Source organism: Algibacillus agarilyticus, assembly GCF_003286125.1.
Taxonomy (GTDB): Bacteria; Pseudomonadota; Gammaproteobacteria; order Enterobacterales; family Alteromonadaceae; genus Algibacillus; species Algibacillus agarilyticus.
Genome location: NZ_QMED01000031.1, coordinates 1 through 57,671, shown reverse-complemented (window position 1 = coordinate 57,671; position 57,671 = coordinate 1). Strand labels below are relative to the sequence as shown.

Genomic DNA, 57,671 nt, shown 5'->3' with positions numbered 1-57,671 from the left:
TTGGTATTACACTCTATTGTTGAACCGTTCATCCATAAAATGATGAAAATGCACTGCCCTTTGGGTTCAATCCAAAGCGATATATTTTTTGTTTATTACAGGCAGGAAAATATGCAAGTCGAGTGAGCATGGATCAGAAAATTTATTGGCTTTAAACGTAGAACCACTATGCCATCAAGCCAATGCCGCGATCAACACGCTTTGGAATTGAACAAAATATATACGACAAAGGTAAACACCCTCTAGACAAACAACCAATAAAAAAAGCGGAAATAACATCACTGTCATTCCCGCTTAGTAATCAGCAAGGGTAAAAATTAAGTCGGTTTAACCCACAAAATGCCAACCTCAGCTTTAACCACTTTAACTTCTGTATCTTTAGCAATTTCAACTTCACTTTTTAATTGCCAACTAATACCAGAGTATTTATGCAACACTAACCCTCTTCGATCGACAGATTCATTTATCACGAATGTTAAGCCCATAAAGTCATTAGAGACCGTTTTAGTCTCAGTCTGATCTTGCATTCTTTTTAAAGGCTGCCACAGAGCCACCGCTAATATCGACGTCAAAATAGCATTAGATGCCAGAATACTCGTCAATGTTTCAGGCAAAAAGCCAATCCACATAGCAAAACCAGTTATGACCAACGAGATACCTAAAAATAAAAGAATGAAAGTAGCAAACCCTAAAATGGCCACCTCAATGGCTAAAATAACCAATCCAAGGGCAATTAATAATTCAGGTAAGTTTTCCATAATTAACTGCAATTTTTTAACCTCGATTTAATGTATTAATTATCGTTGAGGCTTGTGCCACAACCGAGCTAATATCCGTTGCATTATCAGGTAATAAAACCACACTTGAATCTTTTGCAATAGCACGTTTTGCTTCTATTGCTTTAGTTGCTAGATCAAGTTGAATGGCTTTTTGACCTTCTTCAGTCGCTGCGGCATCACCTACAACTTTTAAAGCCTCAGCTTGAGCATTAGCTACCGACACAATGGCTTGAGCTTCACCTTCTGCTTGTAATACTTGTTCTTGTTTTTCGGCTTGAGCCGCTAACACGCGTGCTTGCTTTTCACCCTCAGCGATATTTATTGATGCTTGCTTTTCACCATCTGATTCTAAAATTTTAGCGCGACGTTCACGTTCGGCTTTCATTTGAGATTCCATCGCATGCATAATTGATTGCGGTGGCGTAATATCTTTAATCTCATACCTTAATACAGCAACGCCCCAAGATGCAGATGCTTCATTAATCGACGTGACAATTTTAGAGTTTAGCATGTCTCGTTCTTCAAACGTTTTATCTAAATCAATTTTACCAATTTCTGATCGCATCGTTGTTTGAGCTAATTGCGTCACCGCAAATACATAATCTTCAACGCCGTAGGTTGCTTTATAGGGGTCTAACACTCTGAAATAAAGCACACCATCAACAGTTAACGAGATATTATCTTTAGTGATAGCGCCCTGACTTGGAATATCAAACGCCTGCTCTTTTAAAGAACGGTCAGCAGAGATTTGATCGATAAAAGGCACAATAAAATTTAAACCGGCTTCTTTAGTTGATTGATATTTACCAAATCGTTCAATCACCCAAGCTCGATTTTGTGGCACGAATTTGATAGACGATTTTAATGTAATAATAACAAATGCAAATATTGCAAATGGCACCGTAAAAATGTATTCCAGTATTAATTCCATACGACTTCCTTTTTAATTTAACAAAATAATTTAGACATATTATGTCATAGAAATAATTACACTTAAGACATAATATGTCAAACAATATAGTCTATAACGCTAAATTTAGCTAAATAGTTCTCAATAATATTGCTGACTTTATTTTAATATTTGCTAATATTACTTAATAATTAACAGTATAAAAGGTCGGTAGATGATCGATATAGACGCAAATGTTATTAATGATATCCATCAAAATTTCCGCATTCCTGCTCGTCCCGATATTCTCGAAGCACTAAATAAACTACTAAACCAATCTGAACCGTCCTTAACCGATATTGGCGATCTAATTGCACAAGATGTTGCGACTTCAGCGGCCATTTTACAAACAATCAACTCACCTTTTTATGGCCTTGCCAGAAGCATTTCTGATATAAAACAAGCCGTCATGTTTTTAGGTTTAGAGGGTATTGCTTCGCTAGTGACCGCTATCCAATTAAAAAAAGCGTTTAAGCAAAATGAATCTTGTATCTCGCTAGAGCGTTTTTGGGACAGTGCAGCCGAAGTAGCACAAGTGGCAACTTTTATCGCACAAAAATTTAAACATCGAGTATCAACAGAATCTATCTATACTTTGGGTTTATTTCAAGACTGCGGTATACCTGCTATGGCTTGTAATTACAGTGACTATAAACGTACTTTAGTAGAAGCCAATAAATCGTATGAGCGCACCCCAACAGAAATTGAAGACAGCGTTTACAATACAAACCATGCCGTAATTGGTTATTATTTAGCATCTGCATGGAATTTACCAAAAGAAACATGCCAGTTGATTTTACGATCGCATGAAGTCAAATTTTTACAAAGTAAAATATCTGAAGAAGATGCAATCAGTTATGCCGCGATTAAGATGGCTGAAAATTTAATTAATACGAGTAAACGATTTATAGCATCTCCTGACTGGCCGCATATTAAAGAGCTAGTACTTGAAGTTTTAGATATTGATGAAGATGAATATCAAGATATGAAAGACGATATTGACGATTTACTAAATTAATCCTTAATAAATCATAAAAAAACGCCTATAACAACGAGCTATAGGCGTTTAGTGAGAATAACTTAATCTTATTAACTAATTATTCTGAATAATAACTTAAACAGACATCAACTTCGTTAGCCGATCCCATTAATACAGGCACGCGCTGATGTAAATCATCAGGTTGGATGTCTAAAATACGTTGCTTACCCGCATAAGCTTTAGCACCTGCATTTTCAAGTAGCATCGCCATTGGATTCGCTTCATAAAGTAAGCGTAATTTAGCTGGCTTTTTAGGATCTCGACTGTCGCCCGGATACATAAATATACCACCACGAGTTAATACCCTGTGTATATCACCTACCATCGCCGCATTCCAACGCATATTATAACGCTTACCTAAAGGACCTTCTTCACCCAAAATTAAATCATTAACATAGCGGGTCGTTTCATCAAACCAAAAACGACTATTTGCCATGTTAATCGCAAACTCTTGCGTATCTTGTGGCACATTCATTTCAGGTTGAGTTAATAAATAACCACCATGTGTTAAATCTAGTGTATAACAACGAGTTGGACCACCGGTTGTTAATACCAACATCGTCGCGGGGCCATACAAAACATAACCTGCACAAACTTGGTTTTTACCCGGTTGTTGAAATTGCAAAGGGCTATCATCAGCAACATCATCGCGAGCAGGTAAGATAGTAAATATTGTTCCAATTTGGCCATTAATATCGATATTTGAAGAACCATCTAATGGATCAAAAGCAACAATATAAGGAGCTCCCGGTGTACCCGCCACAACATCATCTTCTTCTTCAGATGCAATGGCACGGACTTGATCATCTCCGAGTAGGATGTCTTTTATTAGTTGATTAGATAAAACATCTAATTTTTTTTGAGTTTCACCTTGAATATTTTCATCCAACGTAGAGCCTAAAATGCCCGATAATTCACCTTGACTCACGCGAAAAGCAATTTCTTTACTTGCTGCCAAAATTGTACGGATCAGCATGATAAATTCAATACTTACTCCGTCAGCTTTTAGTGTTGGTATAAGACGTTTCATAAGTATAATTCCCTATTTATAAATAACGATTAATGCAATTCAAGTCTGCAAACGATTGTTCTAAACGTTTAACCATTGACTCTTCAGCTTTACGTAACCATACACGCGGATCATAAAACTTTTTGTTAGGTTTATCATCACCGTCTGGATTGCCAATTTGACCTTGTAAATAAGCTTCGTTTGTCGTGTAAAATTCTTTTATACCTTCCCAAGTTGCCCATTGCGTATCAGTATCAATATTCATTTTTATTGCACCATAACCAATGGCTTCTTGAATATCTTTAGGATCTGATCCTGAACCACCATGAAAAACAAAGTTTAACGAATTATGTGGCAAAGCAAATTTTTCAGAGACATAAGCTTGTGAGTTTTTCAATATTTCAGGTGTTAGTTTAACGTTACCTGGTTTGTATACACCATGAACATTACCAAAAGAAGCCGCAATGGTAAATTTATCGCTTACTTTTATTAATTGCTCATAAGCATATGCAACATCTTCGGGTTGAGTATAAAGCGATGCGCTATCAATACCGGTATTATCAACGCCGTCTTCTTCACCACCTGTGCAACCTAATTCAATTTCTAGAGTCATGCCCATTTTACTCATACGCGCTAAATAGGCCGCACAAATTTCAATGTTTTCATGTAGTGATTCTTCAGATAAATCAATCATATGTGAACTAAAGAGTGGCTTACCTGTTTTAGCAAAATGCGCTTCACCAGCATCAAGTAAACCGTCAATCCAAGGTAATAACTTTTTAGCGGCGTGATCCGTGTGCAAAATAACCGGAACCCCATAAGCTTCAGCCACCGTATGCACATAATGAGCAGCGGCAATGCCACCTAAAACAGCAGAACCTTGGCCAGGCAGTGATAAACCTTTACCTAAAAAGAAACTCGCACCACCATTTGATAACTGAACGATAACCGGCGAGTTAGATTTTTTTGCGGCTTCTAAAGTCGCGTTTACAGCTTGTGTGCCCACAACATTAACCGCAGGGTAAGCAAATTGGTTAGCACGTGCTTCATTAAATAAACGTTGAACGTCATCACCCGTTACAACGCCTGGTTTAATTTGTTGAGATAAGGTAGTCATAATCGTTAGTCCTTAATTATTTTGAAGATTCGATATTTTCAGCATGAGTATTGGCATGTAAGCATATTTGCATAAAGTGCTCAGGGTCTAGGCTCGCGCCTCCCACTAATAAACCATCAATGTCACTTTGGCTTAATAATTCATAAGCGTTAGTTTTATTAACACTGCCGCCATATAAAATATGAATTCTCTCAGCAATCTCTTTACCAAATAAAATAGTTAACTCACTGCGTATATACTCATGAACAAGCTGCGCATCTTCAGGAGAAGCGGCTTGGCCAGTTCCAATAGCCCACACGGGTTCATAAGCTACGCAGATTTCTTTATTGGTTAAATCAACATCGGCTAAACCGTCGTGCAACTGTCGGAATAATACGTCATTGGTAATGCCAGCTTCACGCTGTTGTAAGTTTTCGCCAACACATAAAACAGGCATCAAATTACTTGCCAATGCACGGCTCACTTTTATATTGCAGCTAGGATCATTTTCATGAAACATTTGCCGACGCTCAGAATGCCCAACTAAACACAAACCACCGCCGGCTCTTTTAATCATTTGAGCTGACGTTTCGCCTGTGTAGGCACCAGATTCATATTTACTTACATTCTGCGTGCCCACAATAATTTCAGAATGTTGTAAGAAATTAAGCATATCTCGCATATAAATATACGGAGGACAAATAGCAATTTTGGCTGAAAAATGCTTACCGATAAAAGCCGCTACCGAACTACATAATAAATCGATACCACCATTTAACTTCCAGTTAGCAATAACAATTGGGACTCGTTTATTCATGATCATCTACCTATACAAAATTAATTACCAAACAAACTCAAAAAGTACGCGCAAAAATGAGCAGCACAGTAAAAGATAAAAAAAGATACGTTCATCTTCATTGATGAATTATGGTTTTTTAGATTCATATTTAAAAACGACACAAAGTTTTTTATTAAAATAAGTCTAGTGCTTATGTTCACTTTTTTGTCTTCTTTAATTATCTAAATTTGTTAATTAATGACTCATGGTGTGTGATATGAGAACTTAATATTAATTAAGTTTTTTGCATGATAAATCCTTTATCTTGCAGGTTTATCATTACGCTAACGGCGACTAATGTCTACCGTCTTTTATGTGTATTTAATGAATTTTTTGTTAATGTCCTAACTAAAAGGAATATAGAAAGGACATTTAACAGCCTGTTAACGCTTGAAATACAAGCTAAAAACAAGTTTTAAATATTAGCGGCTTTACACGCTTCAGTAATTTTGTGCCACTCTTGGTTTTTAACCCAATTTTTATCTGCAACCCAAGTACCACCGACTGCTTTAACATTAGATAACGCTAAATAATCGCCTTGATTAGCCGCAGTTATGCCACCGGTAGGGCAAAATGTAACTTGGCGGAAAACTGAAGAAACCGCATTTAAAAATGGAATTCCACCGGCTAACGAAGCTGGGAATAACTTCATTTCAGTAAAACCAAACTCTGCAGCTAATGCAATATCAGATGTTGTAGATACACCCGGAGCAACAGGGACTGGGCACTCGGCTAATTTAGCTAATAAACTGGGTGTTACTGCAGGTGTAATAATAAAGTCACTGCCCGCATTAAGTGCATCTTCTAGTATATCTGCATTAATTATCGTGCCCGCACCTACACATAAATCAGGTAATTCTTTTTTTATCGCCATCAATGCATCAATAGAAGCATTAGATCGTAAAACAACTTCAACTAACTTAAGACCACCATCAGCCATGGCTTTAGCAATGTTCACACCTTGCTCGGCAGTGTCAGCTTGAATAATAGGTAAAATACGTTGTTCACCCATTAATGAAAAAAATGATTTCATTTAAAACTCCACCCTTAACCTAACTTATAACGAGAGGCTAAAAGGGTTATTTACATATATTGTTGAATAAAAGCAGCTGAAAAATCAGCACTCGGTACAATTGCGCCACGATGCTGTATAACCACTGCAGCCGCTTTTGATGCTAAATGCACAGCTTGTGAAATGTCTAAACCCTGTAAACGAGCACCAACATATAGCCCATTAAACGAGTCACCGGCAGATGTTGTATCAACAACATTATCCACGGCTTGAATCGCAAAATGTTCGCTTTGATTAGCGGTAATAACTCGAACACCTTCAGGTCCATTTTTAATGACTAATTCACTAATCTCGAATGGCTGACAAAATTCAATAATGCCGTCAAAAGTATCGATGCCATAAAGTTGAGCAAAATCATCAATACCAGGTAAAACCATATCAGACAATCGAAAGGCTTTTTCGAATTGCAACTTAGCCTCTGCTGGTGTGCTCCACATACGAGCTCGGTAATTAGGATCAAAGATTATTTGCACACCGTTGGCTTTCAATGTTGAAATTAAAGACCAAAGGGCATCGCGATCTTGAGGTTCGATAACGGCTAGTGAAATACCAGAGAAAAAGAACACATCACTTTGTGAAAGTTCAGCCGTCACGTATTTATCAACGTAGGCCATTACAGTTCTAGCAGCCGAGTTTTCGCGCCAATAAGTAAAGGTACGTTCACCTTCATCATCAGTTTGAATTAAATACATACCCGCATTTCGAGAATCCGATTTAAAAACCAACTCGCTATTTATTGATTCAGATCCAAACCGCTCAATCATATCTAAACTTAAAGCGTCTTCGCCGACAGCCGACATAATGCCGACGTTAACATCGGCAAATGCACGCTTTAAATAAACGGCAGTGTTATACACATCACCCGCATAAGACTGAGCCATTGAATCTTTAGAAGTGCGCATGAGTTCAATCATGCACTCCCCTAAAAGCGTTATTTTTTTCATTTACGCTTTACCATTATCTAATTCTAAGGTTTTAGAATCGTCATCGCCGTTAGAAGAACCTTTCTTTTTAGGTTTAACCGGCTCAATACGACCTGCAATAAACCAAACAGCCGCTAACATAAGTGGCACCAAAGAAGCACCTAATATAAAGAATGGCGGATAATACGTACCATCGTTAGTAATAATGGGTACTAATTGAATAGCCGTAATAACACTGATAACACCTACCGCTCCGCTAAGGCCCGCTAAAGAAGCAACTGATTTACCCGAGAAGAAATCACTTGGCAGCGTTTGAACGTTATTAATTGAAACTTGGAAACCAAATAAAATAATCGCAATTAACCCCATTGCTAACATCGGTGTTTCAGCCACGGTAGTCGCTAATAAAGCAGGTAACATAAACACACCACCTAATGTAATAACGGTACGACGAGATTTTGTAACAGACCAACCACTATTAATTAAGCGACCTGATAACCAGCCACCAAATAAAGCACCGGCAGCCGCCCCTACATAAGGGATCCAAGCAGAAGCACCAATTTCTTTAACGTTAAAACCAAATTTATCGTTTAAATACAAAGGTAACCAAGCAACAAATAACCACCAGATAGGTTCCATAAAGAATCGAGCTAAAATAACGCCCCAAGATTGACGATGAGAAAGTAGTTCACGATAAGTAGGCACATATTCAGGTTCAGCTTCTTTATCTTCATCAGCAACAATTTGACCTTTTAAGATATATTCGCGTTCTTCTTCTGTGATCCAAGGATGTGTTTCAGGGCCACATTTATAAACGATTAACCAAGGAACAATCCAAATAAAACCAAGACCCGCCACTAACATGAAAGTTGCTTGCCAACCAAAATAAGCATATAAAAAAGCAATTAAAGGCGGCGCTATAATGCTACCCATTGATGCACCGGCACCAAAAATACCTTGTGCTAACGCACGCTCTTTTACCGGAAACCATTCAGCATTAGCTTTAGTTGCACCCGGCCAGTTACCCGCTTCACCAAAACCAAGTAACACACGGAAAATACTAAATGATGTAACCGATGATGCGACTGCATGTAAGGCTATAGAAGCGGACCACACAACAATAGAAAGTACAAAACCGATTCGAGTACCAATGGCATCAAATACACGTCCAAAAACGGCTTGACCGATAGCATAAGCAATTAAGAAAACACTCATAATATTAGCGTAATCGTGGCTGTCCATGCCTAAATCTTCAGCAATGCCCGGCCACATAACCGACAGAGCGGTTCTGTCAATGTAGTTAATAATGGTAGCGAATGCCACCAAGGTGATAATTAGCCACCTTAAATTTTTCATTTTCATAATTGTATATCCTCTTCAAAAACGGTTACTGCGATAAAATTATGGTGACACCCACAATCAATATTTTTAATTTCTAAACTACATAAAAAGTATTTACTTTGCTTCAGAGCCATCTATTTCTCCTAAAACTAAATTTGTTCAAACAACGTCACCCGACCTGTAAATTGGAAAGATTGACCCTCAATAGAAAATTTACTTTGCGTCTTTTTATTAACATCTTTAGCGTTATTAAAAGCTAATACACTCTTACTGCCGTCTTTAAATTTAACAACAACATATTCTATACTCCCTTGATTAGCATAGGCTAAACCTGAGATAGCAGAGTAACTTTTTAAGGTATATTCTTTTGAAGGGTTATACTCACCATGTGGTTCTAAAACGCTGACAAAGTGATGTTGTTTTTTATTTTCAACACGCGATATAAAGGCGTTCTCATTGCGCAAATTAAAGAATGGATCATTAGCACCGAGTTGAGTAAATAATATTTTTTCACCGCTATTTACAGCCGTATAAGAATAAAAACGGCCATTATCATTCAGCCATGTGATCTGACTAATAGGTTTTGTAGGCTGAGCTTCCGCTTTTAACCACATATGTTGGTAACCGTTTGCTTTACCTAAAGCAGATATAGACTGTGTTTTAGTGCCTAAATCAAAGTTACTATTAATTAAATGGCCAGCATAATGAACCGGTAAGTCATATTGACGCGCTTTGTCTGATTCGACTTTAAACAAATCAAACACTAACGATTGCGATGCGTTAGCAAAATTAACTAAAGCAATCGTGCGAGTTAACGTGGTACCCTTATAGGCGCTATCAATAGTCGCAGCCGATATTTTTACTTGTTCGGTATCTTCAAAGAAATTAAGCGTTGGGTGATTAGCATTACCCACTTTAACATTCGCATTGAAGTGGCTTGTTTCATCAACAACAACCGTATTATGCGCGATTGATTGCTTAGCGTATGTATCGTTTTCAGGTAAATAACGTCCACCGTATTTAGATTCAACATTTAAAAAACGCGCAGCACCATAATCCGATACAATCTCAGCGCCTTTATCATAAAATTGCCACGTTAACTTATCGAAGTGGCCATGACCTAGACCTTGAGCCGTCGCTTTAAATACCGCCGCTTGTTCACCTTGAACATCTTGACGTAAGATAACAAAAGCACCTTCATCTGCATTTTTGCCATCACCAAATGCTTGAGATTTAAATTGATAAGCCGTCTTTTTATTCGCTTCTAAGGCTTTCGCAACTTTTAAGCCATCACCATTTAACAATATTTGCCCTTGGCGTGCTGCTATATCGAGTAAGCCTGAGTTCTCCGTTAAACCGTAAGCAATAACAACACCATGAACCAGCTCAATCGTATCAATACCTTTCGATTTAATCGCATCATTTATCGGAAAAAATAAATTGTTATAGCTTAAATCAATCGTCGTTGTAATGGCTTTTAACAATACACCATCTCGATACTCAAAGATTTTTCTCTCAGGTTCATTCATTTGAATGGCTTTAGCAAACGTAACAAAAGGCATTAAAGCATAACGCTGATAATAAGGTCCTTCGTTGTAATAACCAGCCGGTGAAAACAATTCATCTAACTGACGTAAAAAACCACCCTTACGTGACTTTTCTAAATCAAGTAACGCTTTTTCAACTAAATCTTGGTCATTTAATACATAGCCCGTCATACCCACTGCGGCGGTAGCCCAAGTCCCATGATTATGAACTTTGTTAAACGTATGTGGCGACTCTTCAGACAAAAAATGAGCAACAGGTCGAATAGCGCCGGTTTCTATCCGTGTTTTTTCGTCGCCTGTTAACGCAGGCATCACTAAGTCATAAGCTTGGATCGTATGAACTAACCAAACCGCTTCGTTAAGACCTTGCCAGAATATTTTGCCTTCATTTGCACTTTTTCGCATTGGGTGTAAAGGCAGAGTTGGGTATAAATCAGCATATTCAAATAACATGTCTCTAACAAAATCAGCGTAATGCTTGTTTTTTGTTAATTGATACATCACCCCAGCATCAAACATTAATGCATAGTTTTTCTTATGACGTTCATGCGTGTAACCGCCACCCGCATCTTTAGGTACGGGCACCTCGATTGGCAAGGTTAACTGTTGATCAACAGCGGCTTTACGCGCTTTAAACGTATCTTGAAATAACCCAGGCTCAATAATAGCTGCACGCATGGCCGTTACATCACTTTGTGTGATCACTAAATTAGGGTGTGCAGCTTGAGTTGGCATCACGACACCTAGCGTCGATATAACCAACACACATAACATAGCCGTCTTAACAGCTAATTTACGTTTTAAAGATAAAGAAAAATTCACAAAAAACCTCAGCAACACTATTTAGAAGACGTGTTATTAATTAATGTCGCGGTGTGCTCACCTTTAACAATTAATTCAACAACTTTAGGTACTGGCGATGCATCAAATTGATTATGACTAATGTTAGTCACAGGCTCACCAACGGTATGCTCAACATTAACGCCTGCTGTATTTTTAAAAACATTATTAACAACATCGGTCACCTGAACACCATGTAGCACTAATGCAGATTTAGACTTGTTACGCTTATCATGACCTACATTTTCAAGCTGATTATTCTGCATATAAATATGTGGACCAAATGTGCTTTCATCTCGGCCACCACGATATAATTTAACTAATGCACCACCAACATCTGTAAACGTATTACCGTTTAAACGTAAATATTCAGCGTTATATATACCTAAATCATCCGTTTCTTTATTCAAGCGAAAAATATCACCGGTAACATTGATAAATGTAGAATTGGTTATATTAATTTCACTCGCGAATGAACGGCTACCCGCATCAAAGAAATGGAAAGAGTGATTAATATCTAAATTTTGAACTTTAATATTGTCAGCGACAAAGCGGTAGTTAATATACATACCCCACTTAGCGGTACGCGCTAAAATATTGCCAGACGAATCAGGGCTATCAACACCATCAAAAGTCAAACCCACTAACTTAAGTGAACCGCCATTCTTGATTTCAAATAAACTAGAACGTTCAAATTTGATTAGCGCTTTACCGTTGTTTTTCGCTTTAAACGTTAATGTTTTATCTAACGAAAACATCTTAGTCACGGTATAAGTACCATCAGCAAGTTCAATAACATCACCTGATTTAGCCGATGTTACCGCACTGAATAATTCACCTGCTTTGTCAGTCGTTTTGATGACATTACCTGAATCAAAAGCCACAATAGGCTCAACTTTCGCATACCAACTTGGGCCAGTATCAGCTTTATTCAAGACTTGTAAGCCATGTGCACCGACATTTTTAAACTTGCTATCAACAGCCTCATATAAACCCAGCTTATTACGCTTTATTTTTACACTGTCTTTTGTAAAACCTTGTTTAATTTCTGGCGAAGGCGTGCCATCAACAATGTTTTGCTCAAACTTAATACCACTAATATCATCAAAAATTGAAAAGGCATTTTTACCTGATTCATTTACAATTAAGTTATTAGACATAATGCTGTTTTGTGGCGCAGCAGAACGTTCAGCGTCACTTCCAGCCGCTAAATGAATATGTTCAACATTAACAAAGGTATTGTTAGTGATTTGCGCATTAACCACTTGATGGTAACGATTAATCGGTGAGTTTGGCACACCGTTCATCACGGTAAAACCACTACCAAAACGATAGCCGGTTAATCCTTCTAAATAATTATTGCGTACAATTTGGTCACGATTAATAACGCGTATACCACCCGTGTGATCAACCCCATTACCAAAAAACACATTGTTTTCAATCACATTACCATTACCATGGCGAAGTGTTAATGTGCCGCGAGATTCAAAAAATACGTTATTACGGATATGGTTTTTACCTGATTTAACCGAGATGATTTCAACTTCACCATCACAGCGATCGAAATAGTTATTCTCAACTAAGGTATATGAATTAGTTAGCGAGTGGTGACTCGTACCGATACGTAATGTTTCGCCACCGTTTGAACCAAATATCGGACGAGGTCCAAAGTAGTTATGGTCAATACGATGATGGTTTTCTTGGCTGGCTTCCGTATTTAAACGCACAGCAACCGTCACTCCCTTGTTACGCTTACCTTCTAAATGATTATGGTCAAAGCGGTTATGACGACCATATATACCCACCCAGTAATCACTTTCGAAACGGTCAGGATTACTAAAATTATCAATGACAATTTCAGAGACACGGCTATGATTAGCCATTTCTTTTTTGTTTATTTGGAACGATACAACTTCACTTGTTGGGGTGTAACCATCTTTAAAAACTAAACCCTCAACAACTAAATACTCACCCGCTAAACGCAAATTAGACTGGCCAGTTAATATAACTTTGCCTTTGTCTTGCGCTTTAAGTGTAACAGGTGCGTTTTCGGTACCCTGTGCTTTAAATGTTATTTCAAAGTTATTCCATGTGCCATTTGCCAGCACAATAGTTTGGCCTGCTTTTACATTTTTTACAGCCTGCTTATATTCACTTGGTGTTTTAACCAATATTTCATTAGTTTCAACTAATGAAGAAGCGCATGAAACAACAAACAAAGAAACAATGAATAACAAAGAATAAGAAAAACGATTTTGAAGATTATTTTTAAACATGTAGCTCACCATGAACTCAGTAAAACGAAAGGAGGTGTACATATAATCAGCAATCTACTCTTAACTTGCATGAACTATACGTACACCAATTTAATTAATAATTAAATCCAAAACTATCAATTAGAACTTAGCTTTTACACCGACAAAGTATTTAGTGCCTGAACGTGAATAATCAGTCACGATTGAATCACCAGCACGAGTTTGAACTTGTGGCTCATCTAATAAGTTCAACGCTTTTAAACTAACTGAGACACTTTTGCTTATTTTGTATTTAGCCGAAAAATCTACGTAGTTTTGGTCTTGTACAAATCGATTAGAGCGATCTGGAAACGGTAAATTATTAGGTTGGAAATACTTTGAACGATGCTTATAAAGTAAACGAAGTGTCACTGCATCGCCTTCCCAATAAACAGATGCATTAGCAACGTTTTTAGAGAAACCGAATAAGTTAGCATCGGGTGCTAATCCCATGTTCGCTTCTTCAGGTGTAACAAATGATGAATCAGCCCAGTTATAACCGGCTTTAACACCTAAACCGCTGAAAATACCCGGTAACTCAGAGAAATGCTTCTGTGCCGTTAATTCCATACCACGAATAGTTGATTTTTCATCTGAGATTTCAATTGTCGCAAATGGTTTTAAACCGACACTCGTCTGAACACCATTGTAGGTAACGAAGGCTTCACGTTGCTGAACGATACTTTCCCAGCCACCTTGGAAGTCTTTTTGATATAAAGCTAACGTAACCGCGGCATCTTCACTTGGATAATATTCAAGCGAAATATCATAGTTAACCGCTGTGAACGGTTTCATTTGGTTACCGTGTGCTTTAGCGCTGCCCACTGTGCCATTTAATTCGTCTGATTCACAACCTGAAGTTGAGTTATTTTCTTCATCATCGCCTGCATCGTCTGACGAAGGAGGAACACAAACATAATAGCTGTTACCCGCCGCCATCGATTGCAATGAAAAACGCGATAATGATTTATAAATAGACGTTCTGAATAAAAACTCATCAGATAAAGCAAAAGTAAGATTTAAACTTGGTAAAGCTTCGGTATAGCTGCCCGTACGATTAATAGCTTCAAATTCTGAGCTAATTGCAGATGAATATTTGTAGAGCGCATCTGCTTCTGTGTTATCCGTCACAACAACCGTATCTGCCCAACCATCAGCTGAAGTATCGGTACGTACAACACGTAAACCGATATTACCTGATACGGGTATGTCCGCTATTTCAGTGTTTATGTTAGCCATAAAGTAAGCTGAAAATGTATCTTCTTGCACATCAACATCTTGACCTGAACGAGGATCAGTGCGCTCACCGATATCAGAGAATGAGAAATCACCAGAAGCCGCTTTACCCGTTGCATAAGCGTTAAAAGCACCAATCATACATTGCGCATCATAGGTTGCGAACGATGCCGCATCACCTGCGTTTTCTTGATCAAATAAACGGTTATTTTGATGGCCATTTAAACACGTATCTTTTACATAAGCGGTTAATTGTGCATTTTCGTGAGCAAAGTATTTATCCCAATCATCGTTACTGGTGTTGTAACCATTAATATAATGATCGTCAGTATCCGTTTTGTCATTTACCTGAGCGCCACCATTTAAACCAATCGATACCGTTGTATCTTCATCATCCGTTAGTGTCTCGCTTGATACTCTGATACCCGCTTTGATTGATGAAAAAATATTACTGTCTAATACATATTCCGCATCAAAACTGAATGAAATATTTTCGTTATCACGATGATCATGTTCACGTTTATATTCCATGTACGTTTGATCAAATATCGATACTTCACTGCCACCAGAAGATGCCGTTGGTATCCAGTTGCCATCCGCATCTAAAATATGATTGCCTTGGGCATCTCTTTCAAATTCATAACCTTTATCAGTATGAATAAATGAATTGATATCAGTAGGGTCAAAAACGCCGGTATTAACTTCAGTTAATGCTTGAGCACCATAGACATATTCATCATTTGCATCAAAATCATAAGTATCTGCATCAATAAAGTTTAAGTTAGGCACATTCGTATCACGATAATCTAATTCGTAAAAATAGCGATCTTCTGAGCGGTATTTTGAACGGTGAGATACACGATAACGCTCTGAATGTGAATAACCAAAATCAGCCGTTAAGGTTAAATCGTCTGATGGGTTGAACTCAATATTGACCCCAAAACCTTCGTAGTCATCTGTTTGATTACGCCAATCAGATGCTAATTGTGGTTTTGCAGCCCCTTTAACGTAGGCTAATGAATGGTCATCACGAATGATGTGATCTTTAGTCATGAAACGCAGGTTATCAAGTTGAAACTCCATACGTTTTTCAGTGTATTCTAAACGTGATAATTGCGCGTCTACGTTAATGTCCCATTGGTCGTTAGGTACCCATTGGAATGTCGCAACGATATTGCTTCGCGTATCTTCGTCTTCACCGGTACGCCAAAGTGAGCTGCTCGGTGTAAAGAAAATGGATTTTTGATCAAATTGCGCCATGTATTCGGGATCAGAAAGATCGATACCGGCAGCTGCATTGTTATCAATATCACCTTCACTCACTCGCATGCCTGAATCATCACATTCGTCAGACACAATTTTACTACCTGATGAACGATTACTTTGAATTAATGAACCATCAGCATTACGTAATGCACAAGCATATAATTGTGAGCTTGAGTTGTAATTTTCTTCTGGGTTTGAAGATTCAGTATGGCTTACACCAAAAGTGAACCCCATTGCGCCTAAGTTGTCAGTTTCCCACTGGTTAACAGTGGAAAGCACTAACTTACCGCCCCAAGGCGAAACATCGCCTTCTACATCGCCGTAGTAATCATTATAGATACCAGAAAGTTCAACCGTTGTTTGGCTCTTACCATGGTCAACCGGACGAAGTGAAGCAACTTCAATGGTACCTGACGTACCACCTTCAACTAAATCGGCTTGTTGTGATTTATAAACAACCACTTTATCAACTAATTCAGAGGGGAATTTTTTAAAGTTTACAGCACGACCTTCACCGGCATTGGTAACCGTACGGCCATTGAATGTGGCATAACCCCAGTAAGAACCTAAACCACGAATTGAAATTTCGTTTTGGCTACCTTTTAAACGGTGACCTGTTGCACCCGATACATTTTCAATAATATCAGATATTGATAAACCAGGAAGCTCACCAAAATCGGCAGCAGCGATCGCATCAACAATAGCCGTATTATATTTCTTCTCATTTAATGAACGCGTCATCGTACCGCGCATACCAGTAACTTGAATGACTTCTACATCTTCTTCGGCAGCAGCTTCTTCTTCAGCCGCTATCGCGTTTGGCGCCGTAAGTGCTGTTAATAATGCCGTTGTATAGATGGTGCTTTTACTGAGTGAGATCGCTTTATGCGTTAAAAACGCATTGCTAATTTTATTTAATTTCACTTTCTGGTCCCCATTAATTTGTTTGTATCTATTATGTGATTTTAGTTAAGGCCTACCAGCATTCGGACTTTAACTCTTACTTAAATTTAAACAAAGGTAATAACAATTGTCAAACATTTATTTTACCAATCTGGTCATAACCATTTATAAAATTTATTACCAATGTCGCTAAAAACAACTACAATAATTAATACCAATACGAAATTGGATAATAAGAAAAACAATTAACGGCTTTGCCAACGCTATCTATGATGCGGTAATATCAATAAAAACCATTGGTAAGCATGGTTTAGAACATTTAGGAATTAAATAATGAAGAGCAGACGTTTATTTTGGCGGATCGTTGAAGAGATAGAATCAATGATCAATAGAGGCGATTATCCACCGGGAAGTAGACTTCCGCCTGAGCGTGAGCTAGCAGAAAATTTTGATGTTAGTCGTCCAACAGTGCGTGAAGCTATCATCGCACTCGAAGTCAGAGAGATGGTTGAAGTTAAAACGGGTTCTGGTGTTTATGTGTTAGATCATCCTGAATCTAAAAAGGTGGTGCATAGTAATATGACCGCATTTGAATTGACTCAAGCCCGTGCGTTAATTGAAGGTGAAGTAGCTGCTCTAGCAGCAACAACAATCACAGATGAAGAGCTAGAGGCCTTGCATAAGACCCTTATCGCCATGGAAAAAGGCACTTACGTAGAAGAAGCAGATAAAGAGTTTCATCAAATTATCGCGAATGCGACACGTAATAATGCCATGCAATTAACCGTTGAAAATTTATGGGATCTTCGTTCAACACGTGAAAATATCGTGGCAGATTACGGTAGTGTTTGTAAAAAAGATGATGCAATTTTAACATTAGAAGAGCATACAGCGATTTATGAAGCACTAAAATCTCGCGATGCAAGCACTGCTCGAGGCGCAATGCACAAACACTTTAATCGCCTAATAAATGCATTATTTGATGCCATCGAATCACGTGCCTTAGAAGAAGTTCGCCGTAAAAATAGTGAAACACGTGGATTATATTCACTGGATAACTTAGTTAAAAGAGCACTTTAAGTAATCAAAGTTGATCCATTTTTGGTTATTTAAAGGGTTATGAGTATGTAAATCGTATAAATAACCCGCTCTTTTAAGATTATTTTATTATTACCAATTTATTTTTATCACTTAAAAGTCTTAAAAAGACAAAAACAATTAGACTACATAAATGGTTATTTTATTTAACATTAATAAAACACACTACTTAACCACTTAAATTAATCTAATTAACCAACTTAGAGCGGTGATTAAACTGGTAAAACCAAGTCGTAACCACATCTATCATCAACTCTGTTTAACTTTCTTAACAAGCCCACAGTCATGAAGCGACTCATTTTAAATACCTATGCTTAATTTATTGAGCTATCTTGCTCGTTTTTATATTCAGTATATAAATTTGGTTGGTTTTTTTAGATGATATTCGCCCTGCTTAAGTATTATTAAGCGCCACACGTTTTCATATAGTCTTCTCGCTCAGGTTTTATGGTTCATTGTCAGCACTTAGGTTTTGTCTGGAACTAGAAACCTGCCCCTAAAACCCGATCGCTTTGACTATAATAAGCTTAGACACCTTCGTTAGCGTAAAATAGGCTAATTACCTTTTAAAAAATGATTATTAACGCATAAACTTAAAATCGTTTAAGGACTTTAACAAGCATATTGAAGTCATTTAAGTCTTATTTTTGTGTTAATTTAAACGCTATTATTGAGTTTTAAATCCGCTCGGTTGACCGGTAACCCGCTATTGGCAACGATTAATACGAAACACAAACTCATCAATAAAACACACAACCTATTCTATAATTGGCTTGACCATACAACTAAAAAAACCACAGCGAATAAGCAAATAACAAATCTATTTTGTATTTGTTCTAAATAAATGGGCTAAACAAATAGACAGAAAGAATGAATAGTATAAGTATTCATGCTCATCATTACGGATAAAATTTAACTTAGCAATTACATAACAATAACTTGATATTGGCGGGTCTCGATAATCTTATATTAGTTTGCATGTTAAACTGGTAAGCCCTATATTTTTCCCAATTTATAACTAGATGTTCCATTATCCACATTAGACAAAGCTCATTTTTAACTGACAATTGTCACGCGGTAAGACGGCATCCATTCTCAGCTAATCATAAAGAAAGAATGGCCATTTTGATCGTATAAATATAATTTACAATAACTGAACCCTACGTTAAAAATAAGGTAAGAGAAGTTAATATTTTTAAGCTAAATACGCCTAGAATTAAAATCGGTCAGGGACCCTGAACTCGCACCTTGAAGTGACTTGGGGATAAATACCAAGCTTGAACTCATATTATTTTACTTTGTAGTTAATTTGGTTGGCTGATTGTTTAGAAATTTATCGACAAACAATGAAGGTAAAGCAATATTTGATTGACCAGAATACGGATATAAAACGATGCCGATATAAAACAATACAGATAAAAAAAAGGCCCCTCAAAGAGGGGCCAACACACACACAAGAGAAGCGCATTTAACTAACAAAACGCAAACCCTATTCTTTGCCTATTTACAAAGCTCGTAAACCTTAACAATTTCAGCTTTTGTAACGGGTCTTGGACCTGAAGTCGTCTCAGGCTCACCACCTGGGAACATACGAACAACGTCATCTGCCATTAGCTCAAACTTATCAGTAGGAATACCTACATCCGATAATGTTAAGAAAGATTCTGTACGCTTAAACCATTCAGTTACTTTTACTGATAATAATTTAGAGGCTTTTAAATCGTCTTGTTCGGTTACACCAAAACAACGACGGGCTAATTTAGCAAAGCGATGAGGAACAGCATCCGCCATGACTTCTAAATAAGCAGGAATAACAACAACCATGCCTCGGCCATGCGGTAAGTCATAATGGGCACTTAATGGCATTTCGATTGAGTGCATAGGTATACAACCTAAACGACCTAATGCTTGAAAGCCAGACCAACCAAAAATAGAACATAATGCTAATTGGCCACGCACTTCAATATCGTCTAAATCTTGGATGATTTTATCAAAATTATCCATTAAACATAAAATCATGCCTTCTGTCATTCGATCAGCAAACTCTGACTCTTCAGGGCACGATAAATAATGTTCTACAAGGTGAGAGAAAATATCAATACAGCTATCTTTTGTTAAGCGCATCGGTACTGATTTTAAAATCTCAGGGTCAACAATAGCAACCTTTGGTATACGGTATGGAGAACGAGAGAAGCTTTTCTCATTGGTCTCTGCATTTTGTATAACACCACCCGCATTAGACTCTGAACCCGCAGCCGAAATTGTCGGTACTGAGATGATAGGAAATGACCCCGTATATTCACGTGGAACACGATCACCTAAAACAACATAGTCCCATGATTGGCCACCAGAAAATGCGGTTGCGGCTATATATTTAGAGCCATCAATAACACTACCACCACCTAATGCGATAACAATGTCACACTCTTCGGCTTTAAATATTTCAATTGCACGGTCAATAGTTTGTGCACGCGGGTTTGGCTCTATACCGGTGAATACAACAACATCCAACCCTGCATCTCTTAATGACGCTTCAACCGTTTCAATAACAGGATCTAGCGCTGAACCTTTTTCGTAGGTCGCGATCATGGCTTTTTTGCCATATTCAGCCGCTATTTGACCAACTTCTTTAACACGTCCGGCACCGTATGTCAGTTTAGTTGGAAAGTTCCACTCAAATGGAGTCATCATATTGCTATATCCTCACCTTAACCAATTCGAAATTTAATAAGCATCTACTTGCTCGTTTAATTATCAAATAAAAGTAAGCCTAATTTGACTTAACAAGATAACTAAATTTAAAGTCCAACTAATTCACTAAATGCACTCAAAGAGATAACTTAGTCAATTAGTTGCCAAGCAAGTTAATAACTTAACTTGGCTGGATAATAATAAAAAAAAACCAAACTGTCAACCAATTTATTAGATTTGGCTTTACCTTTTAGTTATATATGTAAAACACAAGAAGTGAGAGTATAAACCTTTAAAATCAACAAGTTAAACAAAAACAATCTATTTATCAATATATTACCCCTAAAAAAATAATGATAAAAATCAATAGTAAATTGATGAAAACAATTAATTATTGTTTTTAATTTTAAATACACAGTCATACAAAAAAACAAAAAAGGTAAATTGGTAATAATAAAAAGACAAACCAAATGATAATACCTTGTTTGCACGATTAAATACGATATCAGTCATTATTCATTGCCTATCTAATTAATTTTTAGATAGATTTTTGCTTATTTTATTAATTGCAGCTTAAATTAAATTATCAATGAATAAAGCGTTCCCCTAAAGGAAAAATCCATGCGTTGTATGTTTTGTGATTTAGATATTATTAATAAAGATTTATCCAAAGGTTTACCGATCACCGTTCCTGGTAAAGGTGTTGCGCACACCTACTGCGCAGAGCAAGACCTTCATTCACGCCGCATTTTTGGTAATATTCACATAGCGGATTTAGAAGATAATGATTTATATGAATTAAAAGAAATGGTGATGGCAGAGGTTAACCAACGCAATGGTATCGCCCCTAAGACCTATTAGCAGCCTGACTCTTTTAAATTTGAAAAGCCCAATGTAAACGACAACTGATTTAGGCTGAAAATTAAACTTAACGGCCTAATACCAATCCGTAATAATAAGTGCCCACTCAGCGAACGCTTAAATGCGCTTAAATGAAAGAATAGTGGTGCTCTTTTGAGTTCCAGCAACCCAAAGGGCAGCGCATTTAAAACTCGCCTGAAAGGAATGCCCCAGCGGCTTTTGACCTGCGTTATCGGTATTTGAAAGGGAACAACCATTCCTGTACACCGAGGCCTTGTTCAAAAACCGCTGGATGCATTCTGAGAGATCACTTATTTATATGAATTGGTATAAGGCTCTGTTACGCCCCTAAAGAATCAAACCTTATTTATCGACTCTTCAAGGTTTGCATTCTCACGTCTAAACGCATGTAACATGCCAAACAAAAGCAATCTAATTTTTATAGTCAACATCTCATTAATGTAACCTTGAATGAAATTTATTAAGCTTAATGTGATCATAATTGAATAAAATCACGTAACACTGGCTATATCCGCTTTCTTATTAAGTAGAAAAAAGTGAACACGCTTATGAATAGTCATTTACCGATATTTCCACTCAATATTTTTATTTTACCCGGTGGTGTAACCCGCCTAAGAATATTTGAGCAACGCTATATTCGCATGGTGTCAGAGACGATTAATAATACCGGATTTGTTATTAGCCAACCCATCACCAACCTTAATTCTATTTTTGGTTGTCTTGTTAAAATAATCGATTTTGATCAAGAACCAGATGGGTTATTAATGATCACGGTTGAAGGTCTTAACCTAGTTGAAATATCAAACATCTCTTATGAATCTGATGGTTTAGCTAAAGCCGATATCGATAAAATCAATACGATAACAGTTGCAAACCAGTACCAAAACACCAAATTATTAGGTGATAAATTAATCGAGATATTCAATGAGAATTCCGTTTTAACTCAATTATATCCTTGTCCATTATTTGATGATCCACAATGGGTCTGTAGCCGCTGGCTAGAGTTACTGCCTTTCAAACTGCATGAAAAAATTCAAATAATCAAATCAAACACACCAAACGAACTTGTACAGACCCTTCACTCAGTAATAATCGATAACTAAAAATAATCAATTTATTTTTAGTTAAACTGATCTATTACTTTGATCACCCCGTAAATAAGTAAAATAGATAAATTTAGGTGTTGATAGGCGTGCAAACTGCTACAGTAAATTATCCAAAAACATCACACAACGACCAAATGAGTACAGATAATACAGGTGCCCTAATCGATTTTATGCGTGCGATAGCAACTCAACGTTGCCAGCATGCGTTTAGTCAGGTTTTTAAACATTTTGCGCCTAAGATAAAAGCGATTTCAATAAAAAAATATGGCTCTGAGGCTCTTGCCATGGAAATAGTGCAAGACACCATGACGAATGTTTGGCGCAAAGCACACTTATTTAATGAAACGAAAGGGGCCGTTTCAACTTGGATTTACACCATCATGCGTAATGTCACTTTTGATATTTTACGTAAGTCTAAGTCATCACAAGAAATCAGTATTAGTGACGATTTATGGCCACTTGATGAATACGCGACCGAAGAAAAAGACACATTTCAAGATCACTTACAGAATCAAGAAATACTCAAACGTGTCAACGAGCTACCTAACAAACAGCAGCAAGTTATTAAAGGCGTCTATTTTCATGAATTATCGCAAGAACAACTGGCTCAACAACTCAACATCCCTTTAGGTACCGTTAAATCACGTTTGCGTTTAGCACTCGAAAAATTAAAACAAAATATGGGAGACCAACATGATTAATCATCATCCCAAATCAGAACTCATTAATGCATTTGTCGCGGGCGAATTACCGACGGCACTTTCGGTTATCGTGGCTAGCCATCTAGAACTATGTCGTTGTTGTAATGATAAAGCAAAAAAAATAAATCAACACCAGGCTGACGATGCTTTTTCTGACGCTGACCTTTCATTAAACCATAACGATAATTCACAAGAAAATACCGCATTAGACAATCGAGAATTTGCAAATCACTCATTAGAAGATAATAAGCTAACAGCCCACCATCTTGAGGTTAACAATGAATTTGCGGATATGTTTGCCGCTATCGTCGCAGATAAAACAACGAGCACGCCTGCTACATTAGATCCCGTTGAGATAAAAGTTAAAGATAACACGTATGTTTTACCCAAAGCACTTAGCAATATACAAAGAGCAAGCTGGTTTAAATTAGGTAAGTTATCGCGGTCTAACCTTGATAGCTCTGAAAATGAAATACACAGTCACCTGATCCATATTGAAGCCGGTGGCGAGATCCCGCAACACACTCATAACGGTTATGAAGTAACCCTTATATTAAGTGGTGATTTTTATGATGAATTAGGTGAATATAGCCAAGGTGATTTCATGTGGCTAGACAAACAACATAAACATCAACCTAAAACTAAAAATGGTTGTTTATGTCTAACGGTCGCTAATGATGCGCTACACTTTACTCAGGGCGTAGGAAAAATCCTTAACCCGATTGGTTCATTAATTTATTAATCATTTTTTAAGGGATTATGATGTCTACAAAAAAAATACAAATTGGCATAAGCGCTTGTTTAATCGGTGAAAAAGTGAGGTTTGATAGTGGACACAAACGTTCAAATTTTTGTGTTGAAGAATTAGGTCAACATGTTGTGTATAAACCATTTTGTCCTGAAGTTGCGGTTGGTTTACCGATCCCCCGCCCTACAATTAGACAAATACGTAAAAATGACATGATCCATGTCAGCAGACCGGATGGTACAGGTGATGTAACGGATTTAATGACGGCCTACGGTAAAAAAATAGGCTTATTAGTCGACAGTATGTGTGGTTATGTATTTTGTGCTAAAAGTCCGAGCTGCGGTATGGAGCGCGTTAAGGTTTATCACGAAAATGGTTCAGGGAGTGAATCAACCGGCGTGGGTTTATTTGCAGCCGAAATAATGAAAGCCGATCCTTTACTTCCTTGTGAAGAGAATGGTCGCCTTAATGATGCCGTTTTACGCGAAAACTTTGTTTTACGGGTTTTTACTTACCACAAATGGAAGCAACTTAAAGCCGCCGGTATCACAAAACATAAGTTGATTAACTTTCATAGCCAGCATAAATATTTAGTCATGAGCCACACGACTGCCGGTTACAAAAGCCTTGGTCAATTATTAGCCCGCGCCGATTTGCCGATTCAAGAACAAGCCGATTTATATATTGCCGGTTTAATGAATGCTTTAAAAAATAAAGCATCACGTAAATCTCATTCAAATACTTTACAACACTTACAAGGCTATTTTAAAAAGCATTTAAACAAAGGCCAAAAACACGAACTGACGCTACGAATAGCTGAATATCGAGAAGGGTTAGTGCCGCTAGTCGTGCCACTCACATTGCTAAAACATTATTTGTTAGAACACCCAAAAGCGTATATCGAAAGCCAAGTTTATTTTGATCCCTACCCTGCCGACTTAAAATTACGTTACGCCTATTAATATAACAAGCGCTTATTGAGTCATCATATTAAATAAGCGCTGACTTTAAAGAGTACCCAACCATGCACCTAATGTGGTTTAGAAATGACTTAAGAACACACGATAATCCCGCTCTATCCGCAGCTAACCATGCAAAATCAATAAATTCTCAAAACCTCACATCAGAAAAGCAACCTGTTAACTGTCGTGCCATTTATTTTATAACCCCAAAGCAATGGCAACAACATGATCTCGCGCCTATCAAGATAGACTTTATATTAAGACATCTCGCGTTACTAAAGTACGAGCTACAACAGCTTGGCATTGACCTAACGGTTATTGAAGTTGCAGACTATTCCGCACAAGTCGCTGCATTAATCCAATATTGTCGCGACCATCAAATATCAGCCGTATTCGCCAATAGTGAACCTGAAATTAATGAAGTCTTGCGTGATAAAAAACTCATAGATTCCCAACTTAATTTAAATTTGTACGAAAGTGATGTGATCATTCCTAAAGGGGTTGTGCTCAACAAACAAGGTGAGATGTTTAAAGTATTTACGCCCTTTAAAAATGCATGGCTGAAACATATTTTAAATAACAACTTTGATTGCCAAGATAATGTACAAGCCATTGATGAAGATACTTTAAAAACCATTGAACACACAACAAACCATTTTGTGACTACAGCCCCCCGTCAAGATTCTAGTCAGTGGCCACTTGCAAACAAAATGATCAACCATGTTTTACCCCATTTTTATAACAATAAAATCGCAGAGTATGCTAACACACGTGATATTCCCAGCATAAAAGGCACTTCGGGTTTATCACCTTATTTAGCGATTGGCGCGATCAGCTCACGCTTAGTTTTACTTAAATTATTACAGCACGAACCCTTATTATTAACGCAAAATAGCCACCCGAGTTTCAGTTGGCTAAATGAGCTTATTTGGCGTGAATTTTACCGAAATTTATTGTTCCATTTTCCAATGTTGTGTAAACGACAAAACTTTAAGCAAAAATTTCAACATCTGCCTTGGCCTAATAACCCTGATTTATTTGAGGCATGGAAAACCGCTAAAACCGGTTTTCCAATCGTTGATGCCGCTATGCGTCAATTAAACCAAACCGGTTGGATGCACAATCGTTTACGCATGATAGTCGCCAGTTTTTTAACTAAACATTTATTAATAGATTGGCGAATTGGTGAACGCTATTTTATGCAGCATTTAATTGATGGCGATTTAGCCGCTAACAATGGCGGGTGGCAATGGAGTGCAGGCACAGGATGTGATGCACAACCCTATTTTCGAATTTTTAATCCGATCACGCAAAGCAAAAATTTTGATCCTAATGGCACTTTTATCCGTAAGTACTTACCAGAGCTACAAGACATACCGGATAAATATATTCATGAACCCCATGCTTATTTAGACCGGATGAATAAAACAGCGGACTATTGGCCTGCGATTGTCGATTTAAAACAAGCTCGCGCCCAAGCGCTTAGCTTTTATAAATTATAGAGAAATTTATGCAACGTTCAGATTGGTTAAATAATTTTATTAAAAACTATCAAACGCTGGGCGTTGATAACTTTGAACAGTTAAAAACAATTTATCACCCCGAGATAATTTTTACTGACCCTCTGCATAAAGTAAACGGGATCAGCAACCTAATTCATTACTTTGAGCAACTTTATACCCATGTAGATGCATGTAACTTTATTATTGAGCACACTTTTGAAACACACAATGCATTATCTGAAACGACTAATGACAACACGAAGGTTGCCACGAATCTGAATACTGAAACAACACAAGAAGCGGCTTTATATTGGACCATGACCTATACACACCGCCAACTTAACAAAAATAACCCTATTACGGTTAAAGGCCATTCGCACTTAAAAACAAAAGGCGATTTAGTCTATTTTCATCAAGATTATATCGACGTTGGCGCAATGCTATATGAGCAAATCCCCGTTATTGGTCGTTTAATCAAATGTATTAAAAAAAGAGCAAGCCAATGAAAAACATACTGATCACGGGGGCAACATCAGGTATTGGCTTAGCTCTAACTCAAAATTACGTAACCCAAGGTTGTCATGTTTTGGCTTGTGGTCGAAATGCCGATAAACTCAAAGGTTTAGATAAAGAGCTAAGCTCAGACACAGGCCACGTAACCACATTATGTTTTGATATTAATGACAAACAAGCCGTATTAAATACAACTCAGCAATTACCTGAACTCGACATCATTATTCTTAATGCTGGCGATTGTAAATATATAGACGACGCCGTAAATTTTGATGCACAACGATTCGAGAGTGTTATTCAAACTAACCTAATATCAATCGGTTATGCGTTGCAGGCTTGGCTAAATAAATTAAAATCAGGTGGAAATTTAGTTTTTGTCAGTTCAAGTGTAACTTTATTAAATTTACCCAGATCACAAGCTTATGGCGCATCAAAAGCCGGCCTAAATTACTTAGCTAACAGCTTAGCCGTTGATCTTTATCCACACAATATCACGGTCAGTTTAGTGCAGCCCGGTTTTATTAAAACGCCGCTCACCGATAAAAATAACTTTTCTATGCCATTTCTCATCTCAGCAGAAGAAGCAGCCAACCGCATTGCTAAAGGAATAACTAAAAACAAACCCGTTATACAATTTCCAAAGCGTATGATATTTACCCTGAAACTGCTTTCTTTTATTCCTACGGGCTTATGGCACAAATTAAACAACAAGGCATCGACAAAATGAATAATAAACAGCAAGCAGCCGCCCTCGATATCGCCATTATAGGCAGTGGGATCTCCGGTTTAACTTCGGCTTATTTACTCAATAAAAAGCATAACGTAACGGTATTTGAGAAAAATGATTATATTGGTGGTCACACCGCAACCATTGATATTGAACACAAGCAAAAAGCCTATGCCATCGATACCGGTTTTATCGTTTTTAATAACAAAACCTACCCTAATTTTTTACGCTTGCTTGATGCAATTGGTATAAAAAAACAAGAAACCGAAATGAGTTTCAGCGTCAAAAATAAAATGAGCGGCTTAGAATATAATGGCCATAATCTTGATACACTTTTTGCGCAACGATCAAACCTATTTAAACCGAGTTTTTGGCAATTAATCCGCGAGATTTTAAGATTCAATAAGTTATGCAAGCAACGCTATATAAGTGAAAACTACAGCGAAACCCTCACGTTAGGCCAGTTTTTAGCCGAAAATAAGTTTGATGATGGGTTTGCCCAAAACTATATATTGCCCATGGGGGCCGCAATTTGGTCGAGTAGTTTAAATGAAATGGCACAGTTTCAATTTAAATTTTTTGTGCAGTTTTTTCATAATCATGGCCTACTTAATGTCAGCGATCGCCCTCAATGGTATGTTGTTCCGGGTGGTTCACGAGAATACATCGCACCGTTAACCGCCTCTTTTAAAGATAACATACAATTAAATACCCATATTATCAGTATTACGCGTGATGAAACGCTTGATGAAAAAGGCGTGACGATTCTGTTTGATGACGGAACAGTCAAATATTTTGATAAAGTGGTTATGGCTTGCCATGCCAACGAAACACTCGAATTACTCGCGGATAAATCATTAACAGAATACGATATTTTGCAAGATATACCTTACACGCCAAATGAAGTCGTGCTGCATACCGATGAAGCCTTGTTGCCCAAACATAAAAAAGCGTGGGCCAGTTGGAACTACCAATTAGATGATGATCAAGACCGAGCGGCCTGTGTAACCTACAATATGAATATTTTGCAAGGTATAAAGTCGGAATCAACCTTTTGTGTGACTTTAAATCAAACCGATGCAATAGATCCAAGCAAAATCATTAAAAAATTTGAATATTGGCATCCGGTTTTTAATTGTCAAAGTTTGGCCGCTCAACAACGAAAACCAGAAATTAACGGCCAACAACATACGTATTTCGCCGGTGCATATTGGCACAATGGTTTTCATGAAGACGGTGTAAAAAGTGCTGTTACCGTGGCCCAACTATTAGGTTGTGACTTTTGATACAGCACAGTGGCATATACAGCGGCGAAGTAAGACACCGTCGCTTCACACCCAAACTTCATCAATTTAGCTATAAACTTTATATGCTTTGCATAGATTTAGATGAGTTACCCAATGTGATGTCTATTAGTCATTTATTGAGCTATAAATGGTATAGCTTAATTCGTTTTAAGCCATTAGATTACTTAAAAACAATACCGACCGAAAAAAATAAAAAAACGAATGATAATCATGATCTAAACACGTTAAAGCAGCGTATTAAAAATAAAGTAGCCGAACTGGGTGGTTCAGATCCTATTAAGAAGATAAAAATGTTATGCCAAGCAAGATGCTTAGGCCTGTATTTCAGTCCAGTTAATTTTTACTATTGTTACGATGGTCATGATAACTGTCATTCAATGCTGGCCGAGGTGAGCAACACTCCTTGGGGTGAACGGCATTATTATTTAATTAATATGCGCACACTCGACCCCATTGAAAAACGTTTTCATGTTTCGCCTTTTATGCAAATCGATATGGATTATCACTGGCGTGTCAAAGCACCAGATAAAAAGGCGATGGTGCATATTGAGAATATCAAAGATGGAAACAAAATTTTTGATGCGACACTGTCTCTCAAAAAACAATCGATAACATCGAACAATTTAATTAAAACCTGTTTAAGCACACCCAGTATGACGGCAAAAATAGCGCTGAGTATTTATTATCAAGCATTAAAGTTAGTTTTAAAGCGCATTCCTTTTGTACCCTACCAAACACCACGTTAAGAGGTAATTATGCAACAAACACATATAGCAGTTAATACATCAAATAATGGCTACCAAACCTGGATGAACCAACGTTGCAAACAAGTCATCTTTAACACGTTGAATACGATCGAAAGTGGTCATATATTGTTTATTGATGGCACCTCTAAAACCGGCTTAGGTAATACAGAATCACTAACACATGCACAAATCATTATTCATCATGATGCCGCGTATCGTTTGTTTGTAAGAGGCGGTAGCATAGGCGCCGCAGAAGCCTATATTCAAGGTTTATGGTCAAGCCCCGATTTAACTAAAGTTATTTTATTTTTTGCACAATGCCAAAAAGAGCTCGATGCGATAGAACAAAAAGCGGGCTGGTTAAGTCATCTAAAAACTAAATTTTTACATTACGTCAATCGCAATACGCAGTCAGGTTCAAAAAAGAATATTCTAGCGCATTACGACTTAGGCAACGATTTATATACACGCTTTTTAGATCCAGAAATGATGTATTCAGCCGCTATCTACCCTTCAAATACATCAACACTTGATGAAGCACAAGTACACAAACTGGATACGATCTGCAAAAAGCTCGAGCTTAAACCAACCGATCACCTTATCGAAATAGGTACGGGCTGGGGAGGCATGGCCATTTATGCGGCTCAACACTATGGTTGCAAAGTAACGACAACGACAATTTCAGATGCCCAACACCAATATGCACAAGATAGAATCAACAACCTAGGCCTTAATGATAAAATAACCTTACTCAAAAAAGATTACCGCGAGTTAACGGGTAAATACGACAAGCTTGTTTCGATAGAAATGATTGAAGCGGTGGGCTATGACTTTTTCCAAACCTTTTTTGAACAATGCAATGCATTACTCAAACCTCAAGGTAAATTGCTCATACAAGCCATTACCATTGCCGATCAACGTTTTGAACATTATTTAAATAACGTCGATTTTATTCAACGTTATATATTCCCAGGTGGTTTTTTACCTTCGATCACCGAAATGTGTAAACACATAACCCAGCATACCGATATGGTCGTAGAAAACATTGACGATATTGGGTTAGATTATGCGAGAACAGTCAACGATTGGAATCAACGTTTTAATGCCGCATGGCCTGAACTCAAGCAACTGGGTTATGATGAAACGTTCAAAAAGCTATGGAATTATTATTTACATTATTGCGAGGGTGCATTTTTAGCCCGTTCGATCAGTACCGTTCATGTCGTCGCCCGCAAGTAATTGATTACAACGATTTCAGGCAATCAATTATTGATTGGGGAGTGTAACCAGTCACTTTAACTATATGCGAAAAAAAGCTCGACGTTCTTATTTAAACGTCGAGCTTTAATCGATAAAAGCAAGGTAAAAGTCATTACCTCTTTTTCATTTTATGACCTTTAACAGCATAAAAAAGAATGAATAAATAACAAGGCAACATAACTGAATATCCCATTTGTAGCGAACTAACTCCACTTAATAATCCCCAAAACATCGGACCAAAAGCGCCACCCGCAATACCCATCACTAATAAAGCCGACCCCGTACTCGTCAATTTACCCAACCCAGACAACGCAAGTGGAAAAACAGCAGGCCAAACAATGGCATTAGCTAAACCTAAAAAAGCAATTAATAACAAAACATCGGGTAAATGCGCGCCACCAAACGGCACCAATAACATATCAGCAATAATAAAAGAGTTAACATCACCCAATAAAATACCCACCGTAAACACCAAACCCAAAATGGCCGACACCATCAAGGCTTTTGCTTGGCTAATAAAACGCGGAATAAGTACAATACCTAAAATATAACCAACGACCATACAAATCATAGTATAAGATGTCATCACACTATAACTTTCAACACCTAATGACAGAGCAAACGTACCGATGGTATCACCTGCAATCACCTCTACAGCCACATAAACAAAAATAGCAATAACCCCAAACGCTAAATTAGGGTGTGACAAAACCGTTTTAATTTCAGTTGTTGAATTAGCCGCCGACTCATCTTCATTTGATAGTTCAGGCAGCGGTGATTTTTTAACCGCATAAGCTAAAATACCAATAAATAAAGCCATGCCCAAATAGGGCAAAATTAAACTATTCGCCATCGTGTCGATTTGAGTTTGGCTTAATTCAGTGCCGACTGTATCGGTAAAGTTACTCAAAATTAAAGCGGTAAAAACCATTGGCGCAATCACCCCTGCCCCTTTATTTAATATCCCCATAATACTGATCCGAGCTGCCGCCGACTCTTCTGGTCCTAAACGGACGACATAAGGGTTAACAGCCGTTTGCAATAAAGTTTGTCCGGTACCCATCACAAGTTGCGCAAGTAAAAATAAAGGAAAAAATTGAGATTTAGCCGCCGGGATAAATAACAATCCAGCTATCATCATCACCGCCATCCCGAGTGCCATGCCATTTTTATAGCCCACTTTTTTTATGACAGCCGCCGACGGCAATGCCGTAAACGTTACCGCGATATAAAATGAAAAAAGAATCAACGATCCCTGAAACGGTGTTAACTTTAATATTTGGCTTAAATAGGGCATTAAAGAACCATTTAACCACGTAGCAAACCCTAGAATGAAAAACAACATCGCAACAATGCCCATTGGCACAACGCTGCTTTTAGTTGGTGTATCAATTACTTCGGTTGTCATCGTTACTTCCTCACGCTTATCTTTTAGGTTATGAGCATATACTTGATTAACTCACTTGATGAGTTTAATTGAGCGAATAGACTTGCTCGCCATTAATCCATGTACTGAGTACATGCTGGTCTTCATCGAGTTCAACAAAATCGGCTTGGCTATTAATCGCAAGCACCCCACGCAACGGCAATTGTTTAATATAGTCGGCGGGATACCTAGCAGCCATTTTTAATGCGTCAGCTAACGGCAAGTTAACTTGTTTTACCGTATTGCGCACGGCTGTCGCCATATCGAGCACGGATCCTGCTAGTTCACCGGTGGTCGATGTTAATTGGCCATCGGCTAAATAAACAGTTCGGTCAAAAAAAGCAAATTCAGTATCGGCAGTGCCGACCGGAGGCATCGCATCAGTCACTAAAAAAATTTTACCCGCGGGCTTGGTTTTAATCGCAAGTTGGCAGCTAGTGTAATCAACATGTTGACCATCCACGATTAAACCACAACTGGTTTGATCATTTAATAGTGCAGCACCCACCACCCCGGGTTCGCGACCGAGCCATGGCGACATGGCATTAAATAAATGGGTAAAACCGCTGGCACCGTTATCTATTGCTTTTTGTGCCGTTGCATAATCCGCATTGGTATGACCTAAGCAAATATGGATCCCGATATTGAGCATTTTTTCAATATCTGCCGGTAACACGTTTTCAGGTGCGAGCGTTACGATAACCTTGCCTAAATCTTGACGTGATAATACTTGCCACTCAGCATCTGAAATCGGTCGAATATACGCCGCGCTGTGCGCACCTTTTTTAGCTACCGACAAATGAGGCCCTTCAAAATGTACCCCGATAATACCCGGTACATTTTCGGCTATCGCTTGGGCGATACTATCTGCGGCTTGCCGCATGACGTCTATTGTATCCGTAATCAACGTAGGTAACATGGCCGTTGTGCCATATTTGGCATGCGCTTGCATGATCGTGGCGAGCCCTTCTACCGTAGGTGTGCTATTAAATAACACACCGCCACCGCCATTAACTTGTAAATCAATAAAACCCGGTACAACCAAACCATGCAAACTTTTATCTACCTGAGTCAGATCATTATCTATCGCGACAATTTTACCGTGTTCAATGGTTAATACTTGATCAAACAGAAAGTCTTCACCATTAAATAATTTAGCGGCATGAATTCGTTGCACTGGCATTTATAAAGTCCTTGTTACTTTTTTTAGCCCTTTAGGCTCATCAGGATTAAAGCCTCGGCTCACGGCGACTTTAGCAACGTCTAAATAAAAGCGTTGTAACACAACTAAAGGCGCTAAACGTGGGTGCACAATGGCATCATTTTGACGCAAATGAATAAGATCGGCTCCCCGTGCAATCACCTCTTCAATTTGCTCTTGATGTGGAGCTGCACTTTCGTCATTAACAGCACAATTTAGAATAGCTAAGCCCTGCTCGACCAACGTAACAGGCCCATGTAAAAATTCAGCACTACTAAAAGCTTCTGCGTGAATACTGCAGACTTCTTTTAATTTAAGCGCCATTTCTTTCGCAATTGAAAACCCGAGACCACGACCTAATACCACCATATTTTTAACACTAGCAACCGATTCCGGCGTTAATTGTGCAGGTGAGGCAATCATATTTTCCATTGCGGCTGGCAACTCAGCTAATGCATTAATTAAGGGATCGTTTTGTGTCCAATTAGCCACTAAATGTGCAATCGCCGATAATGTCGCTAAATAACTCTTAGTCGCTGCGACTGAGATTTCAGCGCCTGCTTTTAACGGTAATACCTCATCAACAATATCTCCCAATGGTGATGTTTCATCATTAACTAAGGCCACACAATACGCACCGGCGTCTTTAGCCATTTGAGCTTGAGCAATGATGTCTGGGCTTCGGCCAGATTGAGATATAACAATGACTAACGTATTTTCTAATTGCAATTTTTTACCGTAAATACTCGCAACAGAAGGCGCGGCAGAGCTAACCGGAATACCCACTTCAATTTCAATTAAGTATTTACCAAATACACCCGCATGATCGGAAGAACCACGGCCGATGATCATAACCGACTTAGGCGCGATCTCACGCAATGTTGCGCCAATTTTAGCCGCTAAGGGTTGATTCGCTATCATTTGATTTTTAATGACACTTGGCGCTTGCGCCGCTTCTTTTTCCATTATTGTTTGTGTTTGCATAATTAAACCTTAACTCTTATGAGATTTTGCTTTGTTTAGCTTGTTGCTGGCGAGCATAGATAACCGACCCCATTTCAGGGGGAGATAAAGGAGCCGATAATGTTTCTTGCACATCAGCGTCTAACCAAGGTGTAATGACTGGAGTTAAACCGCCAATCAATGAAATACGAGGAGGATTTTTTGTTAATAGTTTTCTCGCAAGTTGACTAATATAACCAGCGCCCTCTTGCACAATGGCGCGTGCTATATCGTCACCAGCCCTTGCGGCTTCATAAACATCACGGGCAAATTCAGCAAAAAAAGCAGCCGGTTTACCCGCGATAACTTCAACCATTTCAACCGCATTATTCACTTTTAAATGGGCTAACAATTTTGGCGTTAGTGCAGTAGCAGGAATTAATTGATCTAAAGATAACAAAACTTGCTTGGCAGCCTGAAAACCAGTCCAGGCACCACTGCCTTTATCTCCATGCGGAAAACCATGTCCACCCAACATAAACACGTCATCATCAACATGGGCAAAACCACAAGAACCGGTTCCCGTGATCATAACGGCGCCATACTCACCCTGATGAGCGCCAAGGCAAGCAATAAGCAAATCAGTGGCTAAATACATTTCTTTAAATGGATGTAGCCATTCATTCATTTGTTTATATAAGACAGGTAAATTAACACCCGCTAAGCCAACACCCGCCGGAATTTCGTGCAATGCTATATGCTGTAGGCCAGCATCAGCTAAGGCAAGCTTGGCAGATTCTTCAATTGAATTTGCAGCTTGTTCAAAGCCATGTAGTGGATTGCCCGGTCCTGAAATCCCGGTGCCTAAAATCGCATTATCACGGTTAACCACAATCGCTTTGCACTTAGTGCCACCACCATCGATCCCCAAGAATAGTTCGTTTTTATTAATATCGCTTGTTAGCATTTTGACCTCGTGTCACGCTGACTTTTCACGTGAAAACATTCAGCTAGATCTTGAATGTTTGCCCGTTGATTGAATCTCAATATAAATATACTAACACAAATGACAGCGTTGTCATTTGTTATTTACATTAAAATTTACTTTTTATTTTCTTTTCGATAACCTTGATAACAAACAAGACTAACTATTTGATTATTATCAAGTTAAAATTTATTTAGGCACGGTCCATATATACACTATGGGCTTGTAACACGTAATTTACGCCCAAAACGTTGGCCATCTTGTGTTTTAGTACGCACCCAAACATCACCCGTTATTTTTACAGGCGTGTGATAAGTTAACCATTCACCGTCATCTATTTGGTATTCAATAGCTAACCCTGGGTAAGCAATATTAGCAAACAGGGTTTCATTGATAATTTTTGCACCCACCGTGGGTAAGCGATAATGCACACCTGCACGTTCTAATTTTGCAAACTCTTTTAAACCTAAAGTCGCTGCAAACAACTGCCATTTTTGATCGCGTTGTGCTTGTAAGGTTTGATTAAAACGTTCGGTGTTTTGACTATAAACAAAGCCTTTATGATCATATGGCACCGCCCATTTAGCTTGATGCCAAGCACGCTCAGCGAGTGATAATAAACGCGGGAATAATTTGTATTCTGCGGTTTGGTTGGTTCGCGTATTTTCACTCCACAACTGACCTTGAATACCTGCAAACTGCCTACCCTGCTCTAACGGTTGTGAAATTAATTTTCCAGTTTTGTCTGCTTTTAACGTATCGTTTGCAACATAAGGTTTGTCTTCACGGTCTAACCAAAACTCGGCATGAATAGGTAAATTATCAGGCATAAATTGAAATATTTTTTCGCTATTAATATGTCGCGATGCCCAATAATAACCATGCTCTTTAGGATCGGCTTCATAAGGAAAATCAAAATACAAAACATCCGGTGTTGATAACACGACTTGCCAATTACGGTTTGCTAATTCATGCGCCGAATGATGACCATCCCACATTAATAAACTCCAAGCATTCGCTTGAACCACTGCCGGCATTTTAGTTTGGCGAGTGTGTGATAGGCCATCACTCCAAGCGGCTGTTTCAATATCCATAGATGCTAATAAATTAGCGACTCGTTCTATAAAATAACCACCTAATTGGCTTACCTCAGTAATACCCTCTTCATTGGTCGCTAAAAATTGATGACATGCAGGTGATGATACCCAAGCCCCTGCTGTTTCATCCGCTCCGATATGATAGCGAGTCAGTGGCTGTCCGGCTTGTTGATGTATCAGTTTAACTTGTTGCATCACCTCAGCGACAAACGCGTACGAAGAAGCAAGACACACATTGATGGTATTGTCGTTATAGTGTTGTACTGATGAATAGCGAGTCGTATCGAGTGGATCATGCAATAAATATTGCTCAGCTTTCTCTTTGTCTTCTTGGGCCATGTATTTGTTATATCGGGCTGTCATTGCTTTTACCGCGGCACGCGAGTGGCCTGGCATATCGAGTGATGGGATCACTTGAATATGACGAGCACTCGCTGCTTGCAAAATTTCTTGGTAATCGGCTACCGAATAATAACCATTCACTTCACTCGTAGGATCGAGCCCTGCGCCTAATTGTGGCATTAAACAATACTGCTCTTTTAAATCAAAACACCGCTTGCTGCTCAATTCCGTTAATTCAGGTAACGACGGAATTTCTAAGCGCCAACCTTCATCATCACCTAAATGTAAATGTAATTTGTTTAATTTATAGGCCGACATTTGATCTAATAATTTTAAAATAAACCCTTTGTCTCGAAAATTACGTGCAACATCAACTAACACGCCTCTAAATTCATAATGCGGTTGATCTATAATGTCACCAATCGGTAACTGCTGACTATCCAATCGATACAAGCTAGCAAGACTTTGTAAGCCATAAAAAGCACCAGATGGATCATCAGCCGTGATCGTAATTTGTTCTGCTTGAATACGTAATTGATAAGATCCTAGTGGCTTAGCATCTTGCTCTTGCTGACTTGGATTAACCACGATATTAAGCGGTACTCCACCGTTTGGCTTTTGCATTAACCCTAGCGCGGCTAACCTCGATAACGCAGCTTGAATATCAGCGGGCATATGATTAACGTTATGTTCATTAATCGCTTGAAGGCCATGGTAGTTCACTTTTAAACCAACCGAAGTATCCAGTACTGTACCGGCTTTGCTAAATTTCACCTGAGTCGGTGTTGGAATGATTTGTTGTTGTATGGTTTTATTTAACGGTGAAACTTGAGTGAAAGCACTGAAGTCGTAAGTAAGATTACGCTCGTATAGACGCTCGGCAGTTAACCATTTAGTTTGATCATCTGCGGTGCGTTTAAATTGTTTTTCTTCATCGGTAAATTCAGCGACGTAAGGTAATATTTCTAAGCCGGTTTCAGGATCTATTTTAACCTGCGTACTTTTAATCACTCTTGGTTCAATAGCGGGTGTTAATTCATTTTTATGCTGAGCACTCGCGACAATATAATTGGGTAACGCATCGGTTTCCGACAGCGACCAGAAGTTGGCGTAAAAAGTAATCACTTTTTGCTCGCCAGCCGCAAAACCAGTAAATTTATCGCTTAGGTTTATTTGGTGTAAATCACCGTTTATATGGGTGATCGTAAAGTCATTACTAACTGATTTTTGAATTGGGGTTATTTGGCTAAAGTAAATTTGCCAATCTTTCACTTTAATCGCGTTAGGCGCTGTTAATAATAAATCAACTCGAAAACAAGAGCCGTTTTCAATATCAGGATCACATTCGGCAGAAGGGCTATTATCTATTTGTTGATAAGTCACTTGTAAATGTTGCGCAATATCATCTATATCTTGTTGAGTGGCCGTCGCTAAAAACAACGGTGCAACTTGTTGGCCTGAGTTAGATTGAGAATGGTCATTGTCGGCACCACAGCCGCTGATTAAAAATGCGCCCGCTAAGCTGAACACAATACGAAGCAGCTGACTTGTACACCTGGCAATTATCGGGGTTAAAAACGTAGCAACCCATTTAACCGGTGTAAGCCGTATTTTAGTCATGCTGCTAAACATCGGAAAGAGAAAACGAATCAAGTCGTGAGCGGATAACCATGCAAATTTTACTGACATAATAAATCTCATAAATTAAGTTAACTGGCTGCTAAGCCACTTTTTAATATTCGTCATTTGTTCAGACGATAACGGCGCTAAAATACCTTTTATAGGCTCAGGTATATGCTGATGGCTCTGTTCATGGTGTTCAAAAACATAATGATCAAAAAAAGCCTGCCAAGCTTTTTTTTGTGCCGTTGGTAAATCACGTATCGTTAACATGGCAAGCAACATCGCATCCATAGGCACTGGTTTATTTGTGGCTGCAATTGAGCCACCAGCCCAAAAGTTAATTAACATATTAATATCACTGAGTGCTTGCACATGATGCCACCATAAACGCGGAATATATAACGCGTCGCCGGGTTCAAGGTTAGCCACTAGCGCATGATTTAATGCTTGTTTAAATAATGGATACTTTTCAAAATCGGGCTCAGACAAATCCACCATACTGACAGGCGCCCCCGCTGGCGTAAATTGCAAAGGGCCAACATATAAATGACTTATTTGTTCGGGTGGAAACAACGTGACTTGGCGCTCACCCGCGACGACACACGCAATGTTATCTGCATCGTCATAATGCGCCACGACTGTCGATTTATTACCCAGCCAAAAACGAGGTTCAGTCGTCGCCTTGTTAAATAACGCCATTTCATGCTGGGCAACTAATGTAGGAAAATAATCTTTTAAGGGTGCACTTTGAATAGCAACCGCACCTTGATTTAACCCCTGTGGGTTTTGCTCAATAGCGTGTGCATAATTTGTTAAACTAGCTATAAACTGACTGTAACTCTCAACCTTGCGTTCAAAATTAAAACCATTAAAAGCAGAGTTATAATAGAACTGTGTTTTTTGACCGGGTTTAATTTCAGCCATGCGAACATCACCGCCCACATAATGCATCGACAACAGATCAAATAACCCAGAATGGTTAAGTGTTTCGCCATTATTTAAACGAGTACTTTGCGTATTATCTTGTGGGTTAGTGGATCGGTGATTTTTATCTTGTATATGACACTCAACCAGCGGCCAGTGCTTAACTAACCCTTTTAAAATAGCAGGTTCAGCTAACGGTGCGATCTCTTGTTGAAAAAGGTCAGTAGTCACATCATGCCAAACGGCAACGTGTTTTAATGCTCTCATTATTCCCCCCCAAAAAAATATCACCCTGAATTCACGTCTGTAAACAATGAGTATAAAAAAGCCGAGTATGACTCGGCTTTAATAAAGGTTAATTAAAAATTAACCCGTACACCGGCGACAAAACGCCGGCCATTTTGATAAATTGACATAACACGTTCTTTATTTGTGTTGTATTCAACAATTTCTTCGTCAGCTAAGTTTACCGCTTCAAGCGTTAACGTTACTTTTTCGTTTACGTTATAAGAAGCACTTGCATCCCACTGGCCAAATTCATCATTGAATAGCTCATCACCATTAAAATGTATACCTTTGTACCATTCACTGCGGTAGTTATACATAACACGAGTTTGAAAAACGTCATTTTCGTAATACGCAGTTAAGTTCAACATATCTTCTGACGTTCCCTCAACTAAACCCGAACCTGGTTTAGCGGTATCACGTGCTTCTTCAGCACTTGAGTCTGTATAAGTATAGTTAGCCGATAAGCCATAACCGCCAAAATCATGTTGGATCCCAAGTTCCAATCCATTGATTGTGCCGCCTAACCCATTACCGGGTTGAGAGAAATTAACCGGTACCCAGACTTCGTTTTCTTCGTCATAACGATCTTCCGTTACTGTCGTGATCGTTCTTAATGAGTCCAGCTTTTTACTGAAGTAAGCCACAGATAACATAGAAGCATCGCTGTAATACCATTCCCAAGAAATATCAAATTGCTTTGCAATAGTAGGTTTTAAATTTGGATTACCCCGTGTACCAGAACCTTGGCCACCGGTTAATGAACCAAACGTTTCAGAAGAAGAAATATCAGCCCAATTTTGACGAGCCATAACACGAGCAGCACCAAGTCGTAAAACTTGATCAGGGGTTAAATCAAAGGCGATATTAATGCTGGGTAACAATTCAGCGTAATCATTATCTTGGCTTACCCAGTTTAATGTTTCAGGTGTTAACCAATCACCATTAATGGTATTTAATCCCCACGTTTCACCTGAATATTCATAACCAAACGACGTTTGATCGGTTGCAACGTAGCGTAAACCTAAGTTACCGCGATAACTATCGCCCTCAAAATCACCTTGCATATATAAAGCAAGAATATCTTCTTCTACAGCCCAAATTTCAGGCAAATTGTCATGAATAGCATAACCGGCATTAATCCCGCCTAATGAGCCAAATGCAATCTCTTCCATTAAGGGGCGGTTATGAGACACTTGATCAGTAATATTCCCCGTTGCCGCTACATCCACATTAGCATCACCTAACGCATCTAAACCACAACTGGCTAAAGTTGGACATGTTTCAAAAATATGGCCTAAATATACATCCCAATCAGCGCCGCCACCATCAGTAAAGGGACCATGCCAACTATAAGCATGGCGACCTTGCGTTCGCTCTGCTTGACGATATTTAAAACCCGCTTTAATCGCGGTGAATAATCCAAGATCAGTCGCTAAATTTAAATCCGTTTGTACAAATGTTTCTTCATCCGTTGTAGGCTTAGAACCGCCCCAAATCCAACCAGCAGCAAAATTACTGCCGTCCGATGGATCAACGCCAACATTAACCTCAGGCGTACCGGTCAAGTCATAATCATAACCTGCGCCTTTTGCTACATATTCCCAAGATGTTTCACGATAAGTCCCGCCACTAGCTTCTGTTGTCCCAATTTCAAAATTGAGATCATAACCTTCGCCTTGGTAATCAACATCTAAGTGTATTTGTGAGGTTTCAGTGCTTGATACGCGATTGATGTAATTATAAGCGAAGTTGCCAATACCCGCGTCAACGTCACCTGCTACGGTTGATGCTAAAACGGCACCATTAACTACGTTAGTCGCATTCGCGATAACCGCATCTCTATCTGAAAAAGCAAAGTTAATTAAATTGGCATTTTGGTTATCAACATCCATTTCAGAATTTAATATATTTAAAGTCATTAATAAGGTATCGGTCGGCGCATATTGAACGGTTGTAAATAACGTTTGGCGCTCACGATTTTGTATAAACTTAGGTGCACCAATATTACGAGGCACAATAAAATCATCATCATCGCTTTCTATCCAACCAAGAACTTCAAAGCCTTGGCGCTCTAAATTACGTTTTTGATCAACCGCAGACACCATAATCCCAAACGTTTCGTCATCGTTTTTCCACGAATACATACCGGCAATTTGTGGATCCGTTTTGCCAGACGTTTCAGAATATTGGCCTTCAAGTGAAAGGCTAACCGTATTAGCATCCATATCTAATGGACGACGTGTGCGCAATATCACGCTACCGCCAATTGATCCTTCATCAGCACTGGCTAATGGCGATTTATTAACCTCTAAACCTTTAACAATAACAGACGGTAGCATGGTGTAATTAAAACTACGGTTAGCTTCGTCAAGAATAAACCAATCTGCAGTCCCCACGGATTGGCCATTAAGTAAAGTACGATTGTATTTAGGGCCCGCGCCACGAATACTCACTTTTTCGCCTTCACCAAATTCACGACTTACCGCTACCCCCGTAATACGAGATAAGGTTTCAGCTACATTTTTGTCCGGAAATTTACCGATATCTTCAGACGTGATCACATCAGAGACGTTAGTCGCAAAACGTTTCGCATTTATATTCTCTTTTAAAGAACCACGAAGCCCTTGCACTTCAATAACTTCAACTTCTTGGCTGGCGCTATTTGCCTCTTCAGCCATAGCAATAAACGAAGAACCACCTGATAAGATCATCGCAATTGAACTTGCAAGCATACCTTTTTTAAATATTGTTGATGACATAGCCTATCCCTTATAACGTTTTTATTAATATTGATTTAGAACTTAATAATGACAGCGTTGTCATTTATTTATGACAACGCTGTCAAAAGGTGAATAAACCATACTACTAAATTTTTCTCATGGCTAGTGTTAATTATTAAGTTTTTCATCATAACTTGACAAGTTAATGTTTTTTTTGAAGTTTAAGTTCAAATACTTTCTAACTTTAGACAATAATTTAACGACTTTCGAATAAATAAAGAGCATAAATTAATAAAATTTAAACTTAATTGCAGGACAAAGACTTAAACAAAATGTAAAAAATAAGCCGATAAATAAAAGAAAATACAGTAAGCCCGTAAACAAACCTTAAAATTTATCTTTATAAATATTGCTGTCGGCGACTTAAAACAATAATCTATGATGCTATTAATCACCATATTCAGCTAAATTAACTATTTTTATAGAAACAATGGTTATCAATCATTGCCTTAATTTATTGCAGCCGTGCAACCCCGTTTAAGCAAAGCAATATGGTTACACCCACTTCAACCGTTCAATACAGGTAGTTTGAATTAATGAAAGCGACAATCAATGACGTGGCAAAACATGCTGGCGTTTCTATAAAAACCGTATCTCGTGTTATGAATAACGAGAGCGCGGTACGCCCAAATACCCGAGAAAAGGTAATGGCTTCTGTTAATGAATTAAACTACCGCCCTAACCTAGCGGCACGTAACTTAGCAGGCACCAAATCATATAGCATCGCTTATGTTTACGATAACCCAAATGCTTATTATGTTATTGACATGCAAAACGGTATTTTAAATGCCTGTAAAAAACAAGGGTTCGAATTATTAATTCATCCGTGTGATGCCAACGATAACAATACCATTGAAGAAATAACTAACATGGTGAAGCATTCACGTATTGCAGGGTTAGTATTAACCCCTCCCTTTTCTGAAATGCCTGAATTTGTCGCGCAATTAACCGCCCTCGATGTCAAAGTGGTGCGTATTATGTCTGGCGATAAAGCACCTGATACATTAACGCCCTGCATCATGATCAACGATAACGCGGCCTCTAAAACTATCACTCAACACTTGATTGATAGTGGCCATCAGCGCATTGGTTTTATTGCCGGTGGCAGTGAACATAACTCCACGGTTGAACGTTTAGAAGGTTATAAACAAGCGTTAAAAGCTAATAACATTCCACTCGATGACGATATCATCATTAAAGGTGAATATTCCTTTGAATCTGGTGTTGAAGGGGCTAAAGCGCTAATGGCTAAGTTAAATAAACCCAGTGCAATATTTTCTTGTAATGATGAAATCGCCGCGGGGGCATTATTCGCCGCTCGGTTAATGAACATCGACATTCCGCAACAATTATCGATCACCGGCTTCGAAAACAGTCCCTTCTCAAGACAAACTTGGCCCAAATTGACCACAGCCAATCAACCAAATCCAAAAATAGCAGAAGATGCAGCTAATCTATTAATTGCTCAAATACGCAATAACGATGAAAGAGAGATCTGTAAACACTATACACCTGAACTTATCATCCGAGATTCTACTAATAATTTAGCAGCGGATATTAACTAATGCGAATATGTGAGTTGATTAGATCAATCAACTCACTTATTTTAACCAGAGTTTAAAAGTTTGGAGGGGAAATGGGGAGATCATCTATTTCTAGCTGATTCTCATCCTGTGCTGCCACTCGATTAGATTGTCTCAACTGGGACTCAACTTCCGTTTTAACCGATTGTGGCAACACGGTGTTGTCAATATTAGCGACAACAGCCCCTGTAAAAAGGATCGCATCAGCCGTAATATCAGTAAAAGAATGTTCAGCACTCACGACTGTGTTATTAACCAAAAAGTCATCTGTCATATTAACAATAGCGTCACTCACATCTGCACTTGAATTAAACCTTTCAACCACCGCCAGCATAATAATGTTATCTTGCAACTGCGTTTGACTTAACTCAATATCACCTGATAAATCCAGAGGTTCAATCGCCGATGGTGAACTCGCTAAATTGAGCTGCTGCTGTAATTGTGTATATTCAGTTGATAGTTCAGCTTCTGTTGGCGCAGTCGTATATTTTTGGGCAATAACATGTGTTAACACATTAATATTTAATGTTGCCAAATTTATTGGCGGTAAAGCATAAGCCGTTAATTTAAATTCAGGCCCAATAACACACCACTCGCCAAAATTTACGATCCCGTCTTGGTTTATATCCAATGATGAGTCGTTAGCAATGCCACAATCTTGCAAATCACAAAACATAAGCGTTGTACCATCGTCTCGACCTTGCACTTCAATATAAACGGCATTTTGATCTGATATGGGCACATCAAATTCAAACTTGCCTTTTGCTGTCGTTTTACCGGTGGCAATAGGTTCAGCGCCTATAATGCCGTCATCGGTAATAGGATATATAGCAACTTCACCGCCACTAATAATCCCTTTACTCGCACTACCTGAAATCGGTGTGTATACCATTTTCTCGCAGCCTAATAATGCTAAGCCTAGACACAAAACAGCAGTCAATCGAGTTTTTATAATCATCGCTACTACCATTATTTTTTCACCCAAAAACCAACACCGGCCGGTATTTCAGTTAAAGCAGAATAACCAGAATCTACAATTTTACTGCGCTCTGCTGCAGAAGGTGCCCAGCCACTAAACCCTTGTCCTTCAACATAAACCCAAACAAACTTAACTTGACTAAACAAGGTATCAAAGTCTGTTAAATCTTGCGCGCTACCAAGTAAATGCGTGCCTGATGCCAAATTATCAATCGTTGCTACATCGATTAAACTTAATTGATTGAGTTTAATTAAACCAAAATTAGCAGGCGTCGTATCTATTTCTAATGCTTTTTCTGTTTTAGCTTTTTCAATCGCGGCGAGTAATTCACTTTGATGAGTCGCATCTGACACCAATCCATAATTGTGAGGATTTGCAATAACGAGCGCTTGTCTAACGGCTTCAGCAGACGCAATATCGGTTAAATAACGAGCTTGTGAAACCAAAGCATAAGTTTCTGGGTTCGCAATCACTAAATCTTGGCGAACTTGCTCAGCACTTGCGATATCGTCTGTATATCGTGCTTGTGAAACCAAAGCATAAGTTTCAGGGTTTGCTATAACAAGGTCTTGTCTTACTTGCTCTGCCGTTGCGATATCATCTGTATATCGTGCTTGCGAAACTAATTCATAAGTTTCAGGGTTAGCGATCACTAAATCTTGACGGGCTTGTTCTGCCGTTGCGATATCGTCTGTATAACGTGCTTGCGAAACCAACTCGTAAGTTTCTGGGTTTGCGATCACTAAATCTTGACGGGCTTGTTCTGCCGTTGCGATATCATCTGTATAACGCGCTTGCGAAACTAATTCATAAGCTTCTGGATTTGCTATCACTAAGTCTTGACGGGCTTGTTCTGCGGTTGCGATATCGTCTGTATATCGTGCTTGTGAAACTAATTCATAAGATTCTGGGTTTGCTATAACAAGGTCTTGTCTTACTTGCTCTGCCGTTGCGATATCGTCTGTATAACGCGCTTGAGAAACTAACTCATAAGCTTCTGGATTTGCTATCACTAAGTCTTGACGGGCTTGTTCTGCGGTTGCGATATCGGCAGTATATCGGGCTTGTGAAACTAATTCATAAGATTCTGGATTTGCTATCACTAAGTCTTGACGGGCTTGCTCTGCCGTTGCGATATCGTCTGTGTAACGCGCTTGCGAAACTAACTCATACGCTTCTGGGTTTGCGATCACTAAATCTTGACGAACTTGCTCTGCGGTTGCGATATCGGCAGTATAACGCGCTTGCGAAACTAACTCGTAAGCTTCTGGGTTTGCTATCACTAAGTCTTGACGAACTTGCTCGGCTGTTGCGATATCGTCTGTGTAACGCGCTTGCGAAACTAACTCGTAAGCTTCTGGGTTTGCTATCACTAAATCTTGACGAACTTGCTCGGCTGTCGCGATATCGGCTGTATATCGCGCTTGCGAAACTAATTCATAAGATTCTGGATTTGCGATCACTAAGTCTTGACGGGCTTGTTCTGCGGTTGCGATATCGTCTGTATATCGCGCTTGAGAAACTAACTCATAAGATTCTGGGTTTGCTATAACAAGGTCTTGTCTTACTTGCTCTGCGGTTGCGATATCGGCTGTATATCGCGCTTGCGAAACTAACTCGTAAGCTTCAGGGTTTGCGATCACTAAGTCTTGACGAACTTGCTCGGCCGTTGCGATGTCCGCAGTATATCGCGCTTGCGAAACTAACTCGTAAGCTTCTGGGTTTGCTATCACTAAGTCTTGACGGGCTTGTTCTGCGGTTGCGATATCGTCTGTGTAACGCGCTTGCGAAACTAACTCGTAAGCTTCAGGGTTTGCGATCACTAAGTCTTGACGAACTTGCTCGGCCGTTGCGATGTCACTTAGCGATTGTATTTGTGATACCAAAGCATAATCAGCAGGGCTAGCTTGTACCGCAGTAATGGTTTTTTGCGCAACTTGTTCAATGATTTGTTGTTCGGTATCGCTCAATTCATCAATAACAACATTAAGCGAACGGTAGACACTTTTACCATCAGCAGAAACATGAGCCGTCACCTCATAAATACCCGCAGTTGTATAACTATGTGTCAACTCTCCAAATGTCGCATCGACTAACACATTACCATCACCAAAATCGATGCTATTTAACTCAACCACGCCATCCGTTGTAGACGCTTGTGCATCTATATAAAAGGTTAAATCAAAACCCGGTTTACGTAAACCTGAGTCGATTGCAAAATCGGTTACGATCGGATAATTCTGATATGCACGGGGTACAACACGATAACTCGTTTCATTTTCTAATATCGGATTGTTATACAGTAATTGCACAGCGGCACCATTGTATTCATAGCCGACAGTCGCTGAACCGCCAAAATTACGATAACTACCGGAATCTTCAAGATCTTTATAATGTACTTGAATTTCGCGCGTATTCTCAAACATCACAACTTGAAAATCTATTGTTGATTCTTCATCATAATCAGGATAATAAAATTCATAATTTCGATATTCAACGACGACTTTTCTGTTGGGCGCTTCACCCTGTACTTCATAATAAACATCACCGTAAGCAGGGTGAAGATCATCATGGAATGGTAAAAAAGCATGAATATCGGTTCCACCCGGTAATGGGAAATTATAGTCGCCATAGTAATTATAACCATGGACTAAACTCCCATTGCTACCCACATAAATATTATCGACAGTACCAAGCGGCCATTGCAGAGTAAAATCAAGATCAAGCAAACGAGCATTTGAATCAGTCATTCCAAGTGCCGTTCCTTCAAAGTCAATGTAGTCATAATCAATAACTTCAAATATTGCAGGTTCAGCGTTACTAACAATTGTAAATTGTTCAGTATTTGTACCTTCTATTTGCACTGCTACTTGTCCAATAAAATTAACGGTCAGCGAAGCAGAATAAATACCGTCATTGGCAATCGCATCAGCCCCCTCACCTAAATCATTTAATTGAGCAGCTTCAATACCAGCCACTAATAATGCATAGCTTTGGCCTGTAACCGGCACACCACAATTTAAAACTTCAAACTGCACATCAATATCACTCTCAGGTGTAGTGGCAATTTCGCCATTAACTAAGGTAGGTGAAATAACGGCAGTTGATATCGTATCAACACAATTTAACGAACCAGAATTGTCTTCTCCCCAAAGTGCTGTACGTTTTCCGCTTCTAACAACGCCCTGTAAATTAGATGCAGTGGTACCGACATTTGAGATCAAATTTTGTCGTTGATGCATGCTGTATTCTGGATAATAGCTGGCAACTAAGGCATAGGCTCCAGCAACATGAGGGGATGCCATTGAGGTGCCACTAAATACTTGATAGGTATTGTGCGGTGTTGTACTTAAAATATCGGAACCAGGCGCAGCCACATCAACGCTATTAACACCATAATTAGAAAAATAAGATAATTCACCGTCTTGGTTTAAAGATGCGACTGTGACAATATTGTCATTAGGAAATGCAGCGGGAAATTGAGGATAAACATCGATATTAATACCATCATTACCCGCAGCCGCCACAAAAAGTATTTCGGCTTCATTATGACGTTCAATCGCCTCTTGCAGCAAAGAACTTGAATCATTGCCGCCCCATGAATTATTCGTAACTAAAACATTAACACCACGATTAACCCTTAGATCATAAAAATAATCTAAACACTCTATGGCACCAGCACTGGTACCTTCACCCCAGTAATTTAGAAATTTACAGGCTATTAGTTTAACGTTTGGCGCAACACCCACAACCCCTAGATTATTATTAGACTTTGCAGCGATAGTTCCAGCAACGTGTGTGCCATGCTCATTGTCATCGTATGGGTCTGAATCTTGGTTATAAGTATCAATGCCGTGCATGTCATCGATATACCCATTACCATCATCATCGATGCCATTATCGGCAATTTCACCTGGGTTAATCCAAATATTATCGACTAAATCTTCATGGTTATAATCGATACCGGTATCAAGGATCCCAACAACAACATCACTGCTACCCTCGGTTAGATCCCAGGCTTCAGGTGCGTTTATATCCGTATCAAAATCGTTATTTAACCCCCATAAGTCATCAAAAAGAGTATCATTGGGAATGCTCATTATGTTAAACATCACTTCGGGTTCAGCTTGTAACACACCCGATTGTTTTGACATTAGATAAGCCGCTTCTTTTGCACTCATGCCCTTAGGTACGCTATAGACTTCAATATCAGATAAGTGCTTAAATGATTTACTTTTCACTAAACCTAATGGGTTAACAGAGCTTGCTGAAACAGACTGTTTTGTTCGCCATTTTACAATAATATTTTTTGCATCTGGGGTTTGAGTATAAGCGGAATGCGGTTGACTATTAGCAGCAGTAACCTTTGAAATGACAGCTTGTGCAGACTGGGTAAAAAAAACACAGGCAGCAAGCAGATAAGCATTAAGCTTCATATAAGTAATGTTCCTTATTTAGTAAGCGTGTCTTTACGCTATAGATATCCATAAATTTCGCGCATTTTAACACTATCTAAATAAGAATTAATACATTTAAAATGTATTCGAGAAGCATGAATTATCAACTTTGTGCAATTTACCCTATTGATTTCACAAAAAGCCTCAAGATGCGCTTCAACATCTTGAGGGTTAAAAGGGTAAGCCACTTAATTAAACAATAAAAAGTTAATGCATCGTAACTACTGCAATACGTCTAAGCAAACATTGCCTACTGCGGGCACATTAGCACAAACGTTACCGTCGGTGCCTACATCGGCACCAAAAGACGGTGTACACGATAAAGTATCAACTGCATCACATACCCAATTACAAACAAAAGGAAATGGACAAACCGTATTACATACATTACGGCTATACGTTGCGCAGAACTGTCCTTCAAAGCGAGCCCCTGCATGGTTAGGGCCAACCGTTAAGGTATTCGTACCTTGTGCACCACCAACGTTAATGCCACGGGTACCACTAAATAAAAAATCACCATTGTTAGCCACAAAACCACTCCCAGCAAAGCTTACACCGCCATAGTTAGTTGAACCAGATAGTATCCAACGTGTTGTATTATCGATCCCCATATCAGCTTGACCATTAAACGTTAATGGGTTAGCGGGAATATTAATACGCGCTTGCTCTAAGCCACCTTTAACACTCTTAACTTGACCATTTAGGTAAGTCACTGCAACTTCACCCACTCGATAACCTGCGGATCCTTGATATACAGAATTACCAAATATAAGATTCTGACTGAGTACATTCCAATCAGCATTACAGTCTTGCAGCGCGGTATAAACCTGAGGTTCACTAGAGCACTGCCCCACCATTTTACCACCTAGGGTGACTTTCATACCCTGGGGTGTTGCAACAACTGTCACTTTAGGCTGCACGGCGGTCCAATGGTCGTAAGCTGTTGGTTTAACAAACCCTTCACCGGTAGCATCAATTGGATAACTAATTGCGCCTTTACCACCCACCATATGAAAAACTAAATTTAAACTTCTAAATTTAACCTCTGCCCCTAAGGTAGGGTTAATATTAACGTGTTGCCATGTGTCTAATACTTTAATATTCAATGCTAAATCTAAAGTCCCCGCAGCTGTCCGCGTTAAGCTTAATTGATAAGGTGTAGGTTGTGGCATACCTAATGAGGCGGCAAGTTGCATAACTTGACGCAACGCTTGCGACAGCAAATGATCACCTTTTATATTATTAGTATAGATAAAACCAGAAGCGCGTAATAAATCTGATTCATGCGGTAAACCTATATGGTCAATATTTATATCAAGTTCAATAATACCGTTTAATTCGTTAAATAAATTAACAACATCACTACCTAAACTATTAGCCTTCTGTGCTAAAAAGTGCATGCTGTCACTAGAAATGGTTAAGTAGTTATCGTTCCAAGTAGCAGGGTCTAAATCTTCAGACCACTGCGTAAATAACGCACCATGTTGGCCAGCAGAGTTCCATGAGAAACTATACTTAGAATCAACGGGCAAACACAAATAATTGTCGTGCCACGTATGTGGATCTATACCTTCATAAATTTGTGTACAATTCATCCCCGCAATTGCCCCTGCACTGTACCATTGCATACCAATATAATCTGAACTACAAAAATAATTGTCTGCCCAAGATGTCTCTGCAGGTTCTGCACCCTCATTAATCTGGATGCAAAACATTTCAGCAATAGGTCCGTTGGACGACCATGCAAAATCAATATCATTTACTCGCGTTTTAGCTGCATCAGCAATAAAATCTAATGGTTTAGGGTTAGCCAAGGGTGAAGGCTGACCAAATGAATTCCAACCGCTCCAATTATTATCAAAATTATAGTTAGCATGAATTGAGTTATCTGTACCTAATACAAAACATTCGGCATGGTTATTAGCTAACGTCCAACAGTTAGGGGCTGATTTAGCTCTACCGCCTAAATTATGCCAACTAAGCCAACCCGTACTCGCTGACCAATATTTTTGTTGCACTCCATAGTGCTGATCTAAAGCAAAACATTCAACACTGTCAGTATCTCGAGACAAGCAATTGGCTTTAGATACCAAGTTGCCACCTAAGCTTTCCCAGCTATACCAGCCATAGGTATTGGCATAACTTATTTTATGTAGTGCTTTGTCAGTACCAACAGCGAAACAATCTATTACACCCTCTTGGCGCGCAACACATGAAGGACTACTATCGAGAACACCACCTCTGCTGTCCCAACCGCTCCAGCCTTGTTCTGGCGCCCACCATTTATGTTGCAAAGTATTATCAGCCGCACGTACGTAACAATCGTGATGATTACTGTTCCATGAAACACATGAAGGTTGACCATTAATAATCCCACCTAAATTCTGCCAACTTGACCAGCCACTCACGGCAGTCCAATACAACGATTGCAATGCGTCATCTGCACCTTGAACAACACATTCAAGGTGATTGGGTTCACGACTAAAACATTCAGGATCAGATTTGATATTTCCGCCTAAATCGTGCCAGCCACTCCACCCTGAACCATGATTGAAAGCAGTATAAAGCCGATTATTATTACCGCGAACAAAACAATCATTGCTCCCAATTTGCCGCGACACACAATTAGGAGTGGCATTAAATACAGAGCCTATATCTTGCCAACCCTGCCAGCCACTACCGGTTAACTCTCGCGTATAAACAGATTCATTACTACCGATAAATAAACATTCACCGCCCCCAGTACCATCTGCACTGCAATCCCCCGCTGGGGTTAGCATTTCAGCCGAAGTGTTATATGAAAATAGAATCGAGCAAGCACCTAAAACGAGTGGAACAAAGGTACTAACGAGTGGCGTCTTTAATGATATAGCCTGTGATTTTTGGTTAAGAGATTGAGCAACTTTAGGATCAGAACGCATTGATAGTGAAAGCATTAGCGACTTACGTCTTAATCGAGTCAATTTTAATATTGTTGAGATCATTTTTGAATTATCCAATTTAAGTTTATATCCATACAACGGCAACAAACCACCGAATACCGACCAACGAAAGCAGAAAACCGGCGCCAATTTGCCACTTACTAAAATTGATATCGGGAAGTTATTTGTTATCTTTAATAAAAATAATGAGCTTTTATGATTTAAAATTCAGGTTCACACCAACTAACCCCTCACAAATAGAGCTATTTAGTTGATTAATAATGCTTTTTAAAAATGAGTATTGAATCTAGAAATATAAAATAACTAACTCTATATTTTTAAATACCCCCCAAAACGAGGTGATAAACTGATTGCCTCTATCGTCATTGCGCTACGCTCGTTATAATACGTGCAATAAACTAATATTTACCTAAAGAGAAAAACATGAGTGCTACGTTACCCGCCTGTCCAAAATGCGCGTCTGAATATGTCTACCAAGACCAAAATTTATTAATTTGTCCAGAGTGCGCCCACGAATGGGATCCCAATCAAGTAGAAGTTGATGAAGATGCTATTGTATTAAAAGATGCTGTCGGCAACTTATTAGCAGAGGGCGATAAAGTCACCGTCGTTAAAGATTTAAAAGTTAAAGGCACATCAACCGTGATTAAAGTCGGAACTAAAGCCACAATTAAACGCTTTTTACCTGGTGATCACGACATCGATTGTAAAGTCGACGGTTCTAGTGACATGTTACTAAAATCAAGCGTTGTTAAAAAAGCTTAAACAAATAATGTTTTGTCTAAACAGACTAACGTGTGCAACTAGCGTTAGTCACTTTAAAAGCTGAAAATAGCCGCTAGGTTTAGATCCCCTAACCTTATCCTCCCCCCTTTTTTGAGCCTTAATGCAAACCAAAACAAATCGACTAAATCGTGGCTATTATCGCACCGGACCTAATCACAGAAACGGCACAGATGTTAACTTTGTTGATATCCGCCGTGAATTTGATTTTAGGTGCATTCATATCGGTAAATGGGTCACAAAAGCTGAGCAACAAATTGCAGCTAACTTAGTCTTTGATGCGTTGTCTGACCTCGCGTTAATCTTGCAAGTACCAAAACAAGTATTGTCTTTACGCGGCACGCTATCTTTAGCCTTTGGTATGGGGGGTCAACGTCATGCACATGCGCATTATGACTTAAGAAAAAAAGAATTAGCGTTAGCTAAAAATGCAGGCGGAGGTGCATTAGCGCATGAGTGGTTTCATGCCTTTGATCATTATATTTGTGCTAAGTTTTTGCAGTTACCGACATCGCGTTTTGCATCGCATGCTTGGCTATTATCAAATGAAGAAGTGCAACATCCTCTCAATCAATCGTTGGCAAAGACATTTCAAACACTCTTTTTAAATCCTATGCACAACAATCAACCCAGTGATTATTTTAAAACAGCAGCCTTGATTGATAACAAATTAAATCATGTTTATTACGCACTACCTGAGGAGCTAAGTGCCAGAGCATTTGAAGCTTACATACAAGATAGCGAAATTAGTAACGAGTTTTTAGTAAAAGGCACTAAAAAAAGTAAAGAAGCAAAAGCAGGGTTATATCCGTTGGCTGAACATCGAAAACAAATACAGCACCATTTTTCTCATTATTTTATGTTACTTGGCCAATATTTAGCCCGCGCTCGATAAAGAGAGGTTAAACCTTGAAAGCAACTAGCAACACCAATACAAATTATTAAGCGCGAGCTTTTTTCAGGCAACTCACCAAATTATCCACGTCAGCCGTCATACAGGTATAAAATTTTCTTTCTGCGCCAATCGACTTGGTACACTTATCTAACGATGTTCTATTTTTAATGTTGCTAAATAACCCTGAAGATTTACTGTAATCAGCTTGTTGAATATGCCCTGCTTCAAAGTTTTTATTGAGTAAAAATAATGAATTATCCACCGAAGCAGCGATATTCTTTATAGACGCGGCACAGTTTAAATGAAGTCGCTGACCATTATCGTCATCAATTAAAGGTTCATTTGACGTATTGGCCGATGCAATATTTTCAGCCATATTATTTGTTAATTCTGATTCACCCGTTAACAAATTCATTTCTTCAATCGTTAATTGCTTATTTTCATTTGTGGGTAAATGAGTACCAAAATGAGTGACCCCTTTTTCATCCACCCATTTGTAAATTGCAGCTGAGGTGGTAAACGATAAACTAAATAAATAAATTAATAAAAAAAGGTGGATCTTCATTTCAATAAAACCTTAGTTGTACGCTCGAATATATGAACTTTAGTCTTCTCGCTCAAGTTTTAGGGTTCATTGTCAGCCCTTACTCTCGACTTTGGCTCCTGCGTCGTTCTAACACCTAAATCCATTTAGGCGGCCCCAATCACATAGTAGAGCATATGCTCATGAGGTCTCGAAACTTGCCTGCATGGATGCAGGTAAGGGGCGAGAGCAGGACGCGGTAGCTTTGACGGCTTTGCTTACATGGATGTAAGTACTTCGGTTTCGTCTGGAACTAGAAACCTGCCCCTAAAACCCGATCGCTTTGACTAAAAATACATCAAGCACGCGTCGTTATTCTAATAATACCAACGCGTTTTGATTCAAATTAATTAAATAAATCTAAGAATGACTCTTTCTTTTCTGATTTAATGATGCCGATAATTTCGTTAATACTTACAATTTCATATTGCTTGGTAATGCTATTCATATCTTTTAACATCGACTCCGTTATCACTTTGATGGTTTTAGGCGAAAAAGGCGCGTTACTTGATACATTAAATTTTGTTTTATAAAAATCCCATTGGTTTAACACTTCTGCCAGAGCATCATTAATTGAGTCTGTATTCTCTTTAGCTTTTTGCAAAATGGATAACGCATCTGTAAATTGCCCTGCCGTATTTTGCATTTCTTGTTTAAATTGACTTTCGTTATAACCTGAATGACTCGCAAAATATAGCATCGCAAGACGTTGCGATAACATTCGTTGTCGACCTGATATATTAATGAGTTTGTCAGCATTTTTACTGGATGTTTGCTCCAACGTTAATACAAATGCATGGGCCGATTTCAGTAATTCGGTACTATATTCAACCACATTAACCGTATTAGAATCATTTACTTCTGCTAGTACAATACTTCTAAAACGATACCAGCTCTTTTTTAATTTTTTAAACGCGTTTTTAGATTCAGATGTGGTTGCTGACCCTGACAAATTAAACAAGTTTTCTTCAAAAGTTGCCGCGCTTTCATCAAGCTCCATTGCCGATGTTTTAACATTAAGTTTTTGGCTAATTAAAATGTAATTTTTTGCCATGCGTTGCGAAAGCATACGCTGTAAACCGGCTTGATTAATGGCTTCTGATAAACTAAGTTCTTGCGAATGGGCAAGTGGGAAAAATGAAATAAATAACGCAGCTATGATGAAAATCTTTTTGACGAGCATGAAATATCCAATTAATGAGTTGTGCAAACGCAATTTAAAATAATCACTTAATAACGACAAATCAAGATAAAAAACACCTTAAATACAATGAACTACAATAATAAACCCGTTTTTTTTGGTGCAATAAAAAACCAACAAAGTGCAATAAAGCGTACCAATTGGAAATTAAATACACAGCCAACGACATCACAAAACAGGTATTAAACAAGAAAAGCACTCTTTACACGTCATATGCCTAAGTGACTTCAGGTGCGGTTTCCAGTGGAAATTTAAATTGATTTAGGCACCGCTTACGCATCCTACTCACGCTGTGCACATACATCCATAAAGGCGAAGCAAGCAGGTGCAAGTTTAACAGGTTAAATTAAGCCTGTTTAACACCGCATAACTCAATTTAAAACCCAGCAGAACAGAGCCTTTGAGCGATGTGACTTGGTTTGCAGGCAACGGACGTAAGTACTCAGGATTTATTGGGAACAAACCCCTGTGAATTAACATGGAATAAAGCGACATTCCGGCATTAATACGCCTCGCATTAATATCGCTCAGGGGTTCTGAACAAGCCTATTGAAGAGACTTGGATATATAATGTATATATAAGCCGAATTATCGTTAAATTTTGAATAGAAAAACACATTGCATCAAACGAATGAAAATGTCTACACGCGCCAATATAGTGCAAAGAAGTCACCACACATAAATATAAATGAAATATATATTCACTATATAAGCCAATAAATATAAGTTTAAATCACACAAGTTAAGCAAACACGGTGGAGTATCCATCAATATAAAATGACAAGCCTGAATACAAATAAACGTTAAAAGGCACAGAGATGATTAATACTCACAAAAAATTGTTTAAGGTTTTCACCTGAAAAATAGTTATAGTCAAAGCGATCGGGGTTTAGGGGCTGGTTTCTAGTTCCAGACGAAACCTCAGTACTTAGATCCCTGTCTCTTGATCACAAGTCTCCAGCCTGCTGAAGTGATTTTAACATCGCAATTGACTCTATCATTTCGGCCAATTTTATCCAACCTTGCCATAACACTTTCATCCCTACTCGTCCGTTGCGTTTGCTGTCATACCAGCCACCGTACCTTGCTATAGCGTAATACAACCAATAAAGTGAAGGAGGTTTAGTCGGAAGGCCTTTCCCTTTTTCTACTTTCATCCACAGCAATTGCCATGTCGTACTTTCTACGTAACAAGTACAATCTATCGCTTTAGCTTCTTCTTTGTTTTGAGCCCATTCTTGAAGTTGCATTAACCTTACGGCGAT

General features: G+C 38.7%; 40 protein-coding genes and 1 pseudogene. 16 read left to right on the top strand and 25 right to left on the bottom strand.

Going from position 1 to position 57,671, the window contains the following annotated elements:
• Positions 1-317 precede the first annotated feature (317 nt).
• Both DPX34_RS18130 and DPX34_RS18125 read right to left on the bottom strand, forming a co-directional pair.
• The gene (locus DPX34_RS18130; protein WP_111979854.1) at positions 318-770 is read right to left on the bottom strand and encodes an NfeD family protein; all 453 of its coding nucleotides are present in this window, start codon (positions 768-770) and stop codon (positions 318-320) included.
• A gap of 4 nt (positions 771-774) precedes the next feature.
• The gene (locus tag DPX34_RS18125; protein ID WP_111979853.1) at positions 775-1,710 is read right to left on the bottom strand and encodes an SPFH domain-containing protein; all 936 of its coding nucleotides are present in this window, start codon (positions 1,708-1,710) and stop codon (positions 775-777) included.
• A gap of 193 nt (positions 1,711-1,903) precedes the next feature.
• Between DPX34_RS18125 and DPX34_RS18120 the strand changes: the two genes are divergently transcribed.
• On the top strand, positions 1,904-2,746 hold the full coding sequence (locus tag DPX34_RS18120; protein ID WP_111979852.1) for an HDOD domain-containing protein: 843 nt from the start codon (positions 1,904-1,906) through the stop codon (positions 2,744-2,746).
• A 79-nt stretch (positions 2,747-2,825) separates the two neighbouring features.
• Here the strand turns inward: DPX34_RS18120 and DPX34_RS18115 are convergent, their stop codons facing one another.
• The 9 genes from DPX34_RS18115 to DPX34_RS18075 all read right to left on the bottom strand — a co-directional run bounded on the left by DPX34_RS18115 (position 2,826) and on the right by DPX34_RS18075 (position 17,153).
• Positions 2,826-3,797, bottom strand: coding sequence for a class 1 fructose-bisphosphatase (locus DPX34_RS18115; protein WP_111979851.1), 972 nt, complete (start codon positions 3,795-3,797; stop codon positions 2,826-2,828).
• A gap of 16 nt (positions 3,798-3,813) precedes the next feature.
• Positions 3,814-4,893, bottom strand: a complete 1,080-nt coding sequence (gene fbaA / locus DPX34_RS18110; RefSeq protein ID WP_198673753.1) for a class II fructose-bisphosphate aldolase — start codon at positions 4,891-4,893, stop codon at positions 3,814-3,816.
• Positions 4,894-4,909: 16 nt separating this feature from the next.
• On the bottom strand, positions 4,910-5,689 hold the full coding sequence (gene tpiA, locus DPX34_RS18105) for a triose-phosphate isomerase (RefSeq protein WP_111979849.1): 780 nt from the start codon (positions 5,687-5,689) through the stop codon (positions 4,910-4,912).
• Positions 5,690-6,125: 436 nt separating this feature from the next.
• On the bottom strand, positions 6,126-6,743 hold the full coding sequence (eda, locus tag DPX34_RS18100; protein WP_111979848.1) for a bifunctional 4-hydroxy-2-oxoglutarate aldolase/2-dehydro-3-deoxy-phosphogluconate aldolase: 618 nt from the start codon (positions 6,741-6,743) through the stop codon (positions 6,126-6,128).
• A 50-nt stretch (positions 6,744-6,793) separates the two neighbouring features.
• Positions 6,794-7,726, bottom strand: a complete 933-nt coding sequence (locus tag DPX34_RS18095; RefSeq protein ID WP_111979847.1) for a sugar kinase — start codon at positions 7,724-7,726, stop codon at positions 6,794-6,796.
• Entirely contained in the window at positions 7,727-9,067 is a 1,341-nt protein-coding gene (locus tag DPX34_RS18090) for an MFS transporter (RefSeq protein ID WP_111979846.1), read from the bottom strand.
• 128 nt (positions 9,068-9,195) lie between these two features.
• A complete protein-coding gene (locus DPX34_RS18085; protein WP_111979858.1) occupies positions 9,196-11,367 on the bottom strand; it encodes a heparinase II/III domain-containing protein in 2,172 nt (723 codons plus the stop codon).
• 65 nt (positions 11,368-11,432) lie between these two features.
• Positions 11,433-13,709 carry a chondroitinase-B domain-containing protein gene (locus DPX34_RS18080; protein WP_111979845.1) on the bottom strand — a complete coding sequence of 759 codons (2,277 nt, stop codon included), beginning with the start codon at positions 13,707-13,709 and terminating at the stop codon, positions 11,433-11,435.
• Positions 13,710-13,829: 120 nt separating this feature from the next.
• The gene (locus DPX34_RS18075; protein WP_111979844.1) at positions 13,830-17,153 is read right to left on the bottom strand and encodes a TonB-dependent receptor; all 3,324 of its coding nucleotides are present in this window, start codon (positions 17,151-17,153) and stop codon (positions 13,830-13,832) included.
• A 312-nt stretch (positions 17,154-17,465) separates the two neighbouring features.
• Here DPX34_RS18075 and DPX34_RS18070 point away from each other — a divergent pair, with 312 nt between their 5' ends.
• The gene (locus tag DPX34_RS18070; RefSeq protein ID WP_111979843.1) at positions 17,466-18,212 is read left to right on the top strand and encodes a FadR/GntR family transcriptional regulator; all 747 of its coding nucleotides are present in this window, start codon (positions 17,466-17,468) and stop codon (positions 18,210-18,212) included.
• Positions 18,213-19,730: 1,518 nt separating this feature from the next.
• Here DPX34_RS18070 and DPX34_RS18065 read toward each other — a convergent pair.
• Complete coding sequence (locus tag DPX34_RS18065) at positions 19,731-20,921, bottom strand: iron-containing alcohol dehydrogenase (RefSeq protein WP_232824798.1); 1,191 nt, start codon at positions 20,919-20,921, stop codon at positions 19,731-19,733.
• Positions 20,922-21,542: 621 nt separating this feature from the next.
• Between DPX34_RS18065 and DPX34_RS18060 the strand changes: the two genes are divergently transcribed.
• From DPX34_RS18060 to DPX34_RS18005, 11 genes are all read left to right on the top strand, one after another.
• Complete coding sequence (locus tag DPX34_RS18060) at positions 21,543-21,782, top strand: hypothetical protein (protein WP_111979842.1); 240 nt, start codon at positions 21,543-21,545, stop codon at positions 21,780-21,782.
• A 569-nt stretch (positions 21,783-22,351) separates the two neighbouring features.
• Entirely contained in the window at positions 22,352-22,906 is a 555-nt protein-coding gene (locus tag DPX34_RS18050) for an LON peptidase substrate-binding domain-containing protein (RefSeq protein WP_111979840.1), read from the top strand.
• Between the two features lie 137 nt (positions 22,907-23,043).
• Positions 23,044-23,610 (top strand): sigma-70 family RNA polymerase sigma factor, encoded by a 567-nt coding sequence (locus tag DPX34_RS18045; RefSeq protein ID WP_111979856.1) that lies wholly within the window; start codon positions 23,044-23,046, stop codon positions 23,608-23,610.
• The gene (locus DPX34_RS18040; RefSeq protein ID WP_111979839.1) at positions 23,603-24,352 is read left to right on the top strand and encodes a ChrR family anti-sigma-E factor; all 750 of its coding nucleotides are present in this window, start codon (positions 23,603-23,605) and stop codon (positions 24,350-24,352) included. Before DPX34_RS18045 ends, DPX34_RS18040 begins: the two co-directional genes overlap by 8 nt.
• 20 nt (positions 24,353-24,372) lie before the next feature.
• The gene (locus DPX34_RS18035; RefSeq protein WP_111979838.1) at positions 24,373-25,320 is read left to right on the top strand and encodes a YbgA family protein; all 948 of its coding nucleotides are present in this window, start codon (positions 24,373-24,375) and stop codon (positions 25,318-25,320) included.
• Positions 25,321-25,382: 62 nt separating this feature from the next.
• Positions 25,383-26,822 (top strand): deoxyribodipyrimidine photo-lyase, encoded by a 1,440-nt coding sequence (gene phrB, locus DPX34_RS18030; protein ID WP_111979837.1) that lies wholly within the window; start codon positions 25,383-25,385, stop codon positions 26,820-26,822.
• Between the two features lie 8 nt (positions 26,823-26,830).
• On the top strand, positions 26,831-27,328 hold the full coding sequence (locus tag DPX34_RS18025) for a nuclear transport factor 2 family protein (protein ID WP_111979836.1): 498 nt from the start codon (positions 26,831-26,833) through the stop codon (positions 27,326-27,328).
• A complete protein-coding gene (locus DPX34_RS18020) occupies positions 27,325-28,062 on the top strand; it encodes an SDR family NAD(P)-dependent oxidoreductase (RefSeq protein WP_111979835.1) in 738 nt (245 codons plus the stop codon). Before DPX34_RS18025 ends, DPX34_RS18020 begins: the two co-directional genes overlap by 4 nt.
• Positions 28,059-29,348, top strand: coding sequence for an NAD(P)/FAD-dependent oxidoreductase (locus DPX34_RS18015; RefSeq protein WP_111979834.1), 1,290 nt, complete (start codon positions 28,059-28,061; stop codon positions 29,346-29,348). The genes DPX34_RS18020 and DPX34_RS18015 overlap by 4 nt, the downstream gene beginning before the upstream one ends.
• Positions 29,345-30,115 carry a DUF1365 domain-containing protein gene (locus tag DPX34_RS18010; protein ID WP_111979833.1) on the top strand — a complete coding sequence of 257 codons (771 nt, stop codon included), beginning with the start codon at positions 29,345-29,347 and terminating at the stop codon, positions 30,113-30,115. Before DPX34_RS18015 ends, DPX34_RS18010 begins: the two co-directional genes overlap by 4 nt.
• A gap of 9 nt (positions 30,116-30,124) precedes the next feature.
• The gene (locus DPX34_RS18005; protein WP_111979832.1) at positions 30,125-31,354 is read left to right on the top strand and encodes an SAM-dependent methyltransferase; all 1,230 of its coding nucleotides are present in this window, start codon (positions 30,125-30,127) and stop codon (positions 31,352-31,354) included.
• Positions 31,355-31,487: 133 nt separating this feature from the next.
• Here the strand turns inward: DPX34_RS18005 and nagP are convergent, their stop codons facing one another.
• From nagP to DPX34_RS17970, 7 genes are all read right to left on the bottom strand, one after another.
• Positions 31,488-32,783 carry an N-acetylglucosamine MFS transporter NagP gene (nagP, locus tag DPX34_RS18000; protein WP_111979831.1) on the bottom strand — a complete coding sequence of 432 codons (1,296 nt, stop codon included), beginning with the start codon at positions 32,781-32,783 and terminating at the stop codon, positions 31,488-31,490.
• 64 nt (positions 32,784-32,847) lie between these two features.
• Complete coding sequence (gene nagA / locus DPX34_RS17995; RefSeq protein ID WP_111979830.1) at positions 32,848-33,984, bottom strand: N-acetylglucosamine-6-phosphate deacetylase; 1,137 nt, start codon at positions 33,982-33,984, stop codon at positions 32,848-32,850.
• Complete coding sequence (nagB-II, locus tag DPX34_RS17990) at positions 33,985-34,986, bottom strand: glucosamine-6-phosphate deaminase NagB-II (RefSeq protein WP_111979829.1); 1,002 nt, start codon at positions 34,984-34,986, stop codon at positions 33,985-33,987.
• Positions 34,987-35,002: 16 nt separating this feature from the next.
• Positions 35,003-35,911: an N-acetylglucosamine kinase gene (nagK, locus tag DPX34_RS17985; RefSeq protein ID WP_111979828.1), complete on the bottom strand. Its 909-nt coding sequence runs from the start codon at positions 35,909-35,911 to the stop codon at positions 35,003-35,005.
• Between the two features lie 233 nt (positions 35,912-36,144).
• Complete coding sequence (locus DPX34_RS17980) at positions 36,145-39,057, bottom strand: beta-N-acetylhexosaminidase (RefSeq protein ID WP_232824796.1); 2,913 nt, start codon at positions 39,055-39,057, stop codon at positions 36,145-36,147.
• 15 nt (positions 39,058-39,072) lie between these two features.
• Positions 39,073-40,182 carry a cupin-like domain-containing protein gene (locus DPX34_RS17975; RefSeq protein WP_111979827.1) on the bottom strand — a complete coding sequence of 370 codons (1,110 nt, stop codon included), beginning with the start codon at positions 40,180-40,182 and terminating at the stop codon, positions 39,073-39,075.
• Positions 40,183-40,274: 92 nt separating this feature from the next.
• A complete protein-coding gene (locus tag DPX34_RS17970) occupies positions 40,275-42,962 on the bottom strand; it encodes a TonB-dependent receptor (protein ID WP_111979826.1) in 2,688 nt (895 codons plus the stop codon).
• A gap of 557 nt (positions 42,963-43,519) precedes the next feature.
• Here DPX34_RS17970 and DPX34_RS17965 point away from each other — a divergent pair.
• Positions 43,520-44,548: a LacI family DNA-binding transcriptional regulator gene (locus DPX34_RS17965; protein ID WP_111979825.1), complete on the top strand. Its 1,029-nt coding sequence runs from the start codon at positions 43,520-43,522 to the stop codon at positions 44,546-44,548.
• A 52-nt stretch (positions 44,549-44,600) separates the two neighbouring features.
• Here DPX34_RS17965 and DPX34_RS17960 read toward each other — a convergent pair whose 3' ends face one another.
• The 3 genes from DPX34_RS17960 to DPX34_RS17950 all read right to left on the bottom strand — a co-directional run bounded on the left by DPX34_RS17960 (position 44,601) and on the right by DPX34_RS17950 (position 52,986).
• Positions 44,601-45,524, bottom strand: a complete 924-nt coding sequence (locus tag DPX34_RS17960; RefSeq protein ID WP_157964784.1) for a hypothetical protein — start codon at positions 45,522-45,524, stop codon at positions 44,601-44,603.
• An 11-nt stretch (positions 45,525-45,535) separates the two neighbouring features.
• Entirely contained in the window at positions 45,536-49,981 is a 4,446-nt protein-coding gene (locus DPX34_RS17955) for a S8 family serine peptidase (RefSeq protein WP_111979823.1), read from the bottom strand.
• A 242-nt stretch (positions 49,982-50,223) separates the two neighbouring features.
• Positions 50,224-52,986 (bottom strand): PLL family lectin, encoded by a 2,763-nt coding sequence (locus DPX34_RS17950; protein ID WP_111979822.1) that lies wholly within the window; start codon positions 52,984-52,986, stop codon positions 50,224-50,226.
• A 381-nt stretch (positions 52,987-53,367) separates the two neighbouring features.
• Between DPX34_RS17950 and DPX34_RS17945 the strand changes: the two genes are divergently transcribed.
• A complete protein-coding gene (locus tag DPX34_RS17945; RefSeq protein WP_111979821.1) occupies positions 53,368-53,709 on the top strand; it encodes a zinc ribbon domain-containing protein YjdM in 342 nt (113 codons plus the stop codon).
• A gap of 121 nt (positions 53,710-53,830) precedes the next feature.
• Positions 53,831-54,622 (top strand): CLCA_X family protein, encoded by a 792-nt coding sequence (locus DPX34_RS17940; protein WP_111979820.1) that lies wholly within the window; start codon positions 53,831-53,833, stop codon positions 54,620-54,622.
• A gap of 46 nt (positions 54,623-54,668) precedes the next feature.
• On the opposite strand, the gene DPX34_RS17935 is transcribed toward DPX34_RS17940, so the two are convergent.
• From DPX34_RS17935 to DPX34_RS17925, 3 genes and pseudogenes are all read right to left on the bottom strand, one after another.
• Entirely contained in the window at positions 54,669-55,187 is a 519-nt protein-coding gene (locus DPX34_RS17935; protein ID WP_111979819.1) for a DUF4124 domain-containing protein, read from the bottom strand.
• A 364-nt stretch (positions 55,188-55,551) separates the two neighbouring features.
• Positions 55,552-56,388 (bottom strand): type IV pili methyl-accepting chemotaxis transducer N-terminal domain-containing protein, encoded by an 837-nt coding sequence (locus tag DPX34_RS17930; RefSeq protein WP_111979818.1) that lies wholly within the window; start codon positions 56,386-56,388, stop codon positions 55,552-55,554.
• 965 nt (positions 56,389-57,353) lie between these two features.
• Positions 57,354-57,671, bottom strand: a pseudogene (locus DPX34_RS17925) (IS4 family transposase); the annotation flags it as partial.

Coding starts and splice junctions, on each gene's coding strand:
- DPX34_RS18125 (WP_111979853.1), bottom strand. CDS start 1,710: ATGGAATTAATACTGGAATACATTTTTACGGTGCCATTTGCAATATTT.
- DPX34_RS18120 (WP_111979852.1), top strand. CDS start 1,904: ATGATCGATATAGACGCAAATGTTATTAATGATATCCATCAAAATTTC.
- DPX34_RS18115 (WP_111979851.1), bottom strand. CDS start 3,797: ATGAAACGTCTTATACCAACACTAAAAGCTGACGGAGTAAGTATTGAA.
- fbaA (WP_198673753.1), bottom strand. CDS start 4,893: ATGACTACCTTATCTCAACAAATTAAACCAGGCGTTGTAACGGGTGAT.
- tpiA (WP_111979849.1), bottom strand. CDS start 5,689: ATGAATAAACGAGTCCCAATTGTTATTGCTAACTGGAAGTTAAATGGT.
- eda (WP_111979848.1), bottom strand. CDS start 6,743: ATGAAATCATTTTTTTCATTAATGGGTGAACAACGTATTTTACCTATT.
- DPX34_RS18095 (WP_111979847.1), bottom strand. CDS start 7,726: ATGAAAAAAATAACGCTTTTAGGGGAGTGCATGATTGAACTCATGCGC.
- DPX34_RS18090 (WP_111979846.1), bottom strand. CDS start 9,067: ATGAAAATGAAAAATTTAAGGTGGCTAATTATCACCTTGGTGGCATTC.
- DPX34_RS18085 (WP_111979858.1), bottom strand. CDS start 11,367: ATGTTATGTGTGTTGGTTATATCGACGCTAGGTGTCGTGATGCCAACT.
- DPX34_RS18080 (WP_111979845.1), bottom strand. CDS start 13,709: ATGTTTAAAAATAATCTTCAAAATCGTTTTTCTTATTCTTTGTTATTC.
- DPX34_RS18070 (WP_111979843.1), top strand. CDS start 17,466: ATGAAGAGCAGACGTTTATTTTGGCGGATCGTTGAAGAGATAGAATCA.
- DPX34_RS18065 (WP_232824798.1), bottom strand. CDS start 20,921: ATGATGACTCCATTTGAGTGGAACTTTCCAACTAAACTGACATACGGT.
- DPX34_RS18060 (WP_111979842.1), top strand. CDS start 21,543: ATGCGTTGTATGTTTTGTGATTTAGATATTATTAATAAAGATTTATCC.
- DPX34_RS18050 (WP_111979840.1), top strand. CDS start 22,352: ATGAATAGTCATTTACCGATATTTCCACTCAATATTTTTATTTTACCC.
- DPX34_RS18045 (WP_111979856.1), top strand. CDS start 23,044: ATGAGTACAGATAATACAGGTGCCCTAATCGATTTTATGCGTGCGATA.
- DPX34_RS18040 (WP_111979839.1), top strand. CDS start 23,603: ATGATTAATCATCATCCCAAATCAGAACTCATTAATGCATTTGTCGCG.
- DPX34_RS18035 (WP_111979838.1), top strand. CDS start 24,373: ATGTCTACAAAAAAAATACAAATTGGCATAAGCGCTTGTTTAATCGGT.
- phrB (WP_111979837.1), top strand. CDS start 25,383: ATGCACCTAATGTGGTTTAGAAATGACTTAAGAACACACGATAATCCC.
- DPX34_RS18025 (WP_111979836.1), top strand. CDS start 26,831: ATGCAACGTTCAGATTGGTTAAATAATTTTATTAAAAACTATCAAACG.
- DPX34_RS18020 (WP_111979835.1), top strand. CDS start 27,325: ATGAAAAACATACTGATCACGGGGGCAACATCAGGTATTGGCTTAGCT.
- DPX34_RS18015 (WP_111979834.1), top strand. CDS start 28,059: ATGAATAATAAACAGCAAGCAGCCGCCCTCGATATCGCCATTATAGGC.
- DPX34_RS18005 (WP_111979832.1), top strand. CDS start 30,125: ATGCAACAAACACATATAGCAGTTAATACATCAAATAATGGCTACCAA.
- nagP (WP_111979831.1), bottom strand. CDS start 32,783: ATGACAACCGAAGTAATTGATACACCAACTAAAAGCAGCGTTGTGCCA.
- nagA (WP_111979830.1), bottom strand. CDS start 33,984: ATGCCAGTGCAACGAATTCATGCCGCTAAATTATTTAATGGTGAAGAC.
- nagB-II (WP_111979829.1), bottom strand. CDS start 34,986: ATGCAAACACAAACAATAATGGAAAAAGAAGCGGCGCAAGCGCCAAGT.
- nagK (WP_111979828.1), bottom strand. CDS start 35,911: ATGCTAACAAGCGATATTAATAAAAACGAACTATTCTTGGGGATCGAT.
- DPX34_RS17980 (WP_232824796.1), bottom strand. CDS start 39,057: ATGTCAGTAAAATTTGCATGGTTATCCGCTCACGACTTGATTCGTTTT.
- DPX34_RS17975 (WP_111979827.1), bottom strand. CDS start 40,182: ATGAGAGCATTAAAACACGTTGCCGTTTGGCATGATGTGACTACTGAC.
- DPX34_RS17970 (WP_111979826.1), bottom strand. CDS start 42,962: ATGTCATCAACAATATTTAAAAAAGGTATGCTTGCAAGTTCAATTGCG.
- DPX34_RS17965 (WP_111979825.1), top strand. CDS start 43,520: ATGAAAGCGACAATCAATGACGTGGCAAAACATGCTGGCGTTTCTATA.
- DPX34_RS17960 (WP_157964784.1), bottom strand. CDS start 45,524: ATGATTATAAAAACTCGATTGACTGCTGTTTTGTGTCTAGGCTTAGCA.
- DPX34_RS17955 (WP_111979823.1), bottom strand. CDS start 49,981: ATGAAGCTTAATGCTTATCTGCTTGCTGCCTGTGTTTTTTTTACCCAG.
- DPX34_RS17950 (WP_111979822.1), bottom strand. CDS start 52,986: ATGATCTCAACAATATTAAAATTGACTCGATTAAGACGTAAGTCGCTA.
- DPX34_RS17945 (WP_111979821.1), top strand. CDS start 53,368: ATGAGTGCTACGTTACCCGCCTGTCCAAAATGCGCGTCTGAATATGTC.
- DPX34_RS17940 (WP_111979820.1), top strand. CDS start 53,831: ATGCAAACCAAAACAAATCGACTAAATCGTGGCTATTATCGCACCGGA.
- DPX34_RS17935 (WP_111979819.1), bottom strand. CDS start 55,187: ATGAAGATCCACCTTTTTTTATTAATTTATTTATTTAGTTTATCGTTT.
- DPX34_RS17930 (WP_111979818.1), bottom strand. CDS start 56,388: ATGCTCGTCAAAAAGATTTTCATCATAGCTGCGTTATTTATTTCATTT.